The organism is Actinoplanes couchii (assembly GCF_016862075.1).
In the GTDB taxonomy this organism is placed as follows: domain Bacteria; phylum Actinomycetota; class Actinomycetes; order Mycobacteriales; family Micromonosporaceae; genus Actinoplanes; species Actinoplanes couchii.
The window spans coordinates 57672-113718 of sequence record NZ_BOMG01000006.1; the positions used below are offsets into that span (position 1 = coordinate 57672).

Consider the following 56047-nt stretch of genomic DNA (forward strand, 5'->3'; position numbering starts at 1 on the left):
CTTCACCGCCGCGGTGCTCACCGAACCCGTCGAGGACCTGGCCGACCGCTTCGTCCACGTGCACCGCGGCGCCCGCAAACTGCTCGCGCCGCACCGCCGGGACAAGGAGGTGGTGGCCACCCTGATCCAGCCCGGTGTCACCGTCGACGACGCGATCGCCGAACTCCAGCTCGCGGTCGCCTGGCGGCTCGCCCACGAGGGCCTGATCACCGCCGAACGCCAGCACGCCGGACTGCTCGGCCACTACTGGCAGCGGCTCGGCACCGACTTCCCGGCGATCGGCCGGGCCCTGCACACCGCCACCGAGGTGCTGCGGGTGACCCCGCCGGAAGCGCTCGGGCCGGTCGTCGAGTACGTCTGCGGCGTCCACCCCGACGACGAGCTGCACCGGATGGTCGTCGAGTCCCGGGACGTCTTCCGGCACTGGCGGTCCACGCTGCGCCCGGAACCCGACCCGGCCGGCCGGCCGGAACTCGGCCACGGCGCGATCCAGCACGCCATCGACTGGATGCGCGCCCAGCTCGGGCCGCTGCGGGACGCCGCCACCGCGCTGCGCCAGCTCGGCGACGCCATCGGGCGGGACCTGAACACCGCCGAGGCGGCCGGGGTGATCGAGGTACGGCGGGACGCGATCGACGCCGAACAGGCCTACGAGAGCGCGGCTCCCACGTACGACAGCGTCCTGGGCCCGGTCTTCACCGGCAAGGACACCGATCCGCGGGCCCTGGAGGACGCGATCGAGTGGACCGCGCACGCCCGCACGCTGCGCAGCGGGGTGGACGCCGCGCTGACCGCCGAGCAGGCGCAGGCGATGACCGAGGGCCATCCGGCGCCGGACATGTCCGCGGCGATCGAAGGCTGGCAGGAGGCCCGGCAGCGGGTCATCGACGCGTTCGGCCCGGCCCGGCAGGTGCGCCTGGCGACCGCCCTGGACCGCTACGAGACTGCCCGTGACCTGCTGCGCGACCTGGCCGAGGACGAGTCCGGGCAGCGCGAGTGGTTCGACTACCTGACCGCCCGCGGGGAACTCACCGAGTACGGCCTGGACACCGTCGTCGACTGGTACGCCGACCACGCGATGGACGTGACCCTGCTCGGTGACGTGCTGGAACGAGCCGCCTGCCGGGCCTGGATCGACACGATCCTGGAGACCGACGAGCGTCTGCTACCACTGGCCGCGGCCGGCCGGGACGAGCTGCTCGCCGAGTTCCGCACGCTGGACGCCGACCTGCTGCAGGACGCGGCCGGCACGGTGGTCGAGGCCCTCAACTCGCGGCGCCCGATCGCCGGCGACACCGGCGAGGCGGCCCTGATCCGGGCCGAAGGGCACAAGACCGACGGACATCTGCCGGTACGGGATCAGCTGGCCGCCGCCTGGGACACCGTGGCCGCCCTGAAACCCTGCCTGTTCATGCCGCCCGCCGAGGTCAGCCGGCTGCTGCCGGAGCAGGCCGTCTTCGACGTCGTGGTGATCGACGAGGCGTCCCGGATGACCCCGGCCGCCGCGGCCGCCTGCGCCTACCGGGGCACCTCGCTGGTGATCGTCGGCGACGACGCCCAGCTGCCACCGGCCGGCGACCAGCCGTCGGTGCTGGTGGTGGCGAACGACTGCGGCGCGTTCACCAGGCTGGCGCTGACCAACCACTACCGCAGCCGGCACGAGAGCCTGATCGGGTTCGCCGGCCGGGCGTTCTACCAGGACCGGCTGCTCACCTTCCCGAGCGCGCACGCCACCGGCCCGGACCTCGGCGTGGAGCTGCACCCGGCGGCGCCCCGGGAGGAGGCCGGCCTGGTCGCCTCCCGGGTGCTGCACCACCTCACCCACCGGCCGTCGCTGTCGCTGGCCGTCGTCACGCTGACCGCCGCGCACGCCGACGAGATCGCCACCGCCGTCGAGACCGCCCTGGCCGGGCGCCCCGACCTGGAGGGTTTCCTCGGCGACTTCGTGGTCGAGGGCGCCGACGCGGCCCAGGGCGACGAACGCGACGTGATCATCCTGTCCACCGGCGCCGACCTGGGCGCGGCCGGCGGCCCGACCGGGGCCCGGCGGCTGGACGTGGCGATCACCCGGGCCCGGCAGAAGATCGAGGTGGTGTCCTCGATCAGCGTCACCGACCATGCCGAACCCGACGGCGAGGGCGAACGGCGCCTGGCCGACTACCTGGAGTACGCGGCCCGGGGCGGCCCGGTCGACACCCCGCACCGGCCCAGCGCCCTGGAGGAGTCGATCCACGAGATCCTCACCGGCTGGGGCTACACCGCCGAGCACCTGCCGATCGGCATCGGGATCCGGCAGTCCGGCACCCTGCTGCTCGGCATCCGCGGCGACGGCCCCGGCCGCCTGACCGCGGCGTCCGCCCGGGACCGGGACCGGCTGCACGACCAGGTGCTGCACTCGCTCGGCTGGCAGCTGCACCGGGTGTGGAGCGTCGCCTGGTACACCGACCGGGAAGCCGAGCAGAACCGGCTGCGGGTGGCCGTGCAGAACGCCCTGGCCGCCCCGGACGTCTTCGCCGACCTGCCCGGCGAGACGCTTGCCAGCCGCCCGGCGCAACGGCCGGAATGGGCGCTGCCGTACGCGAAGGCCCGGATCGAACCGCTGGTCACCGGCCGGCTGGACGACGACCCGGCCCGCCGGATCCTGATCCAGGTGATCGAGCGGGTCGCCGAGGTGGAGGGCCCGGTGCACGTGGCCACCCTGACCCGGCGGATCCGCGAGGCGTGGGGCATCAACCGGCTCACCCCGCAGATCCGGGCGGCCATCGACACGGCCATCACCGAGTCCCGGGCCGGTTTCGACAGCATGTTCGTCACCGCCCCGGACGCGCCGATCCCGGCCGTCCGGGTGCCCGGCGACGGGGTGAACCGCAAACCCGACCAGATCAGCGACGCCGAACTGCAGCTCGCCCTGGAGTACCTGGTCCTCGACGCGGGCCTGGTCGAAGGCGACGACCTGCTGGCCGCGGCCGGGCGGCTGTTCGGCTGGAACGGCAGCCGCACCGCCCCGGCCCGGCTCGCCGCGATGCTCGACGACCTGGTGTCGGCCGGCCGGCTGATCGCCCATCCGAACGGGCTGATCGCGGCGCCCGAGGACGACCTGCTCGACCTGCCCGACCCGACGTCGCTACCCCGGCGCCCGGGAGTCCTGGACGTAGTCGGCGTGGGGGATGCCGGCCGCCCACAGTGACGTCAGCGACCGCGCGCAGTGCCGGACGATCTCCGGGTCCTCGGTGACCGCGCCGCCGGCGAACGAGCCGTCCGGATCGAACAGGGTGAACATCACCCGCCGTTCGTCGAACAGCCAGAAGTCGTCGGTGCCGACCGCCAGCCCGGCCGTCGCGGGCCGGGGCAGCCAGCGGATGTCCTCACCGGCGTCCACGTTGTTGCCGGAGATGTTCAGCAGCCACCGCGTGTAGTCCAGGTGCGGCACCGGCACCACCCGCAGCCGCCGCACGCTGCGGCCCGTGTCGGTCACCTCCCGCACCAGGTCCAGCCAGGGCCGCTGCCAGCCGAAGTCGTCCGGTTCGCCGTCCCGGAACCGGCGGAACGGCTCCGCCTCGTCCGGGGCGTCGTAGAAGTCGCGCACCTCCAGATGGAACGCGGTCCGCTCGAACGCCCGGAACAACCCGTCGAACGCCTTACCACGCAGTAACCGCATGACCACACCTTGACCACAGCCGATGCGAATGGTCCACTCCGCGGCGGCGATCACGCAGTCCGAGGAAAACTCCCGTTCAGGCGTTGCGCGGCAGGTCCCGGGCCAGGACTTTTCCGGTGGCGTTGCGCGGCAATCCGGTCAGGAACACCACGTCCCGCGGTACGCAGAACCGGGCCCGGTGACGGCGCACGTGCTCGCGGACCACGTCCTCGGACAGTGTCTCGCCGTCGCGGAGCACCAGGTAGGCGGCCAGCCGCTGGCCCCAGTCGTCGTCCGGCACGCCGATCACCGCCACCTCGCGGACCTGCGGCAATCCGGCCAGCAGGTCCTCCACCTCGGCGGGGAAGACGTTCTCGCCGCCGGAGACGATCATGTCGTCGGCCCGTCCGTCGACGTAGAGCCGGCCGTGGGTGTCCACGTGACCCAGGTCCCCCGTACCGAGCAGGCCGTCAGTTTTTGATCTTTGGTTCTGCCCGGTGTAGCCCTCGAACAGCATCTCGTTGGTGACGAAGATCCGGCCGACCTCGCCCTGCGGGACTGGCTTATTCTGATCGTCGAGGATCTCGACCCGGGTGCCGTGCGGCGGGCGGCCCGCGGTGGTGGGGGAGTCCCTCAGGTCGGCGGGGGTGGCGATGGAGACCCAGGACGCCTCGGTGGAGCCGTAGAGGTTGTACAGGCAGTCGCCGTAACTGTCCATGAAACGGGTGGCCAGGCCGCCGGGCAACGCCGAGCCGCTGACCGCGGCGACTCTCAGCTTGCGACCGGGCGGGTGGTCCAGCAGGTTCTGCAGCATCACCGGGACGGCTATCAGGGCGTCCACCCGATGCTTTTCGAGGGCTTTCGCCGCCTCGGCCGGGTCGAAGCGGCGTTGCAGGACGATCGTCGCCCGCAGCGCGAGAGCTATCTGCAGGCCGGCGAAACCCCAGGTGTGGAAGAGGGGCGCGGCGATCATGATGCGGTCGCCGGCGTGCAGGGGGATCCTGTCGATCACCGAACAGAGGGGGCTGAATCCGCCGGGGGTGGGGCGGCGGGCGCCTTTCGGCACGCCGGTGGTGCCGGAGGTCAGCACGATGGTCCGACCGGGCCTGGTGGGCGGCCTTCCGGGTCCTCCGGACATTTCGACTTTTGTCGTGATGCCGCCGGGCACTCGTTCGGCGAACTCGTCGTCGTGGATCAACGCCGCCAGGTTCTGCTCCTCGCACACCTGCTCCAGCTGATGCGCCGACAGACCGGTATTGATCAGCACCGGGTCGGCGCCCCGGGACGTCACCCCGACCAGTGCCTCGATCATCGCGGCCGAGTTGCGGCAGAGCAGGCCGACCCGGTCGCCGGCTCGCACGTCGACGGCTTCGGCGTTCCTCAGCAGCTGCGCGTACGTCACCTCGCGCTCGTCGTCGATCACCGCGATCCGTTCCGGGCTGCGGGCGGCGGCCTGCCGCAGCTCACCGGCCAGGCCGAAACCCCAGCGGCCCAGCGCGCCGAACTGCCGCACGATCCGCACCGGATTCCCCGGCGTCAGCAGACCGCGCCGGGCCATCGTGGCGGCGATGAACAGGGCTCCCATCAGCGGATCTGCACACCGGAGACGGCGCGGGCGATGACGAGACGCTGGATCTCCGACGTACCCTCGAAAATGGTGTAGATCTTGGCGTCCCGGAACATCCGCTCGACCGGGTGCTCACGCAGATAACCGGCGCCGCCCAGGATCTGGACCGCCTTCTCGGTGACCGCCACCGCCACCTCACCGGCCTTCAGCTTCGACATCGAACCCTCGCCGGCGGTGAACGGCTTGTCGTTACGGCCCATCCACGCCGCCCGCCACACCAGCAGCCGGGCCGCGTCGATCTCCATCCGCATGTCGGCCAGCGCGAACGCCACCGCCTGGTTCTCCACGATCGGGCGGCCGAACTGGACCCGGTTCTTCGCGTACTCCAGGGCGTACTCGTACGCCGCCCGCGCGATACCCAGCGCCTGCGCGCCCACCGCCGGACGGGACAGCTCGAAGGTCCGCATCGCCGCCTGCCCGGACCGGCGGTGCCCCTCCCGGGCCCGGGCCAGGCGCTTGTCCAGGGCCTCTTTACCACCCAGAAGACAACTGCCCGGCAGCCGTACGTCGTCCAGGAACACGTCCGCGGTGTGCGACGCCCGCAAGCCGAGCTTCTTCAGCTTCCGCGTCGCGGCCAGCCCCGCGGTGCCCGGCGGCACCACGAACGCCGCCTGCCCGCGCGAACCCAGCGACGGATCCACACTGGCCGTCACCACGTGGATGTTCGCGATACCGCCGTTGGTGGCGTACGCCTTCTGCCCGCTCAGCACCCACTCGTCGGTGGCCTCGTGGTAGACCGCCCGGGTCCGCATCGACGCCACATCGGACCCGGCCTCCGGCTCGGTGCTGCAGAACGCGCCCACCTTCGGATCGGCCGGATCGCCGAAACACTGCGGGATCCACTCGACCATCTGCTCCGGCGTGCCCGAACCGTAGATCGACGCCACCGCCAGCGATGTGCCGGAGATCGCCATCCCGATCCCGCCGTCACCCCAGAACAACTCCTCGTTCACGATCGGCAGGCTCAGCCCGCTCGTGTCCGACCAGGTGTTGGCGAGGAACTCGAACCCGTACAGACCGATCTTGGCGGCTTCCTGCAGGATCGGCCACGGAGTCTCCTCCCGCTCGTCCCATTCTGGCGCGGCGGGCCGGATCACCGACTCGGCGAAGCCGTGCACCCAGTCCCGCAGCTCGCGCTGCTCCTCATTGAGATCGAGCCAGAACTCCACGTCGGCAGCCCTTTCCGCCAGCAGGTTAACTCGCCGGTAACCTACCGACCGGGTGCGGGGTCTGACAACAGTCATCGATGGGTTCGGGTTCATCTCCGGAGTGACATCGGGGGTCTACCGGCAGCGCGGGGCCCTGGGGTATTAATAGCATTTGTCCCGTTAGTGCCATATCTATGACGGGGGATTCTCATGAAGAAGTTCGGCATGACACGGCGCGCGGGTGTCTTCGGCACCGCGGCCCTGATGTTCTCCGCCCTCCTGCCGGCCGCCGCGGCCACCGCTGGCCCCGGTGACCCGCAGGTGGTCCAGAAGATCTCGGTGGTCAACGCCGGCGGCTACGTCTTCAGCTTCAAGGTCCAGTACCTGGGCAAGGACCTGAAGTGGTACACGGCCAACTGGAAGAGCGACGAGTATCCGGTCGGTCAGACCCGCACCACGCCGGAACTCGGCAGCATCGGCGTCCCGAACAGCGCCTTGGCGGTCATCCCGTTCGGCTCCGCCGTTGCGGGCGACTCGGCCCAGGCCAACGCGGCCGTCTCCTACAAGGAGGGCAGCACCGGCGTGGCGACCTACACGGCCGAGGGCACCACGTATCTCGGCTTCAAGGTGGTCCTGACCGAATAGCCCACCCACGGCCGGCGCCGATCCGGCGCCGGCCGTCCCGGCCTCAGGCCTCGACCAGAAGCCACGTCCGGCCCGCGCGAAGCCACAGCCGGCCCTCACGGCCCTGGCCACACCGCAGCACGACCCGCCCCGGCACCCGGACCCGCTCCTGCTCCGTGACAGTCCAGGTCCCCTGCACCAACCGGGCGCGGGTGACCTCGGTGAACCGTTCACCGTGCACACGGCGGGTCAGAACCGCCCGGTCCCCGCACACGGCCAGCCCGTCAGGCGCCCGGACCGGACTCGGCCAGGTCGTCACCGCACCCGTCCGCGGCGTGATCCGGGACAGGAACGTGTCGCCCTCGGCAGAACTCGAATACCACGCCAGCCAGACCTGGTCGTCCTCGGTGGCGGCCGCACACCCGGCCAGCGGCCATTGAGGAAGACGTCCGGCCGGCGACCAGATGTGGCGCCCTCGTTCATCCCAGCCGGCCAGACCCGCCGCCGACTCCGGATGCCCGCCGTAGATGCCCTCGTCCCCGTAGGCGACCCAGAGCGACCCGGCGGAATCGGTCACCAGCACGTCGATGTCATCGCCTACGCAGAAGGAATCCGCCAGCTTTCCCTCAGGCGAGTACACGGCGGCGTTCGGCGTCCATGCCGCGTTCTCGTCCTCGGTGGAGCGACCGTTCACGATCAGGAGCCGGCCGCCCGGCAGAAGCCCGATCTGACCGGGACGCATCGTGATCTGTTCGATCGGCAGGCATCGCACCGACCCGTCGGCATCCCGTACCATCAGGACCGCGTCGAAGGGAACTCGCGGTCCCCACCCGATCCAGCCCGCGAGGTAGGGGGTGTGGGTCAGGAACCTCCGGCGAACGAACAGGACCGCGAGTTCGCCGGCCGGCCCGGCGGTCCACCACAGCGGCTTGCCCTTCGGCAGTGGATCCCCCGCGGACGGCCGCCACACGTGGTGCGTCGCGATCGGCACTCAGCGCTCCAGGATTGCTACGACTCCCTGGCCGCCGGCTGCGCAGATGCTGATCAGGCCTCGGCCTGAGCCCCTCGTGGAGAGCTGCTTGGCCAGGGACGCCACGATGCGGCCGCCCGTCGCGGCGAAGGGGTGGCCCGCGGCCAAGGACGAGCCGTTGACGTTCAGCTTCGAGCGGTCGATGGAACCCAGCGGGGCGTCCAGGCCCAGCTTGTCCTTGCAGAACTCCGGGGACTCCCATGCTGCCAGGGTGGCCAGGACCTGGGACGCGAAGGCCTCGTGGATCTCGTAGTAGTCGAAGTCCTGCAAACTCAGGTTGTTGCGGGCCAGCAGGCGGGGCACCGCGTACGCCGGAGCCATCAGCAGCCCCTCGTCGCCGTGCACGTAGTCGACCGCCGCGGTCTCCGAGTCCGCCAGATAGGCCAGCACCGGCAGCGACCGCTCCGCCGCCCACTCCTCCGAAGCCAGCAGGACCGTGGCGGCGCCGTCGGTCAGCGGTGTGGAGTTGCCTGCCGTCATAGTGGCGTTCTCCGACCCGTACACCGTCTTCAGGCTCGAAAGTTTCTCCAGACTGGTGTCGGCGCGCAGATTCTGGTCGCGGGTCAGCCCCAGATAGGGGGTCAGAAGATCATCGAAGAAGCCGCTGTCGTACGCCGCCGCAAGCCGTTGATGTGACGTGAGGGCGAGTGAGTCCTGGTCGTCGCGGCTGATGTTCCAGCGCAGGGCGGTGATCGCCGCGTGCTCGCCCATCGACAGGCCGGTACGGGGCTCGGAGTTGCGGGGCAGCTCCGGCTTGAGCGCGTGCTGCGGGCGCAGCCTGGCGACCGCCTTGAGCCGGGCCCCCAGCGACCGGGCCCGGTTCAGCTCCAGCAGGGCACGCCGCATTTCCTCGTTGAGCTGCAGCGGGGCGTCCGAGGTGGTGTCCACACCACCGGCCACACCTACCTCGATCCGGCCGAGCGCGATCTTGTCGGCGACCAGGATGGCGGCTTCCAGGCCGGTGCCGCACGCCTGCTGGACGTCGTAGGCGGGGGTGCGCGGGTCGAGCCGGGAGCCGAGAACGACCTCGCGGGTCAGGTTGAAGTCGCGGGAGTGTTTGAGCACCGCACCGGCGGCGACCTCACCGAGCCGTTCACCGGCCAGCCCGAACCGGGCGATCAGACCGTCCAGCGCGGCGGTCAGCATGTCCTGGTTCGACGCCTCGGCGTAGCGGCTGTTAGAGCGGGCGAACGGGATCCGGTTCCCGCCCAGCACGGCCACACGGCGCACGTTCGGCACGACTGTCCTCCACGGGTTCGACAGCGATGGGGTCCACAGCGACGAGTTACTCGCCGGTAGGCTACTCGCATGGCTGACAGGTACGCGAACTTCGCCAACTCCGGTCTCGGCCGGACCATGGTCAAGCGCCTCGGGCTGCCTGATCCGCCCCGGCTGCGCCGGCACACCACCGGCGATCCGCTGACCACGGCCCCGGTGCTGCTCGACGCGGTTCCCGGCGGTCGCCTGGCCGAGCCGGTCGGCAAGCTGCTCGCCGCGGCGGGGGTGACCACCACAGATCAACTTCCCGATGGTGTACGGGTGGGGGCGCTCGTTCTGGACGCCACCGGCATCGTCGACTCCACACAGCTCCGGGCCCTGTACGACTTCTTCCACCCGTACGCGCGGGGGCTGATCTCCTCGGGCCGGGTGATCGTGCTCGGCACGCCTCCGGAGACCACCGCATCGCCGCAGGAGGCGACCGCGCAGCGGAGCCTGGAAGGGCTGACCCGCAGCATCGGCAAGGAGTTCGGCCGCGGGGTCACCGCCCAGCTGGTCTACGTGGCGCCCGGCGGCGAGACGGCCGTCGAGTCGACGCTGCGGTTCCTGCTCAGCGGCCGGTCCGCCTACGTGTCCGGCCAGGTCATCCGGGTCGCCGCCGGTGACGCCCCGGCCCCGGCCGACTGGGAGCGGCCCCTGGACGGCAAGCTCGCCCTGGTCACCGGCGCCGCCCGGGGCATCGGCGCGGCCATCGCCCGGGTGCTGGCCCGCGACGGCGCCGAAGTGATCGCGCTGGACGTGCCGGCCGCCGGCGACGCGCTCGCCGACGTCGCCAACGAGACCCGCGGCCGGGCCCTGCAACTCGACCTGACCAGCGACGACGCGCCGAAACGGCTGGCCGGTTACCTGGCCGCCGGACCGCACGGCGGTGTCGACATCGTCGTCCACAACGCCGGGATCACCCGGGACAAGACCATCGCCCGGATGTCCGCCGACCGGTGGGATTCGGTGCTCGGCGTCAACCTGACCGCCCCCGAACGGGTCAACGAACTGCTGCTGGAACGCGACCTGATCCCCGCCGGCGGCCGCATCGTCGGTGTCGCGTCGATCGCCGGCATCGCCGGGAACCGGGGCCAGACCAACTACGCCACCAGCAAAGCCGGCGTGATCGGGCTGGTCCGGTCGTACGCCCCGCTGCTCGCGGACCGGGACATCACCATCAACGCGGTGGCCCCCGGTTTCATCGAGACGGCGATGACCGCGCGGATGCCGCTGGGCCTGCGCGAGGCCGGCCGCCGCCTGAACAGCATGTCCCAGGGCGGCCTGCCGATCGACGTGGCCGAGACGATCGCCTGGTTCGCGTCCCCCGGTTCGGCGACGATCAGCGGCAACGTGGTCCGGGTCTGCGGCCAGAGCCTGCTGGGGGCCTGAGATGGTGGCGACGGTCGAGGTCGGCGACGGCCCGGGCATCACCGTGGCGTACGCCAGGGCGGCCCTGGGCCTGATCCCCGGCTTCCGCCCGGCCGGCTCCGGGACGCTGCCGGACGTCGAGATACTGCACCGGGGTGTGGTGGTGGACCGGGCGCATCTGGCGGCGTACGACCGCATCTGTGGTTTCCGCCTCTCCGACCAGCTGCCCGCAACGTATCCGCAGGTCCTGGCCTTCCCGCTGGCCATGCGCCTGATGACCGACCCGGGTTTCCCGCTGCCGCTGATCGGCCTGGTCCACGTGGCGAACCGGATCACCGTTCACCGGCTCCTCACCGCAACCGACCGCCTCGACCTGACGGTCCGGGCTTCCGGCCTACGAGACCATGCCCGGGGCCGCCAGTTCGACGTGACCACCACCGCGACGATCGCCGGCGAGGAAGTGTGGCGGGGCATCTCCACCTACCTGCGGTTGGGCCCACCCGCCGGTTCCCCTGCCCCGGCCCCGCCACTCGCCCGGCCTTTCGCCCCGACCGGAAGCCGGTGGCGAATCCCGGCCCGGGTGGGCCCCGACTACGCCGCGATTTCCAGCGACCGCAACCCGATCCACACGTCTCGCCTGGGCGCCCGAGCCTTCGGTTTCCCCCACCCGATAGCCCACGGCATGTGGTCCAAGGCCCGCTGCCTGGCAGCGTTGGAGGGCCGTCTACCCGACGCGTACACGGTGGATGTGGCCTTCAAGAAGCCGATCCCACTGCCGGCAATGGTGTGGTTCAAAAGCACCGCAGAGGGCTTCGCCCTGACCTCGAAACACCCCCACCTCGCCGGTACGATCGTCGAGCTGCCGTGGGGTGGAAATGGTCATCCGGGTCGGTTGTAGGTCTCCGCGTCGGAGGTCGAACACATTGTCCAGCAATCTCCGTGGATTGCCTTCCTGAGTTGGACCTGGCCGGTGCCGGCTTCGAGCCTTCGCATGGATCGAGTGGCCTTCGAGACCTCCTCCGTCACCAGTCTCGATCGTTTCATCTGGGTAGGGATCTCCCGAGCGGTGATACTCGTCCGGGCGCTCAGGTCGATGACGTTCTTGAGGATTTCCGGATCCGGCAAATGATTTCCGCCTCGCCGCCACGGAGTGATCACCGAGGCCACCTCGCTGTCGAGGAGCCCGCTCCAGATGGCTTCGTTATGCGCGGTCCGTGAGCCATGGTGGGCAACCTTGTAAACCTCGGCACGACCTGGCGGCCTGGTGTCCGACCGGATGATCGATTCCCAGCCCCGCCTGAAGTCGGAATGGTTTTCCAGATCCCCGCCGAGCAGGATCCGGGTGTCGGCGATGTCAACCCAGACGACGACTGAGGAGGCGTTCGGGCTGTGCGCGGCGATGCGTATCCGGTTCGTGGCGACCTCATCGACCAGCTTGGCGATTTCGGCGTACGAGGCGGTGAGTGAAGCGGCCGAGGGCGACAGGGCGTGTACCCGAACCTTCGTCACCGCATTCTGCCAAATCAGTTGATCCGCTCCGGCCAAGCGGAACGAGTCGCCACCGCGGGCGTTAATCATGGTGATGATCCGCCTGAACTCGGAGGCACCCGATCGGAGCGACGTGGGGTCGCGTTCCGCTGCCGCGACAAGCTGCAGAAAGATTTCACTGCCCAAGGCCCCCGAGCAGATGAATCGTGCATCGGTGCATTCGGCGACCACCTTGCTCAGGCCGCGGACGTGATCGTCGTGCCAATGGCTGGCCACCACGAGCTTGACCTGTCCCGGATCGACTCCCAGCTTTCGCAGATAGCTCAACGCTACGGGCCGCCCGGTCGAATCCACGCATGAGTCGTTGATGAGCCAGTCGCCACCGCCCAAATGAATGACGATGCATTCTCCGTATCCCGGGCCGAAAACTGATATCTCGATGTGATCCGCCTCCGGCGGAGTCAGGACGATTTGAGCCATACGCCTCGGACAGCACCAATCCAGGGGTCGTGTTGCACTCGGGCCAAGGAAGGCAGCCGCCGGAATCTGATCACCGATGAGCGAATTCGTTGGCCGCTCGGTGAATCGATGTAACCGATGCTCCAGTAGAAGACGCCGCCCACCCGCAGGAGTTCTTGGTCGGACGGGGAGACCTCGCTGCGATATATTTCTGCGCATTCGGGTGCGTGCGGATTCGAGTCGCTCACGACCTGGGCGACGAAGTAGGTGTCATAAATCTCCTCGACCACACCTTCCCAGGATTCGTGGGCGGTGAAGTGCCCGTGCGGGCGAGGATGCCCCGATCGCCGGATGAACTTCGGGACCGCTGCTCGCTGGAGCGAGGGCAGATCCGTCGATGCGTTGGATGTCTGCGAGTACGTCTCGGTAAAACCTTGAGTTCCGCGCTCAGAAATACTCTTCATCGGGCGATGTAGAGAGCCGGCGAAGGTGTCGTCGGTGGTTCCGGGGATCGCCCACTCGTCGGACGACGCGTTTTCGGTGACGGTCATCGGTTTCTCCTACGGTTGATCCTCGCGCGCGAACTCGATGACACGCCGGAAGAAGTCCTGGGATCTCTCCAGGGATTGCCGCCTGTTCTCGGCGATCAGATCCGCGGCGAATTCTGCCGACGGCTCGTTTCCGGACGGGATCGAGTAATGATCGTTCGAGTGGAGGAAAACCCCGTTCTGAACGGCTTGTGACGGCTCGACAGTCAATAGTATGTGGCCCTTGTTCCCGTCTGTTCGTTCGCCCTGGATGACCAACTTCCGCATCCCTGGCTGCTTGACCAGGTCGTTCCACATCGTTTTCGGGGCCAGCCGATGCCCCAAACGGTTGTACTGCTCGGAGTCACGCAACCTGAAATGACCGTGGTGGTTAATCCCGATCGCATCGACGGTCGCGCTGGGAAGGACCCGAAGGAGCTCTGAGACCAGATCCGCGAGGGGCGCGAAGTATGCCGAAAGTGCAGAATGCACCTGTAGGCGCTCAGGGAGCACCTCGATCGTGAACCACTCGGTCCGGAACTGGGTGAATTCGTTGCTCACGACAATGAGTTCGGTGGCATCCGCTTCAGCCGCCGGAATCAGATCATGGCGCGCAAGCCAGGCTGGCTGAACCACGCCGGGAGCGAAGGACCCCAGGCACACGAGAGTGAGGGCGTCAACCTCTGCCTCCAACGGTTCCATCCCGGTCCTCTCGTGGTTGCTCGCCTCGGGGTGGGCGATCCGACAAGCCATACTCGCACGGCGCCGAACGTCGTAGTGATGGGTGACCGAGCGGCCTAAGTCCTTGGTGGAAACGCCCGCCTCTGATGATCCGGCGAGCGGGTGCAGCTGAGTGCCGTGGCCCGCTCGCCGGCCTGGCGGGTCAGCGGGCGGTGCAGGTTGCTGTGGTGGCGGGGGCGCTGCCGGTGCCCTGGAAGCCGAACTCGGTGGAGGCGCTGGGGGCCACCGGGCCGTTGTAGGCGATGTTCGTGAACGCGACTGCTCCGGTTGAACCTGCTGCTGTTGCGTTCCAGGTGTTGGAGACTGCCGCGCCGGCCGGGAGGGTCACCGTTGCGGTCCAGCCGGTCAGGGCTGTCGCACCGGCGGTCACCTTCACCGTTGCCACGAAACCGCCGGTCCACGTGTTGAGTGCGACGGTTGCGGTGCAGGATTTTGTGCCGGGCGGCTGGCTGGTCGACGGGGACGGCGATGTGGACGGGGACGTCGTCGTTCCGCCCAGGGCGTTCAGGACTGCTGTGTACGCCGCCTTCGGGTTGCCGTTTCCGTCGAACAGCAACGGGGTTCCGCTTGCCCGCCACGAGTCGGTGTCGCGGATTCCCCACACCGTTATGCCGTTGCAGCGGGTCACCGCCAGGCACGCGTTGGTCGCGGCTGCGTAGGTGTTCGCCTGGGTGGTGCCGGAGCCTTCGATGTCCAGTTCGGTGATCTGGACGTCGACCCCCAGGTTGGCGAAGCGCTGCAGGTTGGCCTGGTAGTCCGACGGCAAGGGGGAAGCCGCGTTGAAGTGGGACTGGAAACCTACGCAGTCGATCGGGACGCCTCGGGCCTTGAAGTCGGTGACCATGGCGTACACCGCGTTGCTCTTCGCGTTCTGGCCGTCGGTGTTGTAGTCGTTGTAGCAGAGCTTGGCCGCCGGGTCGGCGGCCCGTGCGGTGCGGAACGCCACCTCGATCCAGTCGTTGCCGGTGCGCTGCAGGTTGGAGTCGCGGCGGGCGCCTGAGGAACCGTCGGCGAAGGCCTCGTTCACCACGTCCCACGAGTCGATCTTGCCCTTGAAGTGGGTGGCCACCTGGGTCACGTGGTTGACCATGGCGTTGCGCAGGGCGGTGCCGCTCAGGTTCTGCGCCCAGGACGGCTGCTGCGAGTGCCAGGCCAGCGCGTGCCCGCGGACCTTCGCGCCGATCGAGACGGCCCGGTTCACGATGGTGTCGGACGAGGTGAAGGTGAAGGTGCCCTGGGTGGGTTCGGTGGCGTCCCACTTCATCTCGTTCTCCGGCGTCACCGAGTTGAATTCCCGGTTGAGGATCGTCGAGTAGACCGAGTCGGACAGTTTGTAGGCGGCCACCGCGGTGCCGAAGTAGCGGCCCTTTCCGGCGGCGGCCGCGCCGAGTGTGGTGGCGGCGTCGGCGCTGGGGGAGAGGACGGCGAACGATCCGGCGGTGAGGGCGCCGGTCGTCAGGACGGTGAGGATCGCGTGGGATCGTCGCATCGGGGACTCCAGTCGGGGATCTGGAGGCATCGACCATCATCGAAGCCGATCGAAACGCTACCGATACATTCCGGAAACTTCAATCCACGTTCCGTGATCATCCCAGCATGCGACCCTCCGAAACTTTCGGGCCTATTGCGCGGTACGGAGGACTTCGGTGACCGCGGCCACCGCGCCGGCGGCATCGGCACCGTCGGCGTGCACGGTGACCGTGGCTCCGGCGGGAGCGTTCAGGGACATCAGGCGCAGGGCGCTGCGGGCCGGGGCGGACCGCTCGCCGAACCGGATCTCGACGGTGGCGGTGAACGTCGCGGCGGCCCGGACCACCGCGCCGGCCGGGCGGGCGTGCAGGGCTGCCGGAAGAACGACCGGCACCTCAGAACTTGGGGACATCACGGGCCTCCCGGGCCGCCTCGGCGACCGTGGCCAGGTCGGCGCCGGTGGAGGCGAGCACCGCCGCAGCCACCGCGCCCTCGACGAACGGCGCGTCCACCAGCACCGCCGAAGGGGGCAGGACGGCGCGAGCGGTGAGCACCGCGCTGCCCAGGTCGGCGAGCACCACCACCCCGGCCCCGGTGTCGGCCTGTTCGATCGCGGCGATGATCAGGTCGGAACTGGTGCCGAGCGACCCGTCCTCGGTTCCACCGGCCGGGAAGATCCGCACGTCGTCACCCGCGACTTGGACAAGAAGATCCCGCAGCCCCGAGGCCAGTGACGGGCTATGAGACACCAGGACGATCCCCACGTACGACATGGATCCTGATCGTAGTCACTGAAAGGCTTGGCCGAATCGCTGTGCGCGACGATGCTGGGACGCGGGGCATCGTGGCCCGAGGAGGAGGAGCCGGTCGTGAAGAAATTCGTCAACGATCCCGCCGACGTGGTGGCCGAGGCGCTCGCCGGCCTCGCCGCCGCCCATCCGGAGCTGCGCGTCGACGCGGTGGAACAGTATGTGGCCAGGGCGGACGCCCCCAGGCCGGGCAAGGTGGCGCTGGTCTCCGGCGGTGGTTCGGGGCACGAGCCGCTGCACGGCGGGTTCGTCGGCGCCGGGATGCTCGACGCGGCCTGCCCGGGAGAGGTCTTCACCTCCCCGGTGCCGGACCAGATCGTGGCCGCCACCAAGGCGGTCGACGGCGGCGCGGGCGTGGTGCACGTGGTGAAGAACTACACCGGCGACGTGATGAACTTCCGGATGGCCGCCGAGCTCGCCGCCGACGACGGGATCACCGTGGAGACGGTGCTGGTCGACGACGACGTGGCGGTGGAGGACTCGACGTGGACGGCGGGCCGTCGCGGCACCGGCGCCACTCTGCTGGTGGAGAAGATCGCCGGGGCGCTGGCCGAGGAGGGCGGCAAACTGGCCGAGGTCGCCGCGATCGGGCGCGAGGTCAACGCGGCTTCGGCTTCTTTCGCGTACGCGCTGACCGCCAGCACCACCCCGGCCGCCGGCCGGCCGGGTTTCGACCTGCCGGACGACGAGATCGAGGCGGGTGTCGGCATCCACGGCGAGCCGGGCCGCCGGCGGGAGAAGATCCGCCCGGCCAAGGAGCTGGTCCGGTCCGCTCTGGACGCGATCCTCGAGGCCAAGCCGACAGCCGCGGGCGAGCAGGTGATCGTGCTGGTCAACGGGCTCGGCGCGACCCCGCTGATCGAGCTGTACCTGGTCTACGGCGAGGTCGCCACGGTGCTCGCCGAGCGCGGCATCGAGATCAGCCGCCGCCTGGTCGGCAACTACGTGACGAGCCTCGACATGGCCGGCCTGTCCATCACGCTGACCCGGGTGACGGCTGAGATGCTGCGCCTGTGGGACGCCCCGGTGAACACGCCCGGCCTGCGCTGGGGCGTCTGACGTGGACGTCGCCCTGGCCACCGCCTGGCTGCGGGCCGCCGCCGGCGCGGTGATCGCCGACACCGACGAGCTGACGAAACTGGACGCCGCGATCGGCGACGGCGACCACGGCGTCAACATGCGGCGCGGCTTCACCGCCGTCGCCGCGGTCCTGGACGACACCGCGTTCACCGGCGTGGGCGAGGTGTTCGTCAAGGTCGGCGGCACCCTGATCGCGAAGGTGGGCGGCGCGTCCGGCCCGCTCTACGGCAGCGCCTTCCGGGCGTTCGGCAAGGCACTGCCGCCGGGCGAGTCGGCCGGCCTCGGTGATCTGGTCGCGGCGTTGCGGGCGGCGCTGGAGGCGGTCACCCGGCTGGGCGGGGCCACTCCCGGCGACAAGACCCTGGTGGACGCGTTCGGCCCGGCGGTGACCGCGTTCGAGGAGGCGGTGATCGGCGGCGCCGGGCTGCCCGAGGCGGCGGCCGGCGCGGCCCGGGCGGCCGGTGACGGGGCCCGGGCCACCACGGCCCTGACCGCGCGCAAGGGGCGGGCGTCCTACCTGGGCGAGCGCAGCGCCGGGCACCAGGACCCGGGGGCCACCTCGACCTGGCTGATCTTCCAGGCGCTGGCCGACGTGACAGCACCCTGAGCACAGTGTATTGATGGAGGTATGTACCCGCCTGAGCCCTGGCACCTGCGCGGACAGATGTACCTCTCGATCTTTCTGGTCCCCCGGCGGGACCTGCCACCGCTGCCCCCGGTGCTGGGGGTGGCGGTGCGCCCGGTCACCGTCGGCGGACGGGCCGCGGTCGGCGCCGCTTTCGTGTCGTACGAACCGGGCGGTGTCCTGCACTACCGGGAGCTGCTCAGCGCCGTCCTGGTGCACGAGCGCGGCCGTCCCCGGGTGAGCATCACCGACATCTGGGTGGACAGCGAGGTCTCGAAGGAGGGCGGCCGCGGTCTCTGGGGCATCCCGAAGGAGCTGGCCGGGTTCACCATCGACGCGGAGAACGATCCGCTCGTCGACGCCACCATGGCAGGTCCGGACGTGGCCGCGCTGTTCCGGCTGCGCAGACGCCTCCCGGGCCGGTTCCCGCTCGGCTTCACGGTGGCCCAGGAGCTGGCCGGCAAGGTTCGGAAGACCCCGGTGCGGGGACGGAGCGGATTGCGGACGGCACACGCCGCGTGGCGTCCCGACCGGTCCGGCCCGCTCGGCTACCTGGCCGGCCGCCGACCGGTGACGAGCCTGGCGATCACCGACTTCTGGCTTACCTTCGGCCGGCCCACCGGGGAACGGGCACGCACGACCCGCTGATCAGCGAGCGCGGGTACGGTTCTGCGGTACCCCGCAGCCGCCCCGGAGGAGCACGATGAGCGCCGACCACCATTCCCACGCGCACGGCGACCTGCCGGCGCTGCCCGGAGGCCGCCGCGTCACGCTCTACCTGCTGGTGCCCGCGGTGCTGCTGACTCTGCTCGGGATGCTGCTGCTGTGGCCGCGCGACGTCCCGGCCGTGGACGGCGGCACCGGTCCGGTGATGACCGGCGGCGAGGTGATGACGATGACCCCGGTGGCGTGCCCGGAGGTGCCGGCCGGTGACACCCCGGAGGTGAACTGCGGCACCCTGACGGTGCGGCTGGACAGCGGCGCGACGATCACCACCGAGATCCCGTCCGGGCCGGGCGCCCCGGTCGTCGGGGTCGGTGACGACGTGGCGCTGATGCAGCTCAACGGTGAGGACGGCGCGACCACCTACGCGATCACCGACCACCAGCGGGGCACCGAGCTGTGGATGCTGGGGCTGGTGTTCGCGCTGGCGGTGATCGCGTTCGGCCGGTGGCGGGGGCTGACCGCGCTGGCCGGGCTGGCGATCACGTTCGGCATCCTGCTCTGGTTCATCGTCCCGGCGATCCTGGACGGCAAGTCGCCGATCATGGTGGCGGTGGTCGGCTCGGCCGCGATCATGCTGATCGTGCTGTACCTGACACACGGGTTGTCGATCACCACGTCGATAGCGGTGGCCGGCACCCTGGTCAGCCTGGCGATCACCGCGGTGCTGGCGGCGATCTCCACCGCCGCGGTGCACCTGACCGGCGTCTCCGACGAGACGTCGAACTTCCTGACCATCACCCACGGCGACGTCAACATGCAGGGCCTGCTGCTGGCCGGCATCGTGATCGGGTCGCTGGGGGTGCTCGACGACGTCACGGTCACCCAGTCGGCCACGGTCACCGAGCTGGCCCTGGCGAATCCGGCGTACGGGTTCCGCCGCCTCTACGGGGCCGCGACCCGGATCGGCCGGGCCCACATCGCCTCGGTGATCAACACCATCGTCCTGGCGTACGCGGGAGCCTCCCTGCCGTTGATGTTGCTCTTCGCCGCCGGCAACACCCCGGTCGGTGAGGTGCTGACCACCCAGCTGATCGCCGAGGAGCTGGTGCGCAGCGCGGTCGGCACGATCGGCCTGGTCGCCGCGGTGCCGATCACCACGGCGCTGGCCGCGTGGTACATGGCCCGGCATCATCGGCCGGATGCTCCCGGGAGGAAGCCGGACGGTCCCGAGAAGAAGGGCCCGGCGAAACATCGGGAGCGCCCGGCCGAGGATCCGTGGCAGGCGTTCGTGGAACGTTGAGACCCGAGATTCAGCACTTCTGCCAGACGACCCGGTAGAGCGTGCTGAGCGACGTGTCGGTCGAGTCCATGGTCAGGAAGTTGGTGTGCTTCTTGGTGTCCGACGTGCCGCGGTTCACCCGCAGTTCGGTGTTGATGTTGAGATAGCGGCGCTCACCGCACGGCAGGAAACTCGTCGAGGCGATCGCCACCTTGTCGGTACGCTGCCACGAGTCCTCCATCGGCCCCTTGAAATCGTGGGTGCTGCGGGTGGTGTTCGAATGCCCCTGGAAGTAGTAACTGGCGATCTGCTGGCCGCGGGCCCCCGACTTCAGGCTCGCGTATCCGCGGTAATCGGCGCTGGCGATGGCGAACGTGAATCCGCCCGGAACCCGGATGTCCAGTCCCAGCTGGCAGTTCTTCCGGAAGTCCAGCGGCCCCTCCTTCGGCCCGACCGACGCGGTGTACTTCGAATAGCTCACCGTGAAAGCGGTGTTGTCCGGCGAGACCTGCACGGTCGCGCTGTCCTCCGGGCAGCCGGAGCCGTTCACCGACACCACGTCGATCACCATCATCCGGTCCGGTTTGGGCGCCGCCTCCGGCGCGGCCTGGACCGGAGCGGACATCGCGAGCGCGCCGAGAAGTGCCGTTCCCGCGGTCATCGAACGCAACATGAGAATTCCCCCCGTTGGGTTTCGTATTCCTTTTCCGGGCTCCTCGAAAATGCTTCGGAAAAGGATCTCGATAATCGTTTACCCGGATAACCCTAGCGATTCTCCGAAGTGCCGGAAGCGGGGCGCGGAACAGCCGTACCAGAGTGCGGACAACACGGCCATTCGGCCGGATCTGCGGAAACGCCGCACGCGGTTTCCCGGTGTGTGGTAATCGGGTCCGGTCAGAGCAGGCCGGGGAGCGCCAGCACGGCCATGCCGACCCCGGCGACCACGATCACGGCGGCGGTGGCGGTCGGCAGCCGCCGGCTCAGCAGGGCGCCCCACCGGCCGGCGCCCATCCGGTGCAGGTGTGCACCCCAGTGGGCCAGGGCGAAGCCGATGCCGATCAGGGTGGCGGCCAGGCCGATGCCGTAGGCCAGCACGAGCAGCACGCCGTACCAGGCCCGGCCGAGCGCGGCGGCGCCGAGCAGGACCACCACCGCGGACGGGCTGGGGGACAGCCCGCCGGCGAACCCCATCGCCAGCATGGTGCGGGTCTTCAGCGGACGTCCCGGTTCGGGCAGGTGATGGGAGTGCGGGCGGCCACCGTGGCTGTGGACGTGTACGTGAGGGTGGTCGTGGTCGTGGTCGTGGTCGTGGTCGTGGTCGTGGGTGTGCTCGTGCGGGTGCGCATGGCCCACCAGCACGGGATGCCGGTGGGTGGCCTGGCGCAGCAGGTGGATGCCGACCAGCGCGACCACGATCCCGCTGATCAGTCGCAGCCATCCGTACATGACGTCCGGCGCGAGCTGCAGCGTGGTGGCGAAGACGACCCCGAGGGTGAGCACCCCGAGCGTGTGGGTGACGGCCACCGTCGCGGCCATCGTCAGCGCGTGACCCGAGCGGCCCCGGCCGCCGATCAGGTACGCCGCCATGATCGTCTTGCCGTGTCCCGGGGCGATGGCGTGCGCGCCGCCGAGCACCACGGCGATCAGCAGGGCGAGCGCGCCGATGCCCGGGGTCAGGTCGGGGTGCCCGACCAGCCCGGTGAACCAGGCGGTGAGCCGGTCGGTGTCCCGCGCCTGCGGCACGCCGCCGGGGGTGAGCGGCGCCGCGGCCGGTCCGCCGGGCCGCACGGTGAAGTTCGCGGCCCGCACGTCGGAGGTGGACACCCCCGGCGGGTACGCGGTGAGCAGCGCGCTGACACTGGCGCCGGGCACGTCGGTGTCGCCGACGGTGAAGCGGTCGCCGATCGCGGTGATCTCGCGCCACCCCAGCCGGTCGGCGAACAGCGCCGACCGGTAGGAGATCGCCGTCGTCCCGGTGATCGCCGCCGCGGCGTGCAGGGTGCACTCCAGCCGCAGGGTGGTGAGCCCGCCGGTGCTCACCGGGAACGTCAGCCGGTGCTCCGTGACGGCGAGCCGCAGTGTGGCGCCGCCGGCGGTCAGTGTCCCGGCCGCCGCTGCCGCCGCGCAGGTGCGCCCGGCCCAGCCGTCGGTCTCGGCCGGGGTCTCGGCGCCGTCGTGGTCGGCGTCGATCTCGGTGGTGCGCGCCTGGTAGGCGGGGATCTCGGCGAGGTCCAGCACGTAGTCGACGTCCACCCCGGCGGCGCCGACCCGTAGCCCGGAGTACTGGTTGGTGGTGAAGTTCCCCAGCGGGTGTGCGGCGGCCGGAGCGCCGGTGGCCAGCGCGGCCAGCAGTCCGAGCGCCAGCGGGACGAGACTTCTGTGGATCATGCGGGGCCGCCCAGGTCGGTGAGGAGGGCGCGGGCCGCCGGGGCGTACCGCGGGGAGAACCAGGGGTTGAGGTCCAGGGCCCGGGTGAGGTCGGCGCGCGCCCCGGCCCGGTCGTGCAGGGCCAGCCGGATGATCGCGCGGTGGTAGTGGGCGCGGGCGTCCCGGGTGCCCAGCCGCAGGCCGCGGTTCGCGTGGTCGAGGGCGGCCCGGTCGTCGCCGGCGGCGTGCAGGGCCCAGGCGTACGCGCCGTGCACGGTGACGCCCGGCCGGGCCGCGAGCAACGCCCGGCCCTTGGCGACCGCGGTGCGCGCGTCACCCCGGTCGGCGTCGAACAGGATCAGGTCGACGTCGGTGGCGGCCGGTCCGGTGCCGGGCAGCCGGGCGGTGAACCGGACGAGATCGTCGGTCCGGGCCGCGTCGGTGGTCCGGCCGGCCGCGGTCTGCACGTCGGAGAGCGCGGTCAGGTACTCCACCATGGGCAGCCGGTCGGTGACGGCCCGCAGGTCACGTTCGGCGGCGGCCAGGTCGCCCCGTGCGGCGGCCACCTTCGCCCGGCCGGCCAGCAGCGCGGGCTGCCCGGGCTCGCGGGCCAGGCCCTCGGCGAAGCGGGCCGCGGCGGTGTCCGGGTCGCCGGCGGCGAAGGCCAGTTCGCCCAGGTGGGTCAGGGTGAAGGTGACCTCGTCGGGGGTGCCGGCCGACTCCCGGGCCCGGGTCATCAGCTCGACCGCCCGGTCCTGGTCGCCGCGTAGTTCGAACAGGTAGGAGGCGCGGGCGAAGGAGGCGGTGTCCGGGCGCAGGTCGAGCATCCGCTGGACGGCGGCGGTGGCGTCGTCGTAGCGGCCGAGTTCCACGTACGCGTCGGTGAGCACCCCGTAGGCGTCGGCGGAATAGGCGTCCACGGCGACCGCCGAGCGGGCGTACCGCAGGGCCGCGCGGAAGTCGTGCCGGGCGGCGGCCAGCGCGCCGAGCCCGGTCATCGCCGCGGCGTTGCCGTCCGGGCGCACCTCGCGGGAGCGGCGCAGCGCGGTCTCGGCGGCCGGGTAGTGCGCCGGGTCGAAGGTGATCCGGCCGAGCTGGACGTGGGCCAGGCCGAGGGCCGCCCAGCCCTGCCAGTCGCCGGGAACGGCGGCCAGATGCGCCTGCAGGCGGGCGAGCGGAGAAGCCGGGGCCGGGGCCGGTGGCGTGGCGGGCGCGGTGTGCCACGGGGTCAGCGCCACGCCCGCGCCGAGCAGGACGGCCCCGGCCAGGCCGGTGACCAGCAGCGGGCGCGTCCATCGTCGTCGCATGGCTCGATCGTGCACTAATCGGCCTTTTCCCGCCTAGCAGACATAACTAGTGAAAGCTATTCGAATAGGTTCATCACCAAAACACGGGGGAAGAATGAGAACCGTCCTTCGCGCCGCCGCACTCGGCGTCTCGGTGGTCTGCGTGGCCTCGCTCGCACCGGTCCAGAGCAACGCCTCCTCGCACCGGGAGGCGCCGCTGATCGCCGGCACACCGGGCCTGGACAACACCGACCTGTACGCGTTCGTCAGCCCGGACATGCCCGACACCGTCACCATGGTGGCGAGCTGGCAGCCGTTCGAGGAGCCGAACGGGGGCCCGAACTTCTATCCGTTCCTCGAGAAGACCGCGTACGACATCAACATCGACAACAACGGTGACGCCAAGCCGGACATCACCTACCGGTGGACGTTCCGCAGCAGCTACCGCAACGCCGGCAGCTTCCTCTACAACACCGGCCCGGTCACCGAGCTCGGCGACGGCGACCTCAACTTCCGGCAGAGCTACTCGCTGGACCGGATCACCCCGGCCGGGACCAAACAGGTGATCAAGTCGGCCCGGGTCGCGCCGTCGTTCACCGGCAAGGCGTCGATGCCGAACTACGGCGCGGTCTCCGACGAGGCGATCACCGCCGCGGGCAAGGTCACCTCGTTCGCCGGCCAGTCCGACGACCCGTTCTTCGCCGACCTGCGGGTCTTCGACCTGCTCTACGGCGGCGACCTGAGCGAGGTCGGCGAGGACACCCTCAAGGGCTACAACGTCAACACCATCGCCCTGCGGGTGCCCAAGGGTGATCTGGCGCTCAAGGGCAACGTCACCCGCAACCCGGTCGTCGGCATCTGGTCGACCACCTCGCGGATCGGCGCCAGCATGAAGGGCAAGGCGCCGGTGCTGCAGCAGGTGTCCCGGCTGGGCATGCCGCTGGTGAACGAGGCGGTCATCCCGGTCGGCCGCAAGAACGAGTTCAACGTCAGCAAACCGGCCACCGACGCGAAGTTCGGTGCGTCCGTCATCAGCCCCGAGGTGCCGAAGCTGATCGAGGCCATCTATCAGATCCCGGCCCCGGCCACCCCGCGCAAGGACCTGGTCGAGGTGTTCCTGACCGGTGTCTGTAAGGCCTGCGGCCCGATCGCCGCCGACCTCAACTCGCAGATGCTCAACAAGGACGTGGTCAAGAAGGCGTTCGTCCCCAGCGAGCAGCTGCGCCTCAACATGGCGGTGCCGCCGTCGGACAGCCCGCACCGCCTCGGCGTGATCGGCGGTGACCTGGCCGGCTTCCCGAACGGGCGGCGGCTCGCCGACGACGTCATCGACGTGACCCTGCAGGCCGCCGAGGGCATCCTGCTGCCGAACCCGCCGGACGCGGTCAAGACCCTGGGCGACGGCGTCAACGGCAACAGCGCCGGATTCCGCGCCACCTTCCCGTACGTGGCCCTGCCCAACCAGGACAGCGTCAACAAGCAGTGAGCACCCGGCTCACCCGCCGTCTACGAACCCAGGCGGCGGGTGAGCGCGGTGTACCGGCGGCCCGCCCCGACCGTGCGGACCGCGGCGGCCAGCGCGCGGCGCGAACCGACCAGCACCACCAGCTTCTTGGCCCGGGTGATCGCGGTGTAGAGCAGATTCCGCTGCAGCATCATCCAGGCGCTGGTGGTCAGCGGGATGATCACGGCGGGGTACTCGGAACCCTGCGAGCGGTGGATGGTGATCGCGTAGGCGTGGGCCAGCTCGTCCAGCTCGTCGAAGTCGTAGTCGATCAGTTCGTCCTCGTCCGTGCGTACCGCAAGCGTCTGATCGTCGGTCGACAACGCCGTGACGACGCCGACCGTGCCGTTGAAGACCCCCGCGACCCCCTTGTCGTAGTTGTTCCGGATCTGGGTGACCTTGTCGCCCACCCGGAACACCCGGCCACCCATCCGCCGTTCCGGCAGCCCCTCCCGGGCCGGGGTGAGCTGCTGCTGCAACAGTGTGTTCAGCGCGCCGGCGCCGGCCGGGCCGCGATGCATCGGAGCCAGCACCTGGATGTCGCGGCGCGGATCAAGACCGAATTTCCGCGGTACGCGATGACAGGCCACGTCCACGGTGAGCGCCGCCGCGGCCTCGGTGTCGTCGCACGGGAACAGGAAGAAGTCGGTCATCCCGTCCAGCAGCACCGACCGGCCCTGGTTGACCCGGTGCGCGTTGGTGACCACGCCGCTCTGCGCCGCCTGCCGGAAGATCTGGGTCAGCCGCACCCGGGGGATCACGTCGGCGGCCAGCAGATCCCGCAGCACCTCGCCGGCGCCCACCGACGGCAACTGGTCGACGTCACCGACCAGCAGCAGGTGCGCGCCCGGGGCGATCGCCTTGACCAGCTTGTTCGCCAGGATCAGGTCGAGCATCGAGGCCTCGTCGACGACGATCAGATCGGCGTCCAGCGGGTTGTCGCGGTCGTACTGGGCGTCGCCGCCGGGCTGGAGCTTGAGCAGGCGGTGCACGGTGGCGGCGGGATGGCCGGTCAGCTCGGCGAGGCGTTTCGCGGCGCGGCCGGTGGGGGCGACCAGCTGGATCTTGGCCTGCTTGGCGGCGGCGAGTTCGACGATCGAGCGTACGGTGAAACTCTTGCCGCACCCCGGGCCGCCGGTGAGGACCGCTACTTTCTCGGTGAGCGAGAGCCGGACCGCCTGCTCCTGTTCTTTCGCGAGTGTCGATCCGGTTCTCTTGTGCAGCCACGTAAGGGCTTTGTCCCAGTCCACATCGTGAAAATGCGGCATTCTGTCCGACTTTCCGCGCAACAAGTGGACAAGAGTGGAGGACAGGGACTGCTCGGCGCGGTGGAACGGGACCAGGTAGATCGCGTCGTCCTCCCGGACCACGCCCTCCTCCTCGACCAGCTCGTCCAGACAGGCCGGGATGAGCGTGCCCGGCACCTCGAGGATCTTGGCGGCGTCGGCCATCAGCTCGTTCGCCGGCAGGAAACAGTGCCCGTTGTCGGTGGCCTGCGACAGCGTGTACTGCAGGCCGGCTTTCACCCGTTCGGGACTGTCGTGCGGGATGCCGACGGCCTGCGCGATCGTGTCGGCGGTCTTGAACCCGATGCCCCACACGTCGGCGGCCAGCTTGTACGGGGAGTTCTTCACCACGCCGATGCTGGCGTCGCCGTACTTCTTGTAGATCCGCACCGCGATCGACGTGGACACCCCGACACCCTGGAGGAAGAGCATCACCTCCTTGATCGCCTTCTGCTCGGCCCACGCCGCGGTGATCTTCCTGGTCCGCTTCGGCCCGAGCCCGGCCACCTCGATCAGCCGCTCCGGCGCGGTCTCGATGATGTCCAGGGTGTCGAGTCCGAAATGGTCCACGATCCGCCCGGCGAAGATCGGCCCGACCCCCTTGACCAGCCCGGATCCCAGGTAACGGCGGATGCCCTGCACGGTGGCCGGCAGCACGGTGGAATACGACAGCACCTCGAACTGGCGGCCGTACTGCGGATGCGACGACCACCAGCCGGACAGCCGCAGACTCTCCCCCGGTTGCGCCCCGAGCAGGGCGCCGACCACGGTCAGAAGATCACTGCTGCTCTGGTACGCCACCCGGGCCACCGTGTAGCCGGTCTCCTCGTTCACATAGGTCAGTCGCTCCAGCACCGCTTCGATGGTCTGCGTCTTCTTTTCCGGCGGCACGCGACCATCGTGCCGCGAAGGGGTAGAACCGGCCAACCCCGTACGCCTAGCGTGATCACCATGGCGCTCTTTGACTTCCCGCTCCCCGAATTGCGCACCTACCACTCCGCCTTCCCCGAGCCGCCCGGCTTCGACGAGTTCTGGGCCGGCACCCTCGCCTCCGCCCGCCGGGCCGCGCTGCCACCGAAGCTGACCGAGGTCAGCACCCCGCTCAAGGGCGTCACCACGTACGACGTGACGTTCACCGGGTTCGCCGGCCAGCCGATCCGGGCCTGGCTGAACCGTCCCGCCGCGGCGACCGGGCCGCTGCCGGTGGTGGTCGAGTTCATCGGCTACGGCGGCGGGCGCGGGCTGCCGCTGGACTGGCTGCTCTGGTCCAGCGCCGGCTACGCCCACCTGGTCATGGACACCCGCGGCCAGGGTGGCGGCTGGCGGGGCGGCGACACTCCGGACCCGGACGAGTACGGCGCCGGCCCGGCCCACCCCGGCGTGATGACCCGGGGCGTGACCGCGCCGGAGACCTACTACTACCGCCGGCTGATCACCGACGCGGTCCGGGCCGTGGAGACCGCCACCGAACTGCCCGGCGTCGACGCGTCCCGGCTGGTCGTGGCCGGCAAGAGCCAGGGCGGGGCGCTCGCCCTGGCCGCCGCCGGACTGGCCCCGGACCTGGTCGCGGCGGTCGTCTCCGGGGTGCCGTTCCTCTGCGACATCCGGCGCGCGGTCACCATCACCGACAGCGACCCGTTCCACGAGGTGGTCCGGTTCCTGCGGGCCAACCCGCAGGCCGCCGAGCGCACCCTGAACACGCTCGACCACATCGACTCGGTCCACTTCGCCCGCCGGATTACCGCGCCGGCGATCCTGTCCACCGCGCTGATGGACGCGGTGTGCCCGCCGTCCGGGGTGTTCGCCGCCTACAACGCGATCCAGGCGCCCAAGCAGATCGAGGTGTACGAGTGGGACGGCCACGAGGGCGGTCGCGGCCACTTCGACACGGCGGCCCTGGAGTTCGTGGACGACCGTCTCTCCTGAGCCTCCCACCCTATGTAGAGAAACTAGTGAGGGTGAGTTACGGTGTCGGGCATGATCCTGACCCGGCTCACCCGGTGGGCGCTGCGGGCGGCCGCCCGGCGCTGGCCCGCCGACCTGCGCGCGGAACTGCTGCACGAGTGGCTGGCGGAGATCGCGTATCTGGAGGGGCGGCCCGGCACCACCGGCCGGCGTCTCGGGTTCGCGCTCAGCCTGCTCGCCGCCCCGCCGGTGCGCGACGCCGCCGGTGTCCCGCGCGGGTGGGCCGAGGCCCGGTCCGGCCTGAGCCCGGCCCTGGCACTGGTGTTCGCCGGCCTGTTCGGCCTCGGCGTGAGCCAGATGGCGAACCTGCTGTTCTTCCCGGTCTTCGACCTGCTCGGGATGGACGACTACGGCTGGATCTGGCCGGCCGGGCAGCTCATCAGCCACGGCGTGGCGCTCGCCCTGTGGTGCGTGCCGGTCGGCAGGTGGCTCGGCCGGCGGCTGCCGATGAACCGCGACGGCCGCCTCGGTGTGACCGGCCCCGCCGTCCTCGCCCCGGTGGCCATGCTGCCCGCGCTGCTGGTGCCCGCCTCCGGCGGCGAGGGCCCGCTGATCCCGTCGCTGTCCACCCTGATCGGCCTGGTGACCTGGACCGTCCTGACCGCGCTGATCGGCCGGACCATGGTCGGGGCCGGCCGCACCACCACCGCCGGGCTGGCCCTGGGCGCCGTCCCGCTCGCCGCCCTGGTCTCCGCCGCGCTGGCCACCGTCCCGCTGCTGATCCAGCAGGGCCGGGCCGCCGCGGGCGCCTCACTCCTGCTCGGGAACCTGGATCTGATCGAACCCGACCGGACCGGCATGATCGTCTTCACCGGCGCCCTGATCGGGCCGTTCATCGCGTACGGCTGGCTGGCCGTGCTGTACGGCCGTCGTGCCGCCGCCGCACCGGACCGCCCGATCCGGTTCACCGAGCCGGTCGCCGAACAGGGCCCGGCCGATCTGCCGCCGGTGCTGCTCGGCGCGGGCCTGACCGCCCTGCTCGCCGGGGTGCTGACCTGGGCGTACACGGTCACCTACCTGACCCCGGCGATGCCGTTGATGTCGGCGGTCGCCCCGATGCCGGGCGGCGACGGCGAGCTCTACCTGTGGGTGGCCGAACTGCGCTGGACCGCGATCCTGCTGGCCGCGCTCGGCGTGCTGACCGCCACCGCGAACCGGCGCTCGGCCGGCCGGGCCGCGATCCTGCTCGGCGCCGGCCTGCTCGGGACCGAGGCGGTGCTGCTGCCTGGCGAGTTCACCGGCGCCTCCGGCCTGCGGATCGCCCTGCTGGCCGCGGCCGTCGTCATCGCGGCGGCCTGGTCCCTGGCCGGTCACCCGGTGGCCGGTGCGGCGGTGCGGGTGGTCCGGGTCCGGGTGACGGCCGCCGCGATCACGGCCGTGGCGATCGGCCCGATGCTCTACGCCCAGTCGACACCGGCCGAGAACCACGAGTTCATGCCGATCGGCCTGCCGATCACCACCGCCGCGGTGGCCGTCGCCCTGGTGCTGCTCGGCACCGGCACGGCGGTGGCCACCAGCCGGTACCCCCTGCCGTGGCCGGTCGCCGCCCTGCTGGTCGCGGGGCCGGCCGCCGGCCTGGCCGGGCTCGGTGTCTTCCTGGGCAACGGGGTGAACGACACCGTCGCCGGCACCGCCATCCTGGCCGGTCTGCCGTTGGCCGTGCTGCTGGCGGCCCTGCTGCGCATCCACCGCCCGCGCCGCCGGGGCCGGACCGCGCTGCTCTGGACCATGTTCGCCCTGGCCGGAGTGCCCGGGACGATGGTCCTGCTGTACGCCGGGGTGGGCCTGCTGATGTTCGTCCCGAACATCCTCTTCTCCATCGACAGCTCCGGTTACCCGGCCGACGGACTCTCGGTCGTCCCCGGTTCGGCCCTGCTGATCCTGCCGGCCGCGATCTGGTTCGCCGGCCGCTCCGGCGGAACGGCCCCGTTGTCGGCCTCGGAGGACCCCGTGCCGGTCCCGAACTCCTTGTCCGGCCAGGACCCGGAGCCCGTGGTCTGACCGGCCGGCCGGCCCCGCCCGGGAACGAAAAACTCCTCGCGGTCTCGGCCGGGACCGCGAGGAGCTGGGTGCCTGAGAAAGGGGTCTCCGCCGGACTCGGCCTGCCGGCGGGGACGGAGGTGGCGGATCAGATGAACGAGCGGACGATGCTGATCGCCAGGAAGACCACGATGAAGGCCAGGTCGATCGAGATGCCGCCGGCCCGCAGCGGGGGGAGGACCCGGCGCACCGGGGCCAGGATCGGCTCGGTGACGCGGTAGATCGCGTCGATAGCCTTCGAGCGGGCCGAACCGGGCATCGCGGGACCGGCGAGCACCACGCTCCAGTCCAGCACCACCCGGACCACCAGCACCAGCTGGACGAGAAGCAGCGCGAAACTGATCAGGCCGAGAATCATCGGAACCTCCGTGTGAGGGGTACGTGCACCCACTATGCGGGGGAAAACTGTGAACTGGCTTGGCGATCTCTGTGACGGTCACGTCAGGTCGTGACCGTCACAACACCGTCAGCTCACCCCGTACCGGAAGATCAGTTGAAGTGGTCCGGGTGCGGCCCGGTCCGGCCGTCGCTCTCCAGGGCGTCGATCGCGGCCAGGTCGTCGGCCGACAGCTCGAAGTCGAAGATCGCCAGGTTCTCCCGGATCCGGGCCGGGGTCACCGACTTGGGGATCACGACCCGGCCCTGCTGCACGTGCCAGCGCAGCACCACCTGCGCCGGGGTGCGGTCGTGGGTGTCGGCGATCCGGGTGATCGCCGGATCGCCGAGCACCCCGGCCTGGGCGAGCGGGCTCCACGCCTCGGTGACCACACCCAGTTCGGTGTTGGCCGCCTGGGCGTCGCGCTGCTGCAGGGCCGGGTGAACCTCGATCTGGTTGATCGCGGGCACCGTGCCGCCCAGGTCGGCGACCGCCCGCAGGTGCTCGGGCAGGAAGTTCGACACACCGATCGCGCGCACCCGGCCACTGGCGGCGAGGGACTCCAGAGCCCGCCAGGTGTCCAGGTACTTCTCGTGCCGGGGCGTGGGCCAGTGGATCAGGTAGAGGTCGAGCCGGTCCAGCCCGAGGCGGGCGAGGCTGGCCTCGAAGGCGCGCAGCGTCTCGTCGTACCCCTGGTCGCTGTTCCAGACCTTGGTGGTGATGAACAGCTCGTCGCGGGGCACACCGGCGGACTTCAGCGCGGCGCCGACGCCCGCCTCGTTCCGGTAGGCCGCCGCCGTGTCGATGCTGCGGTAGCCTGCCTCGATCGCCGAGCTGACGGCGGCCGCGGTCTCCGCCTCCGGGACCTGGTAGACGCCGAAACCGATCTGCGGAATCGTGACGCCGTTGTTGAGCGTGATGACAGGCGTATGGCCCATGAAGGGTGGCTCCTCTTCAGCGGTGGTGCTTCTTCTTACCGTTCCTACCCACTGTGCAAGGGTGTTTCCTGCACATCAGCGCGCCTGTCCCGAACGGTCTTGGACAGACTGGTTCCCCGCTTTCGCCGTCCCGGAACCCGCGTCGATCGTGTCGGTGCGGGTGGCCGGGCGGGGCGGGGTTCCTCACGCGCGGGGACTGCTGTGGCCTGGACTTGGCGAGGCCGCATTCCATCGCTCTGGTGGAATGCGGGCGGTTCGGTCCGTCGCCGGGCAGCATGTCCTTGCGCGCGTCGTCCGATCACGAGACTGGCGGCCTCGTGCCGGGTGGCCCTGGTGGGTCTCTGCCAGTGTTCGGCACCCCACCTGCTGGTGTAGGCCGGGTCGACGGCCACGATCGCGACCCCGGCGTCGTGCGCTTGAGCGACGAGCCGGGTGCGGAGCTTGCCGGTCGGGAAACGGGAGATCAGTTGCCGGAATCGTTTCCGGTCGCCGAAGTTCTCTCGTCCTCGGTTGTCGGTGAAGTCGAGGTTCTCGATCGCGACGGCCCGGGCACCGCTGCGGTGGGTCCAGTGCAGTAGGCGGGTGGTGGCGTGCCGGAGTTGCGCGTCGCGGTGGGTGGCTGATCCGGACAGGTCGTAGGCGAACCGGCGAGGTCGCCCGATCGGGTTGCCCGCCCCGTCCAGCCGCCAGGCGGCGTAGTGGTCGTCGTTGGTGTCCACTCCGACCAGCATGCCCGCGGTCACTGCTGACAGAGGTGCCTGTGGAGTGGTCGCATCGGGTTGCCACGTCGCATTCAGGTACCAGCGGTCGCGGATCGCATCGTGGCGGATGGTGTACGCCACCGCCCGGTTGCGCGCCACCCGTTCGGCCCAGGCAGCGCCGCGGTGAGCGAACCGGGCGCGGGCGTCGAGCCGGTAGCGGCCGCGGGCGGCGTTGGCCTCGTGTTCCAGTTCGGCCGGAAGATTGATCTCCACGACGCCGTCCGGGCTGATCCGGATCGTCTCGTTCCCGTGTCTCTTGCCGGTCTCGCCGTCGGCGGACAAGAACATGCGTGCGGCGTCCCATCGATCCCGCCACTGTTGTTCGGTGAGGCCGGCCTCGGCAAGGTGGTGGCGGGTGTTCGACAACCGGCGGCCACCGCGCACCACGTGGACCGTGCCGGCGTCATGGTCGGCCTGCACCCGCCGGTGACGGTCCTGCAATGCCGCCACGCGGCGGGACTTCTGGAACCACTGGGCCGTCGACCGATAGCCCGGCTTCGGCCCGCCCACCGGTAGCAGCAGCCGGGCGGTGATCGCGGCGATCGTCGCGCCCATGGTCGTGAGGTGTGCTTGCTGTCCACGACGTGCGAGTGCGTACTGGGCGTTGTTCGCCTTGGTGATCGCACCGGCCCACCGCGACGACGATCGCTGCGACAACCACTGCTTACGCTCGGCCCATCGGCCGTTGTCCAATCCCGCGCCGTCGCGACAACGGGCCATGAGGTCCGCGGCGGCGAGGGAACCCAGGTACAGGCCGAGGCGGCGCAGTACACGCGCGTCGATGGTGGACACCCGCAACCGGGTCCGGGCCGTCACCGCGGTCGGCGGCGCCAACACGACCGGCGCGGTGATCCGTCGCAACCTGCTTCCCACCGCTCACTCCCGAACACGCTCCGGCACCCACCTGGCAGGAAGCGTACCCATGTTCGAATGAGGGCTGGGTGTGGCGCCGGGAGCCCTGGTGGTGGGCGGGCGGCGTGGTCGCCTGGTGGTGGGAGCGGCGTGCTGCGCGCTGCGCCGGTCCGGGTCGCGGTCCGGGTCACGGTTGGCGGGTCGCACGGTCCGTCGATTGCTGCGGTACGGGTACGCATGGCCGTGGTCCCGTCCGGCCCGGTCACCGGAGGGAGGAGCTCGATCACCGGATGGAGGTCGGCGACCGGTGGCGGGAGGGGCGTGGGTGTCCGGTGTGCGGTCCGCAGCAGCAGACGTTCCGAGGTCCGCCGCGGGTGTGCCCGTCGACGGTCAGCGCGTGGCCTGCATGGTTCCCCCGTCGGCACCGGTGGGTGGCTGTCCGGTGGTTCGGAGCGGGCCCGGTCGCGCCGGGGTGGGCGGTGCCCGGTCTGCCGGGTCGCCGTGTTCACAGGCCGACCACCCGTCGGGTGGCGACCGCACCGCGGCGCGGGCCGGCCCGCCGGGTCACGGTGACCCGGGTGGCGGCCCGCGCTTCGGGCTCGTTGCGGTAGGGGACCACTGCGTCACCGGTGGGCGGGGCCGTCGTCGCGGCCTCCGCCGAGCTTCCGTCGACCGGTGTCGCCTCGGCTCGATTCATGGCGCTCATTATTGATGAACGTACATGTGACGCAAGCCTCCCGGAGTGCCTGTTACCACCCGGAAACAGTTTTCGTCAGAACGGGTAAGCCGGCGGCTTGTCACGGACAGTGACCCAGCGGGTCTCGGTGAACGCCTCCACATTGGCCGCCGCCCCGCCGAAACGGGAACCGGTCCCGGACGCCGCGACACCACCGAACGGGCTGTTGGCCTCGTCGCCGACCGTCTGATCGTTGATGTGCACGATGCCGGTGGGGATCCGGTCGGCCAGATCCAGACCCCGCATCACGTCGGTGGTGATGATGCCGAGCGACAGGCCGTACTCACTCGCGGTGGCCAGCCGGACCGCCTCCTCGGCGTCGGAGAATCGGATGACCGGAGCCACCGGACCGAAGATCTCCTCCCGGAATGCGGGCGTGTCGCCGTCCGCGTCGGCGAGCACGGTGGGGGAGTAGAAGAGATCACGGTAGGTGCCGCCGGCCGCCACCCGGGCCCCGGACTCCACCGACCGGGTCACCACCGAATGGATCTTGTCGCGCTGCCCGGCGTCGATGATCGGCCCGAGCACCACCTGCTCGTTCGCCGGGTCGCCGACCGGCAGCGCCGCCGCCTTGGCCGCCAGCCGTTCCACGAACTCGTCGTACAGCCGGGTGTGCACCAGGTGCCGCCCGGTCGTCATGCAGATCTGCCCCTGGTGGAACCACGCCCCGAAGGACGCCGCCGCGACCGCGCCCTCGACGTCCGCGTCGTCCAGCACCACCAGCGCCGAGTTCCCGCCCAGCTCCAGGTGGGCCCGTTTCAGGTGCTCACCGGCGAGCGCGCCGACCCGGCGGCCGGCCGCGGTCGAACCGGTGAACGAGATGACCCGTACAAACGGGTCGGTGACCAGGGCCTCGCCGACGTCCGCGGCGCCCGGCAGCACCTGCAGCACCCCCGGCGGCAGGCCGGCCTCCTCGAAGATCCGGGCCAGCGTGACCCCGCCGGTCACCGCGGTCCGCGGGTCCGGCTTGAGCAGCACCGCGTTGCCGAGCGCCAGGGCCGGCGCGACCGACCGGATGGCCAGGATGATCGGCACGTTGAACGGGGCGATCACCGCGACCACCCCGGCCGGCACCCGGCGGGCCATCGACAGCCGCGGTTCCTCGCTGGGGAGCAGTTCGCCGTACGGCCGGGACGGCAACCCGGTCGCCTCGTAACACTCCTGCTCGGCCACGTGCAGGGCGAACCCGGCCATCGGCGGGATCGCGCCGACCTCCCGGACGTTCCAGCCGGAGATCTCGGCGGCGTGCTCGGACCACAGTTGCGCGGCCCGGCGCAGGACCGCGGCCCGCTTCGGGTGCGGGGTGGCCGCCCACTCCCGCTGCGCCGCGGCGGCCAGCCGGCCGGCCTCGGTCACGTCCTCGGCGGTGGCCCGCCCGATCCGCCCGAGCACGGCGCCGGTGGCGGGTTCGCTCACCTCGTAGGCGCCGCCCCGGCCGGGCCGCCACTCGCCGCCGATGAAGATGTTGCCGGTCCACAGTTTGTCGTCGAGAAGCATGCGTCGGCCTCCAAGCGCAGGGGTGCGCTGACGGTATGCCCGTGTTTCCGGCAGATCAACGGAGTGTTCCAGTCATCCGAACGCCGTTTCAGCGAAGCGGTCTACCGGTGGCCCAGTCTGGTCGAGATCTCCGCGGCGGTCTGCCGCAGCGGGCGCTCCAGCCGGGACACCACCGAGTCCGCCGTCGTCGACCAGACCGTCAGGTGCACCGCGATGTTGATCGCCGCCACCACCCGGCCGGTGCGGTCCCGGACCGGCGCCGCCACCGAGCGCAGCCCCGCGGCCAGCTCCTCGTCGTTCACCGCCACCCCGCACTGGCGGATCCGGGCCAGCGCGGTGGTCAGCTGCTCCCGGTTGGTCAGCGTCTTCGGGCCGCGCCGGGCGAAGTCGACCCGGTCCAGGATCTTGCGCAACGCCGCCGGTTCCTGATGGGCGAGCAGCACCTTGCCCATCGACGTGCAGTACGCCGGCAGCCGGGAACCGACGTGCAGGTTCAGGCCGAGGGCGTACGCGCCGGCCGCCCGGCTGCTCCGGCGGCGCTCGACGTAGACCAGGTCGATGCCGTCCAGCACCGCCATGCTCACCGTGTAGCCGGTCTCGTCGGCCAGCGCCTGCAGACACGGCGCGGCCACCCGGTTGATCTCCAGCGAGTTGACCGCGGCGAACCCCAGATCGACCACCTTGGGCCCGAGCGAGTACTTCCGGGTCTCCGGATCCTGCTGGAGGTAGCCGAGCCGGGCCAGGGTGGCCACGTACCGATGGGTGGTGCTCTTGGTGAGGTTGACCGCGCGGGAGATGTCGGCGATGCCGAGCACCGGCCGGGCCTCGCTGAATGAGGACAGGATCGTCAGCCCGCGCTCCAGCGACTGGGAGAACGCGCCGCCGGCGTCGTCGTCGTCGAGAGGCATGCCGCAGCCTAACCTCGTGTTCGAACTGTTGAAACGCCGTGCCGGGCCCGGATAGCATCGGCGGCGCGATGGAGCGGGTCAGAGAGGTGCGGCAGCACATCGGCGGCGAGTGGGTGGACGCGGCCGGCGGGCGGACGTACGACAAGCGTGATCCGTGGACCGGTGACGTCTTCGCCCGGGTCGCCGCCGGGGACGCCGACGACGCCCGCGCCGCGGTCACCGCCGCCGACCGCGCTCTTCCGGACTGGGCCGGGTCGCGGCCGGCCGACCGCCAGCAGATCCTGCTCCGGGCCGCCGACGCCCTCGACCGGCAGCGCGACGACGTGCGCGGGCACCTCGCCGCCGAGACCGGCTGCGGCGCGCACTTCGCCGACGTGCAACTCGACTTCTGTGTCCGGCTGCTGCGCCAGGCCGCCGGGCTCGGTTACGCGCCCACCGGGCAGATCCTGCCGTCCGACCTGCCCGGCACCCGGGCCCTCGCGGTCCGCCGTCCGGTCGGGGTGGTCGCCGCGATCGCCCCGTGGAACGCGTCGCTGGTGCTCGCCGGGCGGGCCGTCGTCGCGCCGATCGCGCTGGGCAACACCGTCGTGCTCAAACCCTCCGAGGAGGCGCCGTTCACCGGCGGGGCGTTCTGGGCGCGGCTGCTCCGGGACGCCGGGCTGCCTCCGGGCGTGCTCAACGTGGTCACGCACGCGCCCGGGGAGGCCGGGGCGGTGGCCGAAACCCTGATTGCCGATCCGCGGGTACGACGGATCGGCTTCACCGGTTCGACGGTCACCGGGCGGCGGATCGCGGAGATCGCCGGGCGGCACCTGAAACGGGCCGTCCTGCAGCTCGGCGGCCACAATCCGCTGATCGTGCTCGGCGACGCCCCGCTGCCGGCCGCCGTGGACGCCGCGGTCTACGGGGCGTTCGTGCACAGTGGGCAGACCTGCATGTGCGCGCGGCGGATCATCGTCGAACGTACCGTCATGCCGGATTTTGCCGCCCTCTTCGTGGAGAAGGCCGCCGGGCTGCCGACCGGCGACCCGTCCGACCCGGCCACCGTCGTCGGCCCGGTGATCAACGAGTGGGCGTTGTCGCTGCTCGAACGCCGGGTGCGGGAGGCCGTCGACCTCGGGGCCCGGCTGCTCACCGGCGGCCGGCCGGACGGGCGCTGCTTCCCGCCGACCGTGCTGGCCGGGGTGCCGCCGGAGGCCGAGCTGGCGTTCGACGAGACGTTCGGCCCGGTGGTCCTGTTGGAGGAGGCGGACGACGCGCACGACGCGGTTCGCCGGGCCGACGCCACCGACTTCGGGCTGACCGCCGGGATCATCACCGGTGACCCGTACCGCGGGATGGATCTGGCCCGGCAGTTGCGGGCCGGCGTCGTGCACGTCAACGACCAGCCGGTCCACGACGAGCCCCAGATGCCGTTCGGCGGTGTCCGGGACAGCGGCGCCGGCCGTTTCGGTATCGGGTTCGCCGCCGAGGAGTTCACCGAGGTTCAGTGGGTGACCGCCCGGCGGGAGCCGCGCACCTACCCGTTCTGAGGCTGCGCCAGGAAGGTCCGGAGTGCTTCGGCCAGCGCCTGCGGGGCCTCCAGGGCCGCGTAGTGCCCGACGCCGTCGAGCTGGACCGTGCGGATCGGTCTCCCGGCGGCCCGGGACATGGTGGCGGCGGTGAACTCGCCACCACCGGCGCCGACCGCGAGCACCGGCATCCGCAGCGGGTCCGCTTCGGTGAGCGCCACGATCTCGGCGCCCTCGCGCAGCATCGAACGGTAGAGGCCGGCCGCGCCGCGCCAGCCGCCGTCCCGCGCGTAGCCCCGGGCGAACTCGTCGAGGTCGGCGCCGGTCACCGCGCCCGGGGTGGCGACCATCGCGGTGAACATGGCGTCGAGGAACTCCCGCTCCCGGCCGGTGAGCAGCAGCTCCGGGACGCCGGGCGCGGCCAGCACGCCGATGTGCCAGGCGCCGCCGCGGGTGATGTCGGCCAGCGCCTCCAGGCCGAACCCGGGCAGGCCCATCTCGATCGCGGTCAGGCTGAGCACGTCCTCCGGGTGGCCGGCGGCCAGGCGCAGCACCGTGGCGCCGCTGATGTCCTGCCCGGCCAGGTGGACCGGGCCGGCGCCCAGGTGCCGGATCAGCCCGTGCAGGTCCTCGGCGGCGACGGTGCTGTCGAACGCGCCGCCGGCGACCGCGGAGTCACCGAAGCCGCGCAGGTCCACGGCGTAGACCCGGTGGGTCTCGGCGAGCAGCGGGATCAGCTCGTGGAACGCCCACCAGCTCTCCGGGAAACCGTGCACGAGCAGGACCGGCGAACCACCGGTGCCGGCCGAGACGTAGTGCAGCGTGGTGCCGTTGACCTCGGCGTAGTGGTGCTCCATGACGCTCCTCCGTAAAAAGACAACCTGGCTGTCTTTTTACGACGATAGACATCCAGGCTGTCTTTTGTCCAGTGGGCCGCGTAGCCTTCTGGTCATGTCCCGCACCGGCGCCGACCTGGCGCTACTCCTGCTCGGCGGCTTCCGCACCCTGGTCGACGACGCGGTCGACGAACTGGCCCGGCGCGGGCACCACGACGTGCGGCCGGTCCACGACTTCGCCATGCGTGCCATCGCCGCCGGGGCGGACAACGCCTCCGCGCTGGGGCGCCACCTGTCCGTCACCAAACAGTCGGCGGCCAAGACCATCGGGGTGTTGCAGGAGCGCGGATACGTCGCCGTCGAACCGGACCCGGGAGACGCCCGCCGCAAGCGCCTGATCGTCACCGAGCTGGGGTTCGAGGTGATGCGTCAGGGGGAGGCGATCTTCGAGGAGTTACGGGCCGGGTGGGCGGCCCGGATCGGCGCCGAGGAGCTGGCGACCCTGGAGCGGCACCTGACGACGCTGGTGGGGGCGCGGCCGATCCGCTTCGACACACCCGGCGGGGTCGGCCGCGACCTGACCTGAGTTTCTGCCGCGCAGGAGGCGGCCGCGGGCCTGCCCCGGGCAGCTCGGGAAGCGGCCGCCGACCCGCCCCGGGCCGGTCAGGAAGCGGCGGCGGCCATCGCCTGGTTCCACTGGGAGATCAGGATGCCGATGACGAAGACCTGAACGGCCGTCGGCAGGCCGGGCAGGTCGGCGGAGAGACTGCCGGACCAGCTGCTGCTGCGCTTGACCGTGCCGACGACCCGGTCACCCTCGACCAGGTTCTGATCCCAGTTCCAGAACGACTGGCGCCGGAACTCGTACTCCCGCCTGCCGGCCCGCACCTTCCACTGCTTGCGCCCGGCCTGCTCCGCCTCGGCCGCCACCGCGCCACCGTCGTCGAGCATGGTGAACTTGGTGCCCCAGGCGTTGGACCGCACCTTGTACTCCCGCCCGTCCAGCTTGAACCCACCACCCGAGGTCCACGTGCTGACGTCCCAGGTGGTGACGGTGGTCCCGTCGTCGCGGGTGAGGGCGTAGTTCTTGCCCCAGAAACTGGTGCGCTCCGCGTTGATCATGAGCCCCACGGTACGACCCTCCCTCATCGACGTCCCCCAGCACCTACCCGGCAGCAGGGAACGTCACACGCCACCGCATACGCCCGGCGGTCGCGGGTCGGCCTCGACCCGCGCCGGCCTCGCGTCGACGTGGCGGGACGCAGTGGTGCTTCTGTGGGGCCGAACGGCGTACTCCATCGGCTTGGAAGTTCTAAACGGCGACCGGGACCGCCGCGCCCACCAGGAAGTCCGCCAACCGGGAAGCCGCCGAGGCGGGGGTGGATGACGTCTCGCGGGACGCGGACAGGATGCCGGCCAGGGTGTCGCCGATGCTGTCGATGCGGGCCGCCACCTGGGCGGGGGTCTCGTGGTGGATCTCGGTGGCGATGGCGTGGATGATGCCGCCGGCGCTCACCACCACGTCCGGGGCCCACAGGATGTCGCGGGCGTGCAGCAGGTCGGCCACCTCGGGGGCGGCCAGCTGGTTGTTGGCCGGGCCGGCGATCGCCGCACAGCGCAACCTCGGGACGGCATCGCGGGTCAGGACGCCGCCCAGGGCCGCGGGGATCAGCACGTCCACCTCGGCGGTCAGGCAGGCGTCCGGGTCGGTCCACGTCACGCCCTCGATACGGCGGGCCGGGTCCACGTCCGCGGCGTGCACCCTTGCTCCCGCGGCCGTCAGCAGGTTGATCACGTGGGTGCCCACCCGGCCGGCGCCGAGGACGGCGAAGCTGCGGCCGGCCAGGTCGGGGCTGCCGAAACGGTCGGCCACCACCGCACGCACCGCGGCCAGCACGCCTGCCGCGGTGCCGGGGGACGAGTCGCCGGTGCGGCACAGCACGTGATCGGTGCGATCCCCGATGAGCACCATGTCGTCCGGGCCGGTGCCCACGTCGGGGCCGGTGGCGTAGATGCCGCCCAGGCTCTCGATCACGTCGCCCACGTCGTGCAGGACGGCCCGGCGGTCGGGATGCGTTCCGGCCACCACCGTCTTGCCGCCGCCGTGCGGGAGCCCGGCCAGCGCCGCCTTCGCGGTCATCGCCTCGGACAGGCGCAACGCGTCGTCCAGGCCGTCGCGCCAGTGCGGGTAGGCCGCGATCCGGCAGCCGCCGATGGCCGTGCCGAGGGCGGTCGAGTGCACCGCCACGATGATCGGGAGCCCGGATCGGAGGCCACGTTCCACTACGACTCGCTGATGCATCTTGCACTCCCTGTTCGATCTTCTGCCCCGAAACTAGTCGTCTCCACGGGATGTAGTTGATCGTGGCGAACTTCGTTCGGTGGATCGGGCAGAATGGCGTACGTGGACGAAATTGATTCGGCGATCGTGCGGGAATTGCAGGCCGACGCCCGGCAGACCAACCGGGACCTCGCCGCCGCGGTCGGCATCGCGCCCTCGACCTGCCTGGAGCGGGTGCGCCTGCTGCGCGACCGCGGGGTGATCACCGGCTATCACGCGGACATCAGCCTCACCGCGCTCGGGCGGGAGGTGCAGGCGCTGCTCAACGTGCAGGTCCGGCCGCTGAACCGGGAGGTGATCGAGGGGTTCAAGGCGTACGCGGCCGGGTTGCCCGAGGTGCTGTCGGTTTTTGTGCTCGCCGGTGGTGACGACTTCCTGGTGCACGTCGCGGTGCCGAGTGTGGAGGGGCTGCACACGTTCCTGATGGACCGGTTCTCCGGGCGGCGGGAGATCATCGGGTTCCGCAGTTCGGTGATCTACGCCCATCACCGGAACCGGGTCATCGCTCCTTCTGGCATTACTCCTTCTGGAAGTGCTCCTTCTGGAAATGCCAGATGATCAGGACGGGGATGTCCGCCACCGCGGTGTGCCAGGCCGGGTGCACGTAGCGGACCAGGGACCACGGCCAGGTGTCCCACGGTCCGATTTCGATCGGCGCGTCGTCGTCTTCGGTGGTCCAGGGGTCGCCCACCGTCCACCGGGGCTCGTCGCACGAACGCACCTGGAAGCCGGCGCTCAATGCCGCGCTGAGGTAGTCCGAGGCCCGGTGCCGGTGGTTGGCGATCAGGGCCGGGCGGCCGTCGGCGAGGCGCACCCGGGGGACGGAACCGAGGGCGTTCAATTCGGCTGACGCGTCCGAGACGACGAGACTTCCGCCGGGTCGCAGCACGCGGGCGAACTCGGCGAAAACCGGCCGCAGATCCGCCACGTGGGTCAGTGCGAGAGCGCAAGTCACGATATTTGCGGACAAATCAGGCACTGGGAGCCTCTGCAGGGATCCTTCGAGGAACGAAGCGCCCGGCAGCGAGCGGCCCCGAGCCACCGCCAGCATGTCCGGCGACCCGTCCACCCCGATCACCCGATGCCCCTGCCCGGCCAGCCAGGCACTGTGCCGCCCGGTCCCGCAGGCCGCGTCCACCGCCACCCCCGGCGGCAGCCCGCCGAGAAGCCGGTGCACCACCTCCTCCTCGGGCGCGAACAGCCCGTTACCGGGATCGTCGTAGGTCTGCGACCACACCCGGTACCCGTCCACGGCGGTGGCCCACTGAACCGCCACCGGCTCCACGTCCAGCTCGTCCATGGCGAGCAGCCGCCGCATCCCGGCCACCCGGGCCCGGCCGAACTCCGGATCCGAATCCTCGGTGAACGAACGCATCAGGGCCGTACCCTCGGCCGCCAACAGGAACTCCAGAGCCCGCTGATGAATCATCCAGTGATTGTCATCGTTCCCACGGCGCGGGTACACGGATATATGCCATGCCGGCCGCCTCCGCCGCGGCCACCCCGAGGTCGGTGTCCTCGAAGACCAGGCAGTTCTCCGGGGCCACCCCGAGCAGCCGGGCGCCGGTCAGATACCCCTCCGGGTCGGGTTTCGGCCGCGCGTAGTCCTCGGCGCAGACCAGCACCTCGAACCGGTTCATCAGGTCCAGCGCGGTCAGCGACGCGGTCACCGACTCGCGGGTACTGCCGGACACCACCCCGAACGGCACCCGCCCGTACGACGCGTCGATGTGCTCGAGCACCCCCGGCACCGCGGTGATCGTCGGGAGCATCGCCTGGAACAGCTCCTCACGCCGGGCCGCGACCACGTCGATCGGCATGTCCAGACCCTGCATCCGGTTCAGATCGGTGATCACGTCGACGACGGTGCGGCCGCCCCACGAGTAGAAGAGGTCCTGCGGGAACTCGGCGCCCCACTCGGCCAGGGTCTCCAGCCAGGCCCGATGGTGCGCGGGCATGGAGTCGGTGATGGTCCCGTCGCAGTCGAACAGGTAGGCCTTGAATTCGCCGTCCGGCAGGGGTAGCAGCACAAACGGCACGCTACGGCCCCGTGCCTGAGCGCGCGGGCACACATGGCAGTTTGGTGACATGGACTACCGCCGCACGTACCGCGCCGCCGCCATCGTCTTCGCCGACCTGGTCTCCCGCATTCCCGCGGCCGACCTGAACGGCCCCGGCCTCGGCGAGTGGACCTTGCGTGACCTGCTCGGGCACACCGTCAGTTCGGCGTTGCGGCAGGTGCCCGCGGTGCTCGCCGACCGGGCGCCGGGCATCGTCGTACCGGTCCCGGAAGGCTATTTCGCCCTGCTCCGCCTGGCGCCGACCGAGATGGTCGGTGCCGCCCGCACCGCTTCCGCCGACGACGCCCGGGCCACCGGCACCGACCTCGGCGACGACCCGGCCCGCGAGATCAGCGGCTGGATCGGCAAGGCCACCGCGGCACTGGCAAGCGTCGCCGACGACGACGTGGTCGCCACCCCCGCCGGCGGCATGCGGGTCCGCGACTGGCTGCCCACCCGCACGTTCGAGCTGGTCGTGCACTCCTCGGACGTGGCAGCCGCGGCCGGCCTGCCCATCGAGTTCGACCCGGAGACCCTGTCCGAGTCCACCGCACTCGCCGCCCGGGTAGCCGCCCTGACCGGCGGAGGCCTGACAACCTTGCGTTCCCTCACCGGCCGCGGCCCACTCCCGGAGGGCTTCTCCATCGTCTAGATCCTTTTCTCGTACGCCACACCACAGCTCTGCCCGGTCCCCGCGAGGTCCGCGCGTCCCGAGACCGACCCGCGACCGCCGGGCGTATGCGGTGGTCCCTCCCGTTGCCGCAGGAATCCCGGCGACTCGCGCCCGCACCATCAAAGGCTGAACCCTCCCGACCACCTGTCCCGCCGGCTGGAGAATCATCCCCGGACATCGCGGGGTGAGGACCCGGCCAAACCTGCCGGACGCACGTCGCGGCCGAGGCCAACGGCTGGGAGACCGCGTGGACCGAGCCCGGACTACGCGGTCACCGGCGCCCACAGCCGCCGGGCCGACCTGAGGCAAGGCTCCCGGGCTGGATACGCCTGAGCTTCCGGGATTGTGCACCGGAGCCGGGAATCGCTTCACCAGCTCGGTACGGTTCGCTGGGCTGGCCATCTCCCGGTCAAAGCCCTTGACCTCCTGGATCGCGGTCGTCGTCTCCCGGAGCTTCGACAGCGCCGTGTCGCCCTTCGGCCTGGTCATCCTTCGGTGCTTCGCGGTCATCCTGCCGCCTCCATTCTTCGTCGATCAGATCCCGGACCACAGCCGCCAGCGAGTCACCGCGACGGTCGGCAAGAACTCCCAGCCGGTACCGATCCGCTTCGGAAAGCGCGATGTCCAGGGAGGCCGGAAACGCAGTCATTCGGCCTCGCGTGCCCATTACTTCTCCGATCTGGAATTGTTCCGGTAATGATTTTCCGGAGAATCTCGGAGTTCGTCAGAATGGCTTCGGCTGCACGAATCGCACGGTTACTGACCACACTCGCAGCCGCCGAGTGTGACCGAGTTCCGAGAGGTGATCATGCTGGAGCCACAATTGCGACATGCCAAGACGGGCAATTTGCACTCAGCCCCAGGTGACGCCCAGAATGAGTTCACCGACAGTCGGGAGGCGAGCAGCCCATGTCAATGGATCTTGTTCTCACCAGTTCAGCCGCAGCAGCGGCCGCCTATTTGATGTTGATTGGCATGATCGCTTTGATCGCCTCGATCCACCCGGACGACAAGCGCCGGGCTGACGCGCACAAGGTCCTGGACAAGCTGATGAGGTTCGGCCGGAGCCCGTCTCGGCGGCGTTGAGCCGGTGCCCGGGCACCGGGAACACGTGGCCGGGGTGCTCGTCCGCCAGAGGCGGTGGTGGCACCCTCCACACGCGCCGTCCGGGCCGGTGGATGGCATACGTTTCCGCAGATCAGCAACCAGAAATCCGGAGCGGCCAGCAGGCATCGAACTCGTCCCCGAAGTTCAACAGCAACTCGGCGTCCGAGGTGAGCGGCAGGTGGCGAAAGCCCACGGGGACGATTCCGTCGGACGGCCGGATATCCAGGTATGCAGAGCCCCGACTCCGGTTGGTCACACCGACCTACTTCACGGGGCGCTTCGCACGCTCCCGCTTCCGGTGGCATCGCTTCCTGGCGTCGACGGTCGGCTCATGGCCGCAGACGATCTCCGTGCCACGGCATTTGCCGGCGACGGGCTCTCGGATCGCCGCCCGAGGCGCGTGAGCTGGATGCCGAGGGTGAGGAGTGCTCCCTGCCGCCGGGCGGTGCGGGATCCCGCTATGTCCGTACCGAAAGCAGGGGTAGGTCTTTCAGGGCGGGATGAGCCGGTGGCGCGTCGGTGATGATGGCGGTGACGTGGTCCGGCGGTAGGACCCGGAACGGGGAGGCTGCTCCGATCTTCTCCTCGCTGGCCAGCACGTATGTTTCGGCTGCCCGGCTTGCCAGGGTGCGTTTCATGGCCGCCTCGTCGGGGTCTCCGGTGGTCAGGCCGGCCTCGTGGTGGACTCCTGTCACGCCCAGCAGGAACAGGTCTGCCGTGATGTCCCGGGCGGCTTCGGCTACGGCCGCGCCCGAGGTGACGGCGGAGTGTTTGAACAGGCGGCCGCCGAGCACGTAGACGTCGACCGTGGGGTGGCTGACCAGGGCGGCGGCCACGGTCACGCTGTGCGTGACGATGGTCGCCCGCAGGTCGGCGGGCAGGGCCGCCGTGACCGCCAGGGCTGTGGTGCCGCCGTCGAGCAGGACCGTGCTGCCCGGGCGGATCAGGGCTGCCGCCGCGGCCGCCACCCGTTCCTTGCTCGTTGTCGCCACTCCGGTTCGGGTGGCGTAGTCCGCGATCGCCGGGGAGATTGGCAACGCGCCGCCGTAGACGCGCTGGCACAGGCCCGCCGCGGCCATCTCGCGCAGGTCCCGGCGGATGCTGTCCTCCGCCGCGCCCAACTCGGCGGCTATCTCCTTGGCCACCAGCTTGCCGTCGGCCTGTAGCCGGGTCAGCAGGAAATCTCGGCGCTCCGCGGCCAGCATTCCTTGTTTCTCCTTATTGCTGTCGACTGTTGCGTGTTCTTGAGTGTACGGTAACCGGCATGATGATTCTGATCGCCGGACCCTACCGTTCCGGGACCGGGGACGACCCGGCCCTGCTCGACGCCAACCTGCGCCGTCTCGAAGAGGCTGCCTGGCCGGTCTTCCAGGCCGGCCACGTGCCGATGATCGGTGAGTGGGTGGCGCTGCCGGTGCTGCGCGGGGCGGGCGGCACGAGCGTTGCCGACCCGGTGGCCGAGCAGATCATGTACCCGACCGCGGAGCGCCTGCTGGAGCTCTGCGGCGCGGTGCTGCGACTGCCCGGCGCGTCGAAGGGCGCCGACCAGGACGTGGCAATCGCGCAGAAACGTGGAATTCCCGTCTACTACGACGTGGCATCGATTCCCGCCGCTTGACAGGGATCGACGGCGGCCGTTGAGTGTTACCCGGAGGTGACGCGATGATCGTTCGCCGGGCCGTACTCGTCGCCACACTGATCGCCGGGGTCCTCGTCGGCACTCCGGCCGCCGCCGCCCCGCCGGTGTGCACCGCACCCACGCCCAGCACCACCCAGCCGGGCTATCTCGTCGCCGATCCGGACTGCGATCCGGACGGGACACCGTTCACCGCGCTCGACGGGGCGCGGGTGCACACCGGGATCAAGGACGGCGCGGCCTATCGGATCGAGGTGCCGCGGGAGTGGAACGGGAAGCTGGTCGTCTACGCGCACGGCTACCGCGGCACCGGGACCACGGTGTACGTGGGCAACCCCGACCTGCGCAAGCACTACATCGACCGGGGATTCGCGTGGGCGGCGTCCAGCTACGCGACCAACGGGTACGACGTGGGGCAGGGCGTGACCGACACGTACGCGCTGCTCGGGATCTTCCGGAAGATCGCCCGGCCGAGCCTGGTCTACATCTCCGGCGCGTCGATGGGCGGGCACGTCACGGCGGTGGCGATCGAGAGGTATCCGCGGGCGTTCGCCGGGGCGATGCCGTACTGCGGGGTCCTCGGTGACGTCGAACTGTTCGACTACTTCCTGGACGCGAACGTGACGGCGGCGGCACTGGCCGGGGTGAGGATCGAGTTCCCGCTGCGGCCGGGCGCCGGCTATCCGGCGCGCTGGGCGGCGCAGGTGGCGCAGATCCGGGCTTCCCTGGACAAGCCGACCTGGTCCGACGTGCTGGAACGGCGCAGCGGCGGCGAACGGCCCGGCTTCGACGGAGCGTTCGCCTACTGGGACGCCGCCTCGCAGAACGAGCTGCCGTTCCTGTTCAGCCTCTGGCCCGGCCTGAGCGGCGGCACGGCCGGCATCGCCTCCGGCAACCTGACCGACAACAGGCGCACGGTCTACCAGATCGACGACCGGCGGCAGCTCACCAAGACGGAGAAGAAGCTGAACGCCTCGGTGCTGCGGATCGCCCCGACCGCCCGCGACGGCGTCCCCCGGATCAGCGGCCGGGCGACGATCCCGGTGCTGTCCCTGCACGGCATCGGCGACCTGTTCGTCCCGTTCTCGATGGAGCAGGAGTACGCCCGGACCTCACCGCGGTTCGTCTCCCGCGCCATCCGCGACGTGGCGCACTGCGGCTTCACCGCCCCCGAGCTGACCCGAGGCTTCGACGACCTGGTCACCTGGGTCGAACACGGCCGCCGCCCGGCCGGCGACCCGATCCTGGACCGGCGCGCGGTGGCCGACCCGAACTTCGGCTGCCGCTTCACCGTCGGGACGAGACCGCAGTTCGCGCCCTGCCCCGCACCGGCTCAGGCGACCGGCCGAAGCCAGGGATCCGGGTCGAGCGCGGCGAAGCCGATGCCGGCCGGCTTCTCGTAGAGGTCCCGGGTGAGGACGATCATTTCCGGTCGTACGACATCGCCGTTCTCGCTCAGACAGCACCCACCGCCATCTGCCGTGCCGATCATGCGGCGTACCCGTCGACCGTGTGCGCCAGGATCTCGCGGAAGGCGCGGGCCGCCGGAGAGGCGGCGCCGGAGAGGCGCTGGGCGGTGAAGATGGTGCGGTGTGGGGCGCCGTCCAGTTCCAGCAGGCGGGCCGTGGTGCCGCGGCCGGCCCGGATCAGGTCGGGGATCAGGGCGACCGCGTTGCCGGACTCCACCAGGCGCATGTGGGCCTGCAGGTCGGCGGTCTCGTAGCGGACGTCCGGTTCGAAGCCGGCGCGGCGGCACACCTGTTCGGCGAAGTGCCGGGACGCGGCGCCGTGCGGTTCCATCACCCACGGCATGTGCCGGGCGGTGTCCAGGGAGTCGACCGGGTGCAGGGACTGCGGCGGTGGGGGCAGGGCCAGCCGGATCGCGTCGGTGGTCAGGTCGTGCCGGTCCAGGCCGGGGTGGTGCGGGGCGGCGTGTGCCGGGTACTGCTCGGCGATCACCATGTCGAAGTCGCGGGCCCATGTCTCACGAAGTGCTTCTTCGGGCTCCCGTTGGGTCATCTCCACCCGCACATCGGGGTACAGGGAAGCCATGGCACGCAGCGTGGCGGGCATGAAGGCGAGCGCCGCCGACTGGAAGACGGCCACCCGCACCCGGCCGGTGACGGTGGCCGCGGCGGCCTGCAACCGGGCCTCGGCCCGTTCCAGGGTGTCCAGGACCTCGCCGACCGACGCGACCAGAACCTCGGCCTGCGGCGTCAGCTGCACCCGGCGCCCGGCTTTGCGCAACAGTTGGGTGCCGGTCTCCCGTTCCAGCTGGCTGAGCTGTTGGGACACGGCGGACGGGGTGAAGTTGAGGGCTTCGGCGACGGCGGCGATCGTGCCGCGGACGGCCAGTTCGCGCAGCAGGATCAGACGGCGGATCTCCAGCACCGCAATACGTTAGCTCAACTTAACCACATAGCTCAGAAAGCATCGCTTTTCCTAAGGTGATGCAGGACTTCAGACTGTTGCGCATAACGGAAGGAGTTCCCGATGTCTGAGATCGCCGAAGAGACGATCGCCCTTGTCCGGCGCTGGCTGCGCGAGGCCGCGGACGTCCCGGTCGGCGGTTCGGCCGCGCAGCTCGCCGCTGTGCTGCGCGACCCGAAAGGCCTGGCGTTCACCGTCGGTTTTGTCGACGGTGTTATCCGCCCCGAGGACCTGCGGGTCAGCGCCCGCACGCTGCGCGCCCTGTCCCGGGACGTGCCCGGTTTCCTTCCCGCCCACCTGCGGCTCGCGGTCAAGGCCGGTGGCGCGCTCGCCCCGGTGATGCCCGGTGTGGTGGTCCCGATCGCCCGCCGCGCGCTGCGCCACATGGTCGGGCACCTGATCGTCGACGCCACCGACGCCCGTCTGGGCAAGGCGATCAAGAAGATCAAGCAGCGGGACGTACGCCTGAACGTCAACCTGCTCGGCGAGGCCGTCCTGGGCAAGGGTGAGGCCACCCACCGGCTGCGGAGCACCGAGAAGCTGCTGGCCCGGCCGGACGTCGACTACGTGTCGATCAAGGTGTCGTCGGCGGTCGCCCCGCACAACCCGTGGGCGTTCGACGAGGCCGTCTCGGACATCGCCGAGAAGCTGCTGCCGCTGTTCATGCTGGCCGCCAACTCCGGCAAGTTCGTCAACCTGGACATGGAGGAGTACAAGGATCTCGATCTGACGATCGCGGTCTTCACCAGGCTCCTCGACCGGCCCGACATGCTGAACCTGGAAGCCGGCATCGTGCTGCAGGCCTACCTGCCGGACGCGCTCGGTGCGATGCGGCGGCTGCAGGAGTGGTCCGCGGCCCGCCGCGAGCAGGGTGGCGCCGGCATCAAGGTGCGCCTGGTCAAGGGCGCGAACCTGCCGATGGAGCGGGTCGAGGCGGAACTGCACGGCTGGCCGGTCGCCACCTGCGACAGCAAGCAGGACACCGACGCCAACTACAAGCGGGTCCTCGACTACGCGCTGCAGGCCGACCGGATCGGCAACGTGCGCCTCGGCGTGGCCGGGCACAACCTGTTCGACATCGCGTACGCGTGGATCCTCGCCGGTCAGCGCGGGGTCCGCGCGGGCATCGAGTTCGAGATGCTGCTCGGCATGGCCGAGGGCCAGGCCGAGGCGGTCCGGCGCGAGGTCGGCGGTCTGTTGCTCTACACGCCTGTGGTACGCCCGGAGCAGTTCGACGTGGCCATCGCGTACCTGATCCGCCGTCTCGAAGAGGGCGCGAGCACCGACAACTTCATGTCCGCGGTGTTCGAGCTGCACACGAACGAGGCGCTGTTCGACCGGGAGCGCGACCGTTTCCTGGCGTCCCTGCGGGATCTCGCCACGAGTCCGGAGCCGACCACGCACCGGGTGCCCGACCGGTTCGCCGCCGTCCCGCGCAGTGTGCCGGGCCTGTTCGTGAACACCCCGGACACCGACCCGGCCGTCGCCGTCAACCGTACCGAGGTCCGTACCCTGCTCGCCCGGGTGGAGTCGTCGCGGCTCGGCCTGGACCTGCCCCGCATCGGCGACCGGGAGCACCTGGACCAGGCGCTGGAGAAGGCGGCCGCCGCCAGTTGGGGCGCCGCCGACCGGCGGGCCGTCCTGCACGCCGTCGGTGACGCCCTGGAGATCCACCGGACCACCCTGCTCGAGGTGATGGCCGCCGAGGCCGGCAAGACCGTCGACCAGGCCGACCCGGAGGTGTCCGAGGCGATCGACTTCGCCCACTACTACGCCGAACTGGCCGGGGAACTCGCCCACGTCGACGGGGCCGTCCCCGTTCCGGCCCGGCTCACCCTGGTCACGCCGCCGTGGAACTTCCCGGTCGCGATCCCGGCCGGTTCGGTGCTGGCCGCCCTGGCCGCCGGCTCGTCGGTGGTGCTCAAGCCGGCCGGTCCGGCCGAACGCTGCGGCACCGTGCTCGCCGGGATCATCCGGGACGCGCTGTCCGCGGCCGGCGCCGACGCCGACCTGCTCACCCTGCTGCAGGTCGACGAGGGCACGCTGGGCCGGGAACTGATCGCGCACCCGCTGGTCGACCGGGTCATCCTGACCGGGGCGTACGAGACGGCCGAGCTCTTCCGTTCGTTCCGTTCCGACCTGCCGCTGCTGGCCGAGACCAGTGGCAAGAACGCCATCATCGTCACCCCCAGCGCCGACCTGGACCTGGCGGTCAAGGACGTGGTCGCCTCCGCGTTCGGGCACGCCGGGCAGAAGTGCTCGGCCGCGTCCCTGGTGGTGCTGGTCGGGTCGGTGGCCCGCTCGCAGCGGTTCCGCACCCAGTTGCTGGACGCGGTGTCGTCGCTGGACGTCGGCTACCCGTCGGACCCGCGGACCAAGATGGGCCCGCTCGTCGAACCGGCCGCCGGCAAGCTCCTCGACGGCCTCACCAAACTCGGTGACGGCGAGGAGTGGCTGCTCGAGCCGCGCAAGCTGGACGACAGCGGCAAGCTGTGGAGCCCGGGCATCCGCGACGGCATCCGCCGCGGCTCGGAGTACCACCGGGTCGAGTACTTCGGCCCGATCCTCGGCATCATGATCGCCGGCAGCCTGGACGAGGCGATCGACATCGTCAACGAGGTGGAGTACGGGCTGACCTCCGGCCTGCACTCGCTGGACGCGGGCGAGATCCGCACCTGGCTGGACCGGATCCAGGCCGGCAACCTGTACGTCAACCGGGGCATCACCGGGGCCATCGTGCGGCGGCAGCCGTTCGGCGGCTGGAAGAAGTCGGCGGTCGGTCCCGGCACCAAGGCGGGCGGCCCCAACTACCTGACCGGCCTCACCGGGTGGGCGTCCCGCCCGGCCACCACCAAGACCGAGATCGACCACCCTGGTGTACGGGCCCTGCTGGCCGACGCCCGGGCGGTGGTCGACGAGATCGAGTTCGCGGGTCTGGACCGCGCCGCCCGCAGCGACGCCGCCTTCGACTTCCGAACCGCCGCCGACGTCTCGGCCCTGGAGGTGGAACGCAACGTGTTCCGCTACCTGCCGGCCCCGGCGACGGTCCGGCTGGCCGACGGCGGTTCGGTGGCCGACCTGGTCCGGGTGCTGTCCGCGGCCCTGCTGACCGGCGCCGATGTCCGGGTCTCCACGGCGGCCCCGCTGCCGGACCGGCTGGCCGCCCGCTACCCGTCCGCGACGGTGGAGGACGACGCCACGTTCGCGGCGTCGGTGCGGGCCGGCCGGATCCGCCTGATCGGCGGCGACGCCACCACCCTGGCGGCCGCCACGAACGGCCGCCCGGACGTGGCCGTCTGGTCCGGCCCGGTGACCGAGGCCGGCCGTCTGGAACTGCTGCCGTTCCTGCACGAGCAGGCGGTGAGCATCACCGCCCACCGGTTCGGCAACCCGCTCCCGCTGGCCGCCGAGGTCCTCTGACCTCGTACCGCCCGACGCCCTCCGCGCTTCCCCCGTGGCGCGGAGGGCGTCGTCGTGTCAGTTCGGTGGCATCACCGGACCAGGGCGGTGAGTTCCGCCACCTCGGCGGGGCTCAGTGACACGGTCGCCGCCGCGACGTTCTCCTCCAGGTGCGCGATCCGGGAGGTGCCGGGGATCGGGATCACGTTCGGGGCGCGGTGCAGCAGCCAGGACAGGGCCAGCTGTGCCGGGGTGACACCGTGCCGGTCGGCCGCGGCGGCCAGGACACCACCGGGCCGGGCCAGCTCACCGGTCGCCATCGGGAACCACGGGATGAAGGCCATTCCCGCGGTACGGGTGTGCTCGAGGACGTCCTCGGCGCCGCGCGCGCTCAGGTTGTACATGTTCTGCACCGAGACCACGTCGGCGACCGGCCGGGCCGCCTCGATCTCGGCGACGCTCACCTCGGAGAGCCCGATGTGCCGGATCTTGCCCTCCTTCTGCATCCGGGCCAGTTCGCCGAGGCTGTCCTCGAGCGGCACCACCGGGTCGATCCGGTGCAGCTGGTAGAGGTCGACGTGGTCCACGCCGAGGCGGCGCAGCGACATCTCCAGTGCCTGGCGCAGGTATTCCGGGCGGCCCAGCGGCGGCCACTCGTCCGGGCCGGTCCGCAGCACGCCGCCCTTGGTCGCGATGACCAGGTCGTCGCGGTACGGGTGCAGGGCCTCGCGGATCAGGTCCTCGGCGACGAACGGGCCGTACGCGTCGGCGGTGTCGATGAAGTTCACCCCGAGCTCGACCGCCCGGCGCAGGACCGCGATCGCCTCGGATCGGTCGCGCGGCTCGCCCCAGTACCCGGGGCCGACGATCTGCATCGTGCCGTAGCCGATCCGGTTGACGGTCAGGTCGCCGCCGATGGTGAAGGTGCCGTTGTTCGTCATGGTGTTCTCTCTCCGTGGATCAGTGGCGCAGGGTGGCGACGAGCAGGTTCGGGTCGTTCCGGGTGAGGTAGGCGGCGCTGGGCACCAGCAGGGTGCGGCCGCGGATCACCACCGAGGTCGGGTTGGACAGGCCGTCGGCGGCGGTGAGCAGGACCTCGGTACGGTTCCCGGTCACCCGTACGACCTGGTCGGCGGTGTTGAGGGTCGCGATGATCTCGTCGCCGTGGCCGGTGAAGGTGAAGTCGTCGACGCCGGTCAGGCCGGTGGCCACCACCCGGGCCGGGCCGAGTCCCCGGGCGCCGAACGGCAGCCGCAGGATGGTGCCCTCGTCGAGGTTGGAGACGTACACCGCCCGGTTGTGGATCTTGATGCCGTTGACACCGAGCAGCCCGTTCGCGGCCAGCGCCGGATCCGCACTGACCGTGCGGACCACACCCCGCGGCGAGACGGTGTGGATGGTGCCCTGGACCGAATCGGTCACGTAGAGCAGGCCGCTCGCCGGATCCCGGGTCATGCCGTTGGGCAGGCCGCCGGAGGGCAGCGCGGCGAGCTGCCGGGGCCGGCCGCCCTCGGTGAACGTCCAGACACCGGTCTCGGTGGAGCCGGTGGCATAGGCGACGTAGAAGGTTCGGCCGTCCCGGACCAGGCCGGTGACCAGCGGGAACCCGAGGGCCGGGGTCACCGCGGCCGGGTCGGCGGGTGCGGGCGGCGTGGCCAGGACACGGATCCGGCCGTCGGCGCCGACCCGGGCCACCTGACGGCTGCCGGCGAAGGTGACGTCGACGCTGCCGTCACGGTCCAGGACGATGTTCTCCGGCATCTGCCCGGCGGCCAGGTCGAAGTGAACGGCGATACGGACGCCGGAGACGGGTGCGGGGACGGAAGCTTCGGCGGGCGCACCGGCGGCCACGGCGCCGGCACCGGCCAGCACCGCGGCGAGCAGGGCCCGGCGGTTCAGGGTGATGTTCACGAGTCCGACACTGCGCCCGGTCCGCGGTACGGCAACAGCCCTGGTCGTGGCTACCCCTGGCAGGGTCAGGCACCGCCGGGGCAGGCCGCGCATACTCGATCCCGTGAACACCGACGAGTGGCCGCTGGGCGATGTCCTGCAGGCGTGGCGGGCCCGGGTCACCCCCGAGGACGCCGGACTGGCGACGTACGGCGACCGGCGCCGCGTCACCGGGCTGCGCCGGGAGGAACTCGCGCTGCTGGCCGGGATGAGCGCCTCCTACTACACCCGCCTCGAACAGGGCCAGTCCCGCAACGCCTCGCCCGAGGTCCTCGACGCGATCGCCCGCGCGCTGCGGCTCAACGACGCCGAACGCGCGCACCTGCACGTCCTGGCCGGCACCGGCCCCGCCCGGCGGGCGATCCGGCCGCCGGAGCCGGAGCAGGTGGATCCGGCACTGGCCGGCCTGCTCGCCGCGATCGGTGACGTGCCGGCGATCGTGCTCGGGCGCCGCACCGACGTGCTCGCCTGGAACACCACCGGGCACGCCCTGCTGGGTTTCGGCACCGACCGGGACGCGCATCCCAACATGGCCGAGATGGTCTTCACCGACCCGCACCAGCGGGATCTCTACGTCGACTGGCCCGCCAAGGCCCGCGCCGTCGTCGGCAACCTGCGCCTCACCGCCGGGCGCCACCCGGACGACACGATGCTGGCCGCGCTCATCGGCCGGCTGTCGATGCGCAGCGCCGAATTCGCCACACTCTGGGCCGACCACAGTGTCCAGGCGTGCTCCACCACCGACTACGAGCTGCACCATCCGCTGGTGGGGCGCCTCACCACCACCCAGCAGTCGCTGCGGTCGCTGAGCAGCCCGGAACAGATCCTGGTCACCTGCACGGCACCGGCCGGCACCCCGTCAGTCGAGGCGCTGGCGCTGCTCGCCCTGGCTACCGGTCGTGACAGAGGATGAAGTCGGCGAAGACGTAGCGCCCGGGAGCCGGACCGGTTTCGATCAGAGCCGCCCGGATGTCCCGCAGGTGGCCGGGAGTCATCTGCGGCGGCGGCTCGCCGGGCTGGAACGTGGTGCCGATCGGGTAGTCGACACCCGGCTCGGTGGTCATCTCGATGTGGCAACCCAGGACGTGGGTGACCGGGTTCTCCTCGGCGAACCGGACCAGCGTGTCGATGCTGGACCGGAACGCCGGCCAGTCGTCGATGTAGAGCCGGCCCCGGTAGACGGTGTCCCCGGTGAACAGCAGCCCGGTGAGCCGGTCGTAGAAGGTCACCGCCGCCTCGTTGTGACCGGGCGTGACCAGGCAGTCCAGCGCCCGGCCGCCCAGCTCCAGCACCGCCGACCCGATCTCCCCGGTCAGACCCAGATAAGCCCACGCGGCGGTACGGGCGGCGGGCACCACCGTCGTTGCGGGCCGGCCCTCGAACTGGGCGTCGGCGGCCCGGTGATCGCGGTGGTCGTGGGTGTGCAGGACCAGCAGCCGGTAGTCGTCCCGCGGGTGATCGGCCAGCCAGGACCCGATCAGATCGTCGACGGTGCGGCGTAGCGGGAACGACACCGGATCGGCGGTGGCGCCGGTGTCCAGCAGCAGCGCGCGGTCGTCACCGAACAGCAGGAACAGGAACGGGCCCTCGTAGTCGACGGTCTTGCTCTGCCGCAGGACGAACGTGTGCTCGTTGTAGGCGTGCACCTGGATCGCCGGGGACGAGGCGGCGCCGTGGATCCACTCGACGTCCAGGGTGCCGGCCATGATGTCCATCGACGACCACGATAGTCGCTCAGGCCCCGAAACGG

At 70.9% G+C, this 56047-nt stretch carries 52 protein-coding genes (2 of these 52 only partly in view); 20 read left to right on the forward strand and 32 right to left on the reverse strand.

The annotated features are described in order from the left end of the window. Nucleotides 1-3187 carry the 3' portion of a DUF3320 domain-containing protein gene (locus Aco03nite_RS01340; protein ID WP_203792696.1) on the forward strand. The gene continues 2078 nt to the left of window position 1, outside the view, so only the last 3187 of its 5265 coding nucleotides appear in the window; its start codon lies beyond the left edge, outside the window; its stop codon occupies nt 3185-3187. Here Aco03nite_RS01340 and Aco03nite_RS01345 read toward each other — a convergent pair. From Aco03nite_RS01345 to Aco03nite_RS01355, 3 genes are all read right to left on the reverse strand, one after another. Next, entirely contained in the window at nt 3125-3658 is a 534-nt protein-coding gene (locus Aco03nite_RS01345) for a DUF6879 family protein (protein WP_203792697.1), read from the reverse strand. The two genes, Aco03nite_RS01340 and Aco03nite_RS01345, sit on opposite strands and share 63 nt — an antisense overlap. Nucleotides 3659-3734: 76 nt before the next feature. Further along, nucleotides 3735-5222, reverse strand: coding sequence for an AMP-binding protein (locus tag Aco03nite_RS01350; RefSeq protein ID WP_203792698.1), 1488 nt, complete (start codon nt 5220-5222; stop codon nt 3735-3737). Further along, a complete protein-coding gene (locus Aco03nite_RS01355) occupies nt 5222-6433 on the reverse strand; it encodes an acyl-CoA dehydrogenase family protein (RefSeq protein WP_203792699.1) in 1212 nt (403 codons plus the stop codon). The genes Aco03nite_RS01350 and Aco03nite_RS01355 overlap by 1 nt, the downstream gene beginning before the upstream one ends. A gap of 204 nt (nt 6434-6637) precedes the next feature. Here Aco03nite_RS01355 and Aco03nite_RS01360 point away from each other — a divergent pair, with 204 nt between their 5' ends. Beyond that, the gene (locus Aco03nite_RS01360; protein WP_203792700.1) at nt 6638-7057 is read left to right on the forward strand and encodes a hypothetical protein; all 420 of its coding nucleotides are present in this window, start codon (nt 6638-6640) and stop codon (nt 7055-7057) included. Nucleotides 7058-7100: 43 nt separating this feature from the next. Here the strand turns inward: Aco03nite_RS01360 and Aco03nite_RS01365 are convergent, their stop codons facing one another. Beyond that, nucleotides 7101-8027: a hypothetical protein gene (locus Aco03nite_RS01365; RefSeq protein WP_203792701.1), complete on the reverse strand. Its 927-nt coding sequence runs from the start codon at nt 8025-8027 to the stop codon at nt 7101-7103. Next, entirely contained in the window at nt 8028-9305 is a 1278-nt protein-coding gene (locus tag Aco03nite_RS01370; RefSeq protein ID WP_203792702.1) for an acetyl-CoA C-acetyltransferase, read from the reverse strand. It lies immediately after the preceding gene. Nucleotides 9306-9374: 69 nt separating this feature from the next. Between Aco03nite_RS01370 and Aco03nite_RS01375 the strand changes: the two genes are divergently transcribed. Next, nucleotides 9375-10715 carry a 3-oxoacyl-ACP reductase gene (locus Aco03nite_RS01375; RefSeq protein ID WP_203792703.1) on the forward strand — a complete coding sequence of 447 codons (1341 nt, stop codon included), beginning with the start codon at nt 9375-9377 and terminating at the stop codon, nt 10713-10715. Nucleotide 10716: 1 nt separating this feature from the next. Further along, a complete protein-coding gene (locus Aco03nite_RS01380) occupies nt 10717-11592 on the forward strand; it encodes a MaoC family dehydratase (RefSeq protein WP_203792704.1) in 876 nt (291 codons plus the stop codon). Here the strand turns inward: Aco03nite_RS01380 and Aco03nite_RS01385 are convergent. The 6 genes from Aco03nite_RS01385 to dhaM all read right to left on the reverse strand — a co-directional run bounded on the left by Aco03nite_RS01385 (nt 11574) and on the right by dhaM (nt 16152). Beyond that, nucleotides 11574-12662 (reverse strand): ComEC/Rec2 family competence protein, encoded by a 1089-nt coding sequence (locus Aco03nite_RS01385; RefSeq protein ID WP_203792705.1) that lies wholly within the window; start codon nt 12660-12662, stop codon nt 11574-11576. The genes Aco03nite_RS01380 and Aco03nite_RS01385 overlap by 19 nt on opposite strands. After that, on the reverse strand, nt 12644-13192 hold the full coding sequence (locus tag Aco03nite_RS01390) for a hypothetical protein (protein ID WP_203792706.1): 549 nt from the start codon (nt 13190-13192) through the stop codon (nt 12644-12646). The genes Aco03nite_RS01385 and Aco03nite_RS01390 overlap by 19 nt, the downstream gene beginning before the upstream one ends. Before the next feature lie 9 nt (nt 13193-13201). Further along, nucleotides 13202-13870 carry a hypothetical protein gene (locus Aco03nite_RS01395; protein WP_203792707.1) on the reverse strand — a complete coding sequence of 223 codons (669 nt, stop codon included), beginning with the start codon at nt 13868-13870 and terminating at the stop codon, nt 13202-13204. Nucleotides 13871-14051: 181 nt separating this feature from the next. After that, on the reverse strand, nt 14052-15398 hold the full coding sequence (locus Aco03nite_RS01400; protein ID WP_203792708.1) for a glycoside hydrolase family 10 protein: 1347 nt from the start codon (nt 15396-15398) through the stop codon (nt 14052-14054). 132 nt (nt 15399-15530) lie between these two features. Beyond that, complete coding sequence (locus Aco03nite_RS01405; RefSeq protein ID WP_203792709.1) at nt 15531-15791, reverse strand: HPr family phosphocarrier protein; 261 nt, start codon at nt 15789-15791, stop codon at nt 15531-15533. Further along, nucleotides 15775-16152: a dihydroxyacetone kinase phosphoryl donor subunit DhaM gene (gene dhaM, locus Aco03nite_RS01410; protein WP_203792710.1), complete on the reverse strand. Its 378-nt coding sequence runs from the start codon at nt 16150-16152 to the stop codon at nt 15775-15777. Before dhaM ends, Aco03nite_RS01405 begins: the two co-directional genes overlap by 17 nt. 96 nt (nt 16153-16248) lie before the next feature. On the opposite strand from dhaM, the gene dhaK reads away from it, so the two are divergent. From dhaK to Aco03nite_RS01430, 4 genes are read left to right on the forward strand one after another with little or no spacing between them, the layout of a single operon-like run. Then, a complete protein-coding gene (gene dhaK / locus Aco03nite_RS01415; RefSeq protein ID WP_203792711.1) occupies nt 16249-17247 on the forward strand; it encodes a dihydroxyacetone kinase subunit DhaK in 999 nt (332 codons plus the stop codon). Between the two features lies 1 nt (nt 17248). Beyond that, nucleotides 17249-17875, forward strand: coding sequence for a dihydroxyacetone kinase subunit DhaL (gene dhaL / locus Aco03nite_RS01420; protein WP_203792712.1), 627 nt, complete (start codon nt 17249-17251; stop codon nt 17873-17875). Nucleotides 17876-17896: 21 nt separating this feature from the next. Next, nucleotides 17897-18541 (forward strand): acetoacetate decarboxylase family protein, encoded by a 645-nt coding sequence (locus tag Aco03nite_RS01425; protein ID WP_203792713.1) that lies wholly within the window; start codon nt 17897-17899, stop codon nt 18539-18541. Nucleotides 18542-18596: 55 nt separating this feature from the next. Then, a complete protein-coding gene (locus tag Aco03nite_RS01430) occupies nt 18597-19859 on the forward strand; it encodes a YibE/F family protein (protein ID WP_203792714.1) in 1263 nt (420 codons plus the stop codon). Between the two features lie 10 nt (nt 19860-19869). Here the strand turns inward: Aco03nite_RS01430 and Aco03nite_RS01435 are convergent, their stop codons facing one another. From Aco03nite_RS01435 to Aco03nite_RS01445, 3 genes are all read right to left on the reverse strand, one after another. After that, complete coding sequence (locus Aco03nite_RS01435) at nt 19870-20511, reverse strand: DUF4360 domain-containing protein (protein ID WP_203792715.1); 642 nt, start codon at nt 20509-20511, stop codon at nt 19870-19872. Nucleotides 20512-20732: 221 nt separating this feature from the next. After that, a complete protein-coding gene (locus tag Aco03nite_RS01440) occupies nt 20733-22226 on the reverse strand; it encodes a nickel/cobalt transporter (protein WP_203792716.1) in 1494 nt (497 codons plus the stop codon). Beyond that, entirely contained in the window at nt 22223-23512 is a 1290-nt protein-coding gene (locus tag Aco03nite_RS01445; protein WP_203792717.1) for a tetratricopeptide repeat protein, read from the reverse strand. Before Aco03nite_RS01445 ends, Aco03nite_RS01440 begins: the two co-directional genes overlap by 4 nt. 94 nt (nt 23513-23606) lie before the next feature. Here Aco03nite_RS01445 and Aco03nite_RS01450 point away from each other — a divergent pair, with 94 nt between their 5' ends. Beyond that, nucleotides 23607-24977, forward strand: coding sequence for a DUF4331 domain-containing protein (locus Aco03nite_RS01450; protein WP_203792718.1), 1371 nt, complete (start codon nt 23607-23609; stop codon nt 24975-24977). Between the two features lie 20 nt (nt 24978-24997). On the opposite strand, the gene recD2 is transcribed toward Aco03nite_RS01450, so the two are convergent. Next, entirely contained in the window at nt 24998-27172 is a 2175-nt protein-coding gene (gene recD2 / locus Aco03nite_RS01455; RefSeq protein ID WP_203792719.1) for an SF1B family DNA helicase RecD2, read from the reverse strand. A gap of 60 nt (nt 27173-27232) precedes the next feature. Between recD2 and Aco03nite_RS01460 the strand changes: the two genes are divergently transcribed. Both Aco03nite_RS01460 and Aco03nite_RS01465 read left to right on the forward strand, forming a co-directional pair. Continuing rightward, the gene (locus Aco03nite_RS01460) at nt 27233-28207 is read left to right on the forward strand and encodes an acetylxylan esterase (protein ID WP_203792720.1); all 975 of its coding nucleotides are present in this window, start codon (nt 27233-27235) and stop codon (nt 28205-28207) included. A 51-nt stretch (nt 28208-28258) separates the two neighbouring features. Further along, nucleotides 28259-30247, forward strand: coding sequence for a hypothetical protein (locus Aco03nite_RS01465; protein ID WP_203792721.1), 1989 nt, complete (start codon nt 28259-28261; stop codon nt 30245-30247). Between the two features lie 127 nt (nt 30248-30374). On the opposite strand, the gene Aco03nite_RS01470 is transcribed toward Aco03nite_RS01465, so the two are convergent. The 6 genes from Aco03nite_RS01470 to Aco03nite_RS01495 form a co-directional block, all read right to left on the reverse strand. Then, nucleotides 30375-30644, reverse strand: a complete 270-nt coding sequence (locus tag Aco03nite_RS01470) for a YggT family protein (protein ID WP_203792722.1) — start codon at nt 30642-30644, stop codon at nt 30375-30377. A gap of 131 nt (nt 30645-30775) precedes the next feature. Continuing rightward, on the reverse strand, nt 30776-31600 hold the full coding sequence (locus Aco03nite_RS01475) for an aldo/keto reductase (RefSeq protein WP_203792723.1): 825 nt from the start codon (nt 31598-31600) through the stop codon (nt 30776-30778). Between the two features lie 44 nt (nt 31601-31644). Then, nucleotides 31645-33222: a hypothetical protein gene (locus Aco03nite_RS01480; RefSeq protein ID WP_203792724.1), complete on the reverse strand. Its 1578-nt coding sequence runs from the start codon at nt 33220-33222 to the stop codon at nt 31645-31647. A 496-nt stretch (nt 33223-33718) separates the two neighbouring features. Beyond that, nucleotides 33719-33910 carry a hypothetical protein gene (locus tag Aco03nite_RS01485; protein ID WP_203792725.1) on the reverse strand — a complete coding sequence of 64 codons (192 nt, stop codon included), beginning with the start codon at nt 33908-33910 and terminating at the stop codon, nt 33719-33721. A gap of 75 nt (nt 33911-33985) precedes the next feature. Next, nucleotides 33986-35446, reverse strand: coding sequence for a benzaldehyde dehydrogenase (locus Aco03nite_RS01490; RefSeq protein WP_203792726.1), 1461 nt, complete (start codon nt 35444-35446; stop codon nt 33986-33988). Nucleotides 35447-35547: 101 nt separating this feature from the next. Next, the gene (locus tag Aco03nite_RS01495) at nt 35548-36354 is read right to left on the reverse strand and encodes an IclR family transcriptional regulator (RefSeq protein WP_203792727.1); all 807 of its coding nucleotides are present in this window, start codon (nt 36352-36354) and stop codon (nt 35548-35550) included. 68 nt (nt 36355-36422) lie between these two features. Here Aco03nite_RS01495 and Aco03nite_RS01500 point away from each other — a divergent pair, with 68 nt between their 5' ends. Next, a complete protein-coding gene (locus Aco03nite_RS01500) occupies nt 36423-37886 on the forward strand; it encodes an aldehyde dehydrogenase family protein (protein ID WP_203792728.1) in 1464 nt (487 codons plus the stop codon). Here Aco03nite_RS01500 and Aco03nite_RS01505 read toward each other — a convergent pair. After that, the gene (locus Aco03nite_RS01505; protein ID WP_203792729.1) at nt 37874-38722 is read right to left on the reverse strand and encodes an alpha/beta fold hydrolase; all 849 of its coding nucleotides are present in this window, start codon (nt 38720-38722) and stop codon (nt 37874-37876) included. The genes Aco03nite_RS01500 and Aco03nite_RS01505 overlap by 13 nt on opposite strands. Before the next feature lie 94 nt (nt 38723-38816). Between Aco03nite_RS01505 and Aco03nite_RS01510 the strand changes: the two genes are divergently transcribed. Further along, entirely contained in the window at nt 38817-39287 is a 471-nt protein-coding gene (locus Aco03nite_RS01510; RefSeq protein WP_203792730.1) for a MarR family winged helix-turn-helix transcriptional regulator, read from the forward strand. A 77-nt stretch (nt 39288-39364) separates the two neighbouring features. On the opposite strand, the gene Aco03nite_RS01515 is transcribed toward Aco03nite_RS01510, so the two are convergent. Both Aco03nite_RS01515 and Aco03nite_RS01520 read right to left on the reverse strand, forming a co-directional pair. Beyond that, nucleotides 39365-39823: a hypothetical protein gene (locus tag Aco03nite_RS01515; RefSeq protein WP_203792731.1), complete on the reverse strand. Its 459-nt coding sequence runs from the start codon at nt 39821-39823 to the stop codon at nt 39365-39367. Nucleotides 39824-40013: 190 nt separating this feature from the next. After that, nucleotides 40014-41003 (reverse strand): Glu/Leu/Phe/Val dehydrogenase dimerization domain-containing protein, encoded by a 990-nt coding sequence (locus tag Aco03nite_RS01520; RefSeq protein ID WP_203792732.1) that lies wholly within the window; start codon nt 41001-41003, stop codon nt 40014-40016. A 102-nt stretch (nt 41004-41105) separates the two neighbouring features. Between Aco03nite_RS01520 and Aco03nite_RS01525 the strand changes: the two genes are divergently transcribed. Then, nucleotides 41106-41600, forward strand: coding sequence for an Lrp/AsnC family transcriptional regulator (locus Aco03nite_RS01525; protein ID WP_239144831.1), 495 nt, complete (start codon nt 41106-41108; stop codon nt 41598-41600). Here the strand turns inward: Aco03nite_RS01525 and Aco03nite_RS01530 are convergent. Both Aco03nite_RS01530 and Aco03nite_RS01535 read right to left on the reverse strand, forming a co-directional pair. Next, complete coding sequence (locus tag Aco03nite_RS01530; protein ID WP_203792734.1) at nt 41560-42471, reverse strand: class I SAM-dependent methyltransferase; 912 nt, start codon at nt 42469-42471, stop codon at nt 41560-41562. The genes Aco03nite_RS01525 and Aco03nite_RS01530 overlap by 41 nt on opposite strands. A gap of 10 nt (nt 42472-42481) precedes the next feature. Beyond that, nucleotides 42482-43072 (reverse strand): HAD family hydrolase, encoded by a 591-nt coding sequence (locus Aco03nite_RS01535; protein WP_203792735.1) that lies wholly within the window; start codon nt 43070-43072, stop codon nt 42482-42484. A 58-nt stretch (nt 43073-43130) separates the two neighbouring features. Between Aco03nite_RS01535 and Aco03nite_RS01540 the strand changes: the two genes are divergently transcribed. Both Aco03nite_RS01540 and Aco03nite_RS01545 read left to right on the forward strand, forming a co-directional pair. Then, on the forward strand, nt 43131-43754 hold the full coding sequence (locus Aco03nite_RS01540) for a maleylpyruvate isomerase N-terminal domain-containing protein (RefSeq protein WP_203792736.1): 624 nt from the start codon (nt 43131-43133) through the stop codon (nt 43752-43754). Between the two features lie 439 nt (nt 43755-44193). Further along, entirely contained in the window at nt 44194-44472 is a 279-nt protein-coding gene (locus Aco03nite_RS01545; RefSeq protein WP_203792737.1) for a hypothetical protein, read from the forward strand. Nucleotides 44473-45340: 868 nt separating this feature from the next. Here Aco03nite_RS01545 and Aco03nite_RS01550 read toward each other — a convergent pair. Then, entirely contained in the window at nt 45341-46087 is a 747-nt protein-coding gene (locus Aco03nite_RS01550; RefSeq protein WP_203792738.1) for a DeoR/GlpR family DNA-binding transcription regulator, read from the reverse strand. A 59-nt stretch (nt 46088-46146) separates the two neighbouring features. Between Aco03nite_RS01550 and Aco03nite_RS01555 the strand changes: the two genes are divergently transcribed. After that, complete coding sequence (locus tag Aco03nite_RS01555; RefSeq protein ID WP_203792739.1) at nt 46147-46500, forward strand: DUF4406 domain-containing protein; 354 nt, start codon at nt 46147-46149, stop codon at nt 46498-46500. Between the two features lie 44 nt (nt 46501-46544). Further along, a complete protein-coding gene (locus Aco03nite_RS01560) occupies nt 46545-47921 on the forward strand; it encodes an alpha/beta hydrolase family protein (protein WP_239144832.1) in 1377 nt (458 codons plus the stop codon). Nucleotides 47922-48006: 85 nt separating this feature from the next. Here Aco03nite_RS01560 and Aco03nite_RS01565 read toward each other — a convergent pair whose 3' ends face one another. Beyond that, nucleotides 48007-48909: a LysR family transcriptional regulator gene (locus tag Aco03nite_RS01565; RefSeq protein ID WP_203792740.1), complete on the reverse strand. Its 903-nt coding sequence runs from the start codon at nt 48907-48909 to the stop codon at nt 48007-48009. Nucleotides 48910-49011: 102 nt separating this feature from the next. On the opposite strand from Aco03nite_RS01565, the gene Aco03nite_RS01570 reads away from it, so the two are divergent. Continuing rightward, nucleotides 49012-52368: a bifunctional proline dehydrogenase/L-glutamate gamma-semialdehyde dehydrogenase gene (locus Aco03nite_RS01570; RefSeq protein ID WP_203792741.1), complete on the forward strand. Its 3357-nt coding sequence runs from the start codon at nt 49012-49014 to the stop codon at nt 52366-52368. A 71-nt stretch (nt 52369-52439) separates the two neighbouring features. Here the strand turns inward: Aco03nite_RS01570 and Aco03nite_RS01575 are convergent, their stop codons facing one another. Together Aco03nite_RS01575 and Aco03nite_RS01580 are read right to left on the reverse strand one after the other, a co-directional pair. Further along, nucleotides 52440-53288, reverse strand: coding sequence for an aldo/keto reductase (locus Aco03nite_RS01575; RefSeq protein ID WP_203792742.1), 849 nt, complete (start codon nt 53286-53288; stop codon nt 52440-52442). A gap of 19 nt (nt 53289-53307) precedes the next feature. Next, nucleotides 53308-54258, reverse strand: a complete 951-nt coding sequence (locus Aco03nite_RS01580) for an SMP-30/gluconolactonase/LRE family protein (protein WP_203792743.1) — start codon at nt 54256-54258, stop codon at nt 53308-53310. A 103-nt stretch (nt 54259-54361) separates the two neighbouring features. Between Aco03nite_RS01580 and Aco03nite_RS01585 the strand changes: the two genes are divergently transcribed. Further along, nucleotides 54362-55210 carry a helix-turn-helix transcriptional regulator gene (locus Aco03nite_RS01585; RefSeq protein ID WP_239144833.1) on the forward strand — a complete coding sequence of 283 codons (849 nt, stop codon included), beginning with the start codon at nt 54362-54364 and terminating at the stop codon, nt 55208-55210. On the opposite strand, the gene Aco03nite_RS01590 is transcribed toward Aco03nite_RS01585, so the two are convergent. Then, nucleotides 55188-56012 carry an MBL fold metallo-hydrolase gene (locus tag Aco03nite_RS01590; RefSeq protein ID WP_203792745.1) on the reverse strand — a complete coding sequence of 275 codons (825 nt, stop codon included), beginning with the start codon at nt 56010-56012 and terminating at the stop codon, nt 55188-55190. The genes Aco03nite_RS01585 and Aco03nite_RS01590 overlap by 23 nt on opposite strands. Before the next feature lie 19 nt (nt 56013-56031). Beyond that, nucleotides 56032-56047, reverse strand: the end of a protein-coding gene (uppS, locus tag Aco03nite_RS01595; RefSeq protein ID WP_239144834.1) for a polyprenyl diphosphate synthase. It continues 812 nt past the right edge of the window; 16 of the gene's 828 nt are visible here — the last part of the coding sequence; its start codon lies off the right edge, out of view — the gene reads right to left on this strand; it ends in the stop codon at nt 56032-56034.

Coding starts and splice junctions, on each gene's coding strand:
- Aco03nite_RS01345 (WP_203792697.1), bottom strand. CDS start 3,658: ATGCGGTTACTGCGTGGTAAGGCGTTCGACGGGTTGTTCCGGGCGTTC.
- Aco03nite_RS01350 (WP_203792698.1), bottom strand. CDS start 5,222: ATGGGAGCCCTGTTCATCGCCGCCACGATGGCCCGGCGCGGTCTGCTG.
- Aco03nite_RS01360 (WP_203792700.1), top strand. CDS start 6,638: ATGACACGGCGCGCGGGTGTCTTCGGCACCGCGGCCCTGATGTTCTCC.
- Aco03nite_RS01375 (WP_203792703.1), top strand. CDS start 9,375: ATGGCTGACAGGTACGCGAACTTCGCCAACTCCGGTCTCGGCCGGACC.
- Aco03nite_RS01380 (WP_203792704.1), top strand. CDS start 10,717: ATGGTGGCGACGGTCGAGGTCGGCGACGGCCCGGGCATCACCGTGGCG.
- Aco03nite_RS01385 (WP_203792705.1), bottom strand. CDS start 12,662: ATGGCTCAAATCGTCCTGACTCCGCCGGAGGCGGATCACATCGAGATA.
- Aco03nite_RS01390 (WP_203792706.1), bottom strand. CDS start 13,192: ATGACCGTCACCGAAAACGCGTCGTCCGACGAGTGGGCGATCCCCGGA.
- Aco03nite_RS01395 (WP_203792707.1), bottom strand. CDS start 13,870: ATGGAACCGTTGGAGGCAGAGGTTGACGCCCTCACTCTCGTGTGCCTG.
- Aco03nite_RS01400 (WP_203792708.1), bottom strand. CDS start 15,398: ATGCGACGATCCCACGCGATCCTCACCGTCCTGACGACCGGCGCCCTC.
- Aco03nite_RS01405 (WP_203792709.1), bottom strand. CDS start 15,791: ATGTCCCCAAGTTCTGAGGTGCCGGTCGTTCTTCCGGCAGCCCTGCAC.
- dhaM (WP_203792710.1), bottom strand. CDS start 16,152: ATGTCGTACGTGGGGATCGTCCTGGTGTCTCATAGCCCGTCACTGGCC.
- Aco03nite_RS01425 (WP_203792713.1), top strand. CDS start 17,897: ATGTACCCGCCTGAGCCCTGGCACCTGCGCGGACAGATGTACCTCTCG.
- Aco03nite_RS01430 (WP_203792714.1), top strand. CDS start 18,597: ATGAGCGCCGACCACCATTCCCACGCGCACGGCGACCTGCCGGCGCTG.
- Aco03nite_RS01435 (WP_203792715.1), bottom strand. CDS start 20,511: ATGTTGCGTTCGATGACCGCGGGAACGGCACTTCTCGGCGCGCTCGCG.
- Aco03nite_RS01440 (WP_203792716.1), bottom strand. CDS start 22,226: ATGATCCACAGAAGTCTCGTCCCGCTGGCGCTCGGACTGCTGGCCGCG.
- Aco03nite_RS01445 (WP_203792717.1), bottom strand. CDS start 23,512: ATGCGACGACGATGGACGCGCCCGCTGCTGGTCACCGGCCTGGCCGGG.
- Aco03nite_RS01450 (WP_203792718.1), top strand. CDS start 23,607: ATGAGAACCGTCCTTCGCGCCGCCGCACTCGGCGTCTCGGTGGTCTGC.
- Aco03nite_RS01460 (WP_203792720.1), top strand. CDS start 27,233: ATGGCGCTCTTTGACTTCCCGCTCCCCGAATTGCGCACCTACCACTCC.
- Aco03nite_RS01465 (WP_203792721.1), top strand. CDS start 28,259: ATGATCCTGACCCGGCTCACCCGGTGGGCGCTGCGGGCGGCCGCCCGG.
- Aco03nite_RS01470 (WP_203792722.1), bottom strand. CDS start 30,644: ATGATTCTCGGCCTGATCAGTTTCGCGCTGCTTCTCGTCCAGCTGGTG.
- Aco03nite_RS01475 (WP_203792723.1), bottom strand. CDS start 31,600: ATGGGCCATACGCCTGTCATCACGCTCAACAACGGCGTCACGATTCCG.
- Aco03nite_RS01485 (WP_203792725.1), bottom strand. CDS start 33,910: ATGAATCGAGCCGAGGCGACACCGGTCGACGGAAGCTCGGCGGAGGCC.
- Aco03nite_RS01490 (WP_203792726.1), bottom strand. CDS start 35,446: ATGCTTCTCGACGACAAACTGTGGACCGGCAACATCTTCATCGGCGGC.
- Aco03nite_RS01495 (WP_203792727.1), bottom strand. CDS start 36,354: ATGCCTCTCGACGACGACGACGCCGGCGGCGCGTTCTCCCAGTCGCTG.
- Aco03nite_RS01500 (WP_203792728.1), top strand. CDS start 36,423: ATGGAGCGGGTCAGAGAGGTGCGGCAGCACATCGGCGGCGAGTGGGTG.
- Aco03nite_RS01505 (WP_203792729.1), bottom strand. CDS start 38,722: ATGGAGCACCACTACGCCGAGGTCAACGGCACCACGCTGCACTACGTC.
- Aco03nite_RS01510 (WP_203792730.1), top strand. CDS start 38,817: ATGTCCCGCACCGGCGCCGACCTGGCGCTACTCCTGCTCGGCGGCTTC.
- Aco03nite_RS01515 (WP_203792731.1), bottom strand. CDS start 39,823: ATGATCAACGCGGAGCGCACCAGTTTCTGGGGCAAGAACTACGCCCTC.
- Aco03nite_RS01520 (WP_203792732.1), bottom strand. CDS start 41,003: ATGCATCAGCGAGTCGTAGTGGAACGTGGCCTCCGATCCGGGCTCCCG.
- Aco03nite_RS01530 (WP_203792734.1), bottom strand. CDS start 42,471: ATGATTCATCAGCGGGCTCTGGAGTTCCTGTTGGCGGCCGAGGGTACG.
- Aco03nite_RS01540 (WP_203792736.1), top strand. CDS start 43,131: ATGGACTACCGCCGCACGTACCGCGCCGCCGCCATCGTCTTCGCCGAC.
- Aco03nite_RS01550 (WP_203792738.1), bottom strand. CDS start 46,087: ATGCTGGCCGCGGAGCGCCGAGATTTCCTGCTGACCCGGCTACAGGCC.
- Aco03nite_RS01555 (WP_203792739.1), top strand. CDS start 46,147: ATGATGATTCTGATCGCCGGACCCTACCGTTCCGGGACCGGGGACGAC.
- Aco03nite_RS01560 (WP_239144832.1), top strand. CDS start 46,545: ATGATCGTTCGCCGGGCCGTACTCGTCGCCACACTGATCGCCGGGGTC.
- Aco03nite_RS01570 (WP_203792741.1), top strand. CDS start 49,012: ATGTCTGAGATCGCCGAAGAGACGATCGCCCTTGTCCGGCGCTGGCTG.
- Aco03nite_RS01575 (WP_203792742.1), bottom strand. CDS start 53,288: ATGACGAACAACGGCACCTTCACCATCGGCGGCGACCTGACCGTCAAC.
- Aco03nite_RS01590 (WP_203792745.1), bottom strand. CDS start 56,012: ATGGACATCATGGCCGGCACCCTGGACGTCGAGTGGATCCACGGCGCC.